The organism is Mesobacillus sp. QJM3NY_10, from assembly GCF_056173465.1.
Window position 1 is genome coordinate 886716 of sequence record NZ_CM149675.1, and the last position, 57671, is coordinate 944386.

Consider the following 57671-nt stretch of genomic DNA (forward strand, 5'->3'; position numbering starts at 1 on the left):
TATGCCGGGTAAAATAAAGCCAGGAATCGGCGGACGATCAAATCGTACAGCTTCCGTTCATCTGGTGACAAATCGGCAAGGTGAAGTCGCTCCTCTGTCGGGATGATTGCATGGTGGTCAGTGACTTTCTCGTTATTGAATACCTTGCGTGTCTGAACTTTGCCTTTCTGTGCAAGCGCCGGCTTTGCTTCATCACGGTATCCAGACATGATGCCTTGCAGGCGGTCTGCCATTGTCGCTTCCATATCGGTCGTCAAATAGCGCGAGTCCGTACGAGGATAGGTGACGAGCTTATGCTGTTCATACAAACCCTGCAGAACATTGGATGTTTTCTTGGCAGAGAAGCCGAAGCGTTTATTGGCATCGCGCTGCAGTTCTGTCAGGTCATAAGGAAGCGGCTGCGGTTCCGACTTTTGCTTGCGATCCAGCGACTTCAGCTCAGCTTTCTTATTGGACAGTTTCTTTTGAATTTGTTCTGCTTTTTCCTTTGAAAAAATCCGCTTTTCGCCTTTAGTCTCCCACTCTGCATTCAACGAGCCGACCTTTGCCTGGATGGTCCAGTAATCCTTTGGCACGAACTTATTGATTTCATCCTCGCGTTCCAGGACCATTGCGAGTGTTGGTGTTTGGACACGCCCGGCTGAAAGAGGGTCCTTGAATTTCGTTGTCAAGGCTCGGGAAACATTCAAGCCGATCAGCCAGTCAGCCTCGGCACGGCAGACAGCGGACTCGTACAGGTCTTCAAACTGCTTGCCAGGTTTAAGATTTTTAAAACCGTCCTTGATGGCGCGGTCTGTTTGCGATGAAATCCACAGTCGCTTGATTGGTTTCTTCCAGTTAATGCGCTGGAGAATCCATCTGGCGACAAGCTCACCCTCACGCCCGGCGTCAGTCGCAATAATAAATTCCCCTACATCCTTGCGTTCAGCTAGATGCTCAATTGCCTTGAATTGATGGCTCGTCTGCTTGATCACCTTCAGCCCCATTTTATCGGGTATGATTGGTAGCTCTTCAAGCTTCCATACCTTATATTTTGGGTCATAATTCTCGGGCATTTTCAATTCAATCAAGTGGCCGAGCGCCCAGGTGACGATATATTGATTTCCTTCAAAATAGCTTTTATGAGTTTTATTGCAGCCAAGAACACGCGCAAGCTCGCGGGCAACACTTGGTTTTTCTGCAAGTACTAATGATTTCATGATTGCTCCTTTCAAAACACAACAAATTTACGTATGCTTTACTTATAATATCAAATTTATCTAATCTCAACTTCGAGAATTGTCTAGCTACAGCGCCTAGCCCCTCGAGTCGCTTCGGTCCGCCCAATGAAGTCACAGAACGACTTCACCGGTCGGCCCTCCGAGGCACAGGACGTGCTAGACCCGCCAGCCACACGATGTGGCGTTTTAGGCGGGCAGCGCTTGTCGGGGCTTAGCGAGGCGCTTCCGCTTTTCTTAGTATAAAGGAAAAAAACGTTTTTTTGTAATGGGGGAGAGCATGAGCGATTATATAAAAGAAATCCGCGCACTTATCGGCAGCAGGCCATTCATTCTGGTTGGCTCTGCTGTGCTTGTTTTTAATAGGCAGTATGAAGTGCTGCTGCAGCTAAGGACTGATACTGGCAAGTGGGGGATTCCGGGGGGCGCGATGGAACCTGGGGAAAGCTTTGAGGAAACTGCTCGCAGGGAACTGATGGAGGAAACAGGACTTCATTTAAAGAGGCTGAAGTTTGTAGATGTGGCTGCTGGAAAAGAGTACTATTTCCGATATCCAAATGGCGATGAGATTCATAATGCGATCGCCTTGTATGCCTGCGAGGAATGGGAAGGAGCGCTGCAAATGCTTGATGGTGAAAGCAGGGATCTTCGCTTTTTCCCAATGGATGAGCTGCCTCCGCTAACGGAAAGGCAAGAGCTGATTATTAACAAGATTAAAGACAGCGGATTGCTGCCTGAACTCAGGGAAATTAATATCGAAGTCATCATGGAGTGTGCTGAGGTGCTGGACCTGCAGAGAAAATCTTACAAGATCGAAGCAGGGCTGATTGGCACAGATGAAATTCCGCCGTTAAAAGAAACATTCGAGCAGCTCCAAGATTGCGACGAGACCTTTATGGGGTGTTATATAGAAGGGAGGCTCGCTGGGGCGGTCTCTTTTAAAAAAGAAGGGGAAGTAATCGATATTTATCGTATGATGGTTCACCCTGAATTTTTCCGCAGAGGAATTGCCCAAAAGCTAATTGCTCAATTAGAACAGATTGGCTACTCAGAAATGATTGTCTCAACCGGGGCAGCGAACACTCCGGCTGTGAAGCTTTATGAAAAACTCGGCTTCGAACGACAGGAAGACTCCGTAGTCGGTAATGGACTTGCACTTGCTAATTTTAAAAAACAACAGGTTTAAAGTTGTAGTAAGATTTTGGGTTCGAAAAAACGAAACAATGTCTATTCAGCTATAGCATGAAAAGGCCTGGCGCTTAGCCAGGCCCTTACCGTATTATTCTTTTACATAAACAGCTGTGCCCGTAGCAATGCACATCATCATGCCTTCCCTTAATGTTTCAAAATCAAGGTCGACACCGATCACGGCATTAGCGCCCATTCGGCGAGCCTTGTCTTCCATTTCGCGAATCGCGATTTCCCGGCCTTCTGCCAGTTTGTTTTCGTAAGCCGAACTCCTGCCTCCGATTACATCAGTAACACTTGCCAGAAAGTCGCGTACCACATTTGCGCCCATAATTGCTTCCCCGGAGACTACTCCTAGATATTTCTCAACTTCCTTTCCTTGCAAAGTCGAAGTAGTAGTTATGATCATATTTATATTCCTCCTCGATTTTTATGTCCGGCTGTTTATAAGCTGTGAATAACTACATATACGATTCCCTTAGGAAAAAGTTTCAATCAAAAAAGAACCCGGCGATTATACGCCAGGTCCTGCGATATTTTACACTTCGTCTTCCTCTACACGATTTTTGAATGCCTCCTGGACGACGAGAAATTCCTCATCTTCTTGTGCTTCGGTCTCAGGTCGCTTTGCTTTCAGTGCACCTGAAGGCAGGTCGCCAGGATGGCCTTTTTTCTTGTGGTTGAATTCTTTGCCTCTGCTCATTCATGAACCCTCCTTTCTTGTCCGTTGTAGTTTTTCCTGTTGGGACCTGAAATATAAAAAATCTGTTGCATATGATTGTATAGATACAAATTTTTATGAGAGAAAGGGCGGCTTAAATGAACGAAAAATTGTACGCTCAAGATTTGGTTGAGTGCCCGACTGTTTTTTGCGCGAACCGTGATGACCAGGCTCCGCTTTTTACAGCAGATGCGTTAATTAATGGTGACATAAAGAAGATTAACCTCGAGGATTATCGGGGGAAGTGGGTCATTTTATTTTTCTACCCAAGTGATTTCACCTTTGTCTGACCGACAGAACTGGCGGCGGTCGCCGCTGTTTACCCTTATATCCAGTCGCTGGGTGCTGAATTGCTGGCCATCAGCACAGATAGTGTTTATTCGCACAAGGTGTTTAAGGAAACTTCTCCGTCATTGAAGAATGTTACGTATCCAATGGTAAGTGACAGGACACAAGTCATCAGCCGTGCTTACCGTGTTCTAGATGAAACGACCGGAGCCTGCTTCAGGACATCGGTTTTCATCGATCCAGAGGGCATTATCAGGGCAAAGCTTACCTATCCAGGGAATGTCGGCCGCAATCTTCCTGAGCACGTAAGGATGCTGCAGGCTTTCGAATATGCCAAGCAAACGGGCAAAGGTGTGCCGGCGAACTGGGTGCCCGGCCAGCAAGGAGTCAGTACAGACCCATCCAATATAGGGAATATTTAATCCAGCAGGCTCTGTTAAACAGGGCCTGTTTTTTATGTCCAGCTCCAGCGCTCGTCTTGGCTGACCAAGTCGCTAACGCTTTTCTTATTTGTCTGTGACCAGCATCACACTCAAAGGATAAAATTGTCACAAATTCTCTACAAAAATCTTCGATATCACTCACAAAGTTTTTTTAAAATAGAATTAAGATTATGTTAAAAATTTCACAAACTAAAAATTAGGAGGAACCAATGATGGAAGAGGTCCTGATATTAAGTCGGATCCAGTTTGCTGTTACGGTGTTTTATCATTTCTTATTTGTTCCATTAACGATTGGTTTAGTCATTCTCGTGGCCATCATGGAGACAAAGTATGCGCGCACCCTGGACCAGACGTATAAAAGGATGGCGGATTATTGGGGAAAACTGTTCGCCATCAACTTTGTGCTTGGCGTGATTACCGGGATTACGATGGAATTCCAATTTGGCACGAACTGGTCCGAATACTCAAAGTATATGGGAGATATTTTCGGATCGCCGCTTGCGATAGAAGCACTGGTCGCTTTTTTTCTTGAATCGACCTTTATGGGCATCTGGTTGTTTGGCAAGGATAAGTTTTCACCGAAGCTGCGGGCGATTTCGATTTGGATGGTGGCCCTTGGCACGAATATTTCGGCGCTCTGGATTATCACAGCGAATGGTTTCATGCAAAATCCAGTCGGTTATGTCCTAAACAATGGCCGTGTCGAGTTGGAAAGCTTTTCAGAGCTTGTCACCAATCCTTATGCCTGGTATATGTTCGTACATACAGTTGTGAGTGCTTATATTGTCGGAGCATTCTTCATGATGGCGATCAGTGCTTATCATCTGCTTAGGAAAAATGAAACTGCATTTTATAAAAAGTCATTTAAGTACGGTCTCGCCATGGCGCTATTTTCGGCAACGTTGACGCCATTCATCGGCCACCAGTCAGGTGTGTTCGCAGCGAAAATGCAGCCGGCAAAAGGCGCAGCGATGGAGGCGGTCTGGGAAACACAAAAGGACATGCCATTCCATCTGATCCAGATTCCCGACCAGGAAAACGAGCGTAATGCTTTTGAGGCCATCAGCATACCGAAACTGGGCAGCTTTTTCTATACAAACTCTTTTGATGGCGAAGTCACTGGATTGAAGGATATTCCTAAGGATGAACGTCCGAATGTGGAACTGGTCTTTTACGCCTTCAGGGTCATGGTGGCACTCGGAGTCTTTTTTCTGGCTGTTTCCTGGTACGGCTTGTACCTTTACCGGAAAAATAAGCTGGAGAACTCACCTCGGTACTTGAAGCTGGTTCTTTATTCGGTGCTGCTTCCTTACCTGGCGATCAATGCCGGCTGGATGGTAGCCGAAGCAGGAAGGCAGCCGTGGGTTGTGTATGGTTTGATGAAAACATCGGAGGGAGTATCGCCAATTGCTATGTCCCAGGTCGTATTCTCTTTGGCGGCTCTCGTCATTTTCTATACGGTTCTTCTGGTAGCAGATGTTTATTTAATCATCAAATACGCGAAAAAAGGTCCTGAATCAGAGGTTAAATACGGCCTGGAAGGAGGCGTGAAGCATGTCTCATGATACACTTGCAATCATTTGGTTCGGTTTGTGGGGATTGATTTGGACGGTTTATTTTATCCTCGATGGTTACACTCTTGGAACGGGAATGCTGTTCCCGTTTATTGCGAAAAACCGACAGGAGCGTAACCAGCTGCAGGAGGCAGTTGGCCCGTTCTGGGGCGGAAATGAAGTCTGGTTGATAACCGCAGGTGGAGCAACATTCGCGGCCTTCCCAGCTGTCTACGCCGATATGTTCAGTTTTTTATATACGCCGTTATTCCTGGTACTCATCGCCTTGTTCATCCGGGCTATAGGACTCGAATTCATGCATAAGGATGACAATCCGCTCTGGCAGGCTACTTGCAAATGGGGTTTTTTCACCGGCAGCTTCTTGATCGCCTTCTTATTCGGGGTGACATTCTCCAACCTTTACCGCGGGTTGTTGATCGGCGCCAATGGGTATGAAGGCAATTTGTTCAGCCTGTTGAACGGTTACGGAATTCTGGGAGGATTATTGTTTGTTTCATTGTTCCTTCTGTCAGGATCTCTTTGGATTCAGCTGAAAACAGCAGGGCAAACAGCAGTACGAGCATATAGATTTTCAAGGATTTTAGCTGGAGTGGCTCCAGCCGTTTTGTCACTGTTTTTCCTGGCAACTGTGAACAGGACGCCATTGCTCGACAACTACTCAGAGCACCCAGTCCTTTGGATTGTGCCGGTTATCGCACTGACTGCGATGCTAGCGGCAGCTTACTTTATTTTCAAAAAGAAAATCGGGTATGCCTTTACCGCTGTCTGCGTGACGATTTTTACTAAGATGGCTTTCGGTTTCGTCGGGATGTTCCCGAACATGCTGCCATCCAAAATCGATACTGCCTATAGCGTCACACTTTTCGATGCCGCCGGTAGCAAGCTGAATCTGACCATCATGTTCGTCGTTGCAGTCATCTTCGTGCCAATCATCATTGCCTACCAGTCCTGGAGCTACACGCTTTTCAAGGATAAAATAATGAAGGAAAGCGCAAAAGGATACCAATAATAATGAAAGGCGTCTGGTTAACCAGACGCCTTATTTACCGTACATCTTAATGTTATAAAGCAATAGCTGGAAGATGAAAAACGCTGCTGCAGGGATAATAGTATGGAAAGCGATAAATAATGGCATTCCTTGAATTCTCTCCTGCTCAACTAAGGTCGAAACACTGCTGTCCATCACCACCGTAATCATTACCGCAAGCACCAGGCTCAGGATCAGCTTCAATCCTCTTCGTGCTGCATCTTTGCCCTCAAGGTAAGCACCGAATCCTATAACAGTTAATATTCCACATAAAATAAAAGACATTGAAGAATTCCTTTCTAATTTAGTTGCTTAATATATCTTCGTTCAAAAAAAGGAAAATCCTCTAAAGCGTGTAATTCATTTTACGATGGACATAAGTTAGCTCTAATGGCTGTTCCAAGCAAGAAGTTGGGTCGCTAATAAAAGAGGTTTCATGGACATTTCAAGCAAAGAGCTGGAGTGAAATGTCTAATAAAAGAGGTTTAATGGACATTTCCAGTAAAGAGCAAGCACGAAATGTCTAATAAAAGAGGTTTCTTGGACATTTCTAGTAAGGAGCAAACACGAAATGTCTAATAACAGTGGTTTAATAGACAGTCCAGGCAAAGTACAGGAAGGAAATGTCTATTAAGAGTTCCTCCCAGTTAAAGACAAAAAGACCTATTAGATTAGATCACTAATAGGTCTTTGTTAATTATTAATATTTGTGCATGGTAGGCTGAAACTCTGCTGTTGGGCCACCTTTTCTTTCTGTTATAGCATTCTCACTCTGCAAATATCCAGCATATGTTTTATTCCACTTTTTAACCGCCAAAAATGACAACGCGATTGTAACGACGAGTATTCCCAGCGTCACTGGCCAAAATGCGGAGGATACATAGCCGCCGTCATATGCCAATCCAATCGGGGAGAATACAACATAAAGGATGGCAACAAGCGCTAGCAGGACGACAGATAATGGCAATGAGTATTTCCAAGGCACCATGTTGACGGCTGCTTCGGAGCGGAAGGTATATGGCGTGACTCTTGGTTTCCAGAATCCGATGGCCAGCATGATGATGACTTCAACCACGAACAGGATTGCGTAAATGTGGATGAAATGAATCGGAACGACAAAGTCGAACAGATGCTGTGTACCCCAGATGAGCATATAATAGGTAATGACATGGAAGATAATGACGACCTTCGCTGCAACCGACGGGACTCGTTTTGTAAAAATCCCAACCAGCAAAATCACGATAATCGGGATATTGAAAAAGCCTGTGAATCTTCTGATCAAATCCCATAATCCTTCAGGTGCATTCATCAATAGCGGTGCAATACATAATGATACGATTGCCAGCAGTGTCCCGGCGACTTTGCTAACCGAAATTAATTTCCGGTCATCAGCTTCAGGGTTGAAGCGAGCCTTGTAAATATCAAGGGCGAACATCGTTGCTGCGCTGTTCAGTAACGAATTGAACGAGCTTAGTACCGCACCAAGCAGGACAGCCAGGAAGAAGCCGGACATCCACGTCGGCAGTACATCGGATATCAAAGCCGGATAGGCCAGGTCAACAGACTTTAAGCCATCTCCGTACATATGAAAGGCGATCACTCCAGGAATCATCATCGTCAGCGGTACAAGCAGCTTGTAAAAGCCAGAAATCAGTACTCCTTTCTGGCCTTCAGCAAGGCTTTTCGCACCGAGTGTACGCTGAATCACATATTGATTTGAAGCCCAATAGAAGAGATTGGCGAAAATCATTCCGGTAAAAATAGTGCCAAATGGTACGGAATCATTCTTTGTACCGATAGAGTTCATCTTTTCGGTATTGGTAGTTGCAATTTGTTTCATTCCATCGCCGATGCTGCCATCACCGAGGGCTACTAAACCAAGGATCGGCACGAGCAGTCCGATGATGATCAAGCCGACACCATTCAAAGTATCGGAAATCGCCACAGCTTTCAGGCCGCCAAAAATGGCATAGATCGCACCGATGATACCGATGATCCAAATGACAATCCAAACGGATGCTTCATAGGAAATGCCGAACAGCTCTGGAAAGTTGAAAAGCTGCAAGACGGCAAGAGCTCCCGAATATAGCATGGATGGTGCTGTGACGAGTATGTAACCAAGCATGAATAATAGCACAGTATATTGTCTGACGCCTTCATCAAACCGCTTGCTTAAAAATTCAGGAAGCGTTGTGAAATTCCCCCCAAGATACTTGGGCAGCAAATAGATGGCCATGATGATGATGGCGAAGGCTGCTGTAACCTCCCATGCCATGTTTGATAGATTCGTTCTATAGGCTTGTCCATTCAATCCCACCAGTTGTTCAGCGGAAAGATTGGTGAGGAGGAGTGACCCTGCAATAAAACCGCCAGTCAACCCGCGGCCTGCAAGAAAGTATCCAGCTGAATCGCTGACTTCTCCTTTTGTCTTTACATACGAATACCATGCGACCAGCCCCATGAAAAAAGCGGCTGAAATCAGAGTGAACCCTATACCCCCAAAAGTCATTTCTGTGACACCCCTTGTTGTGTAATTATTTTACATACTAAATAGCCTGCTTGCTAACTCTTTAAACCTTTAGTGTGATAAAATCTCCTTTTACCAAGGCTGTTTTCGTAAAGATTGTTGTTAAAATCCTAAAGCCGATTTTAACGTAATATATAACCATTTTGCAGGTCGGTATTAAGTTTGCATGCTCTTTTCTCCTAATAAGCGTCAACTTTACGAAGAGATATGGTAATTAAATCTAATCTTGTTTCATTAGCAACAAAGTTTGAGAAAAGAGCTTTTACCAAATATTTAAATTAGAAAATACTGGATGAAAGTAATATAATAATAGTAGATATACTGAAAATAATGGACTGGAGTGGTTCAGATGGATTTTTCAATGGTGGTGTCGGAGGATCGAATCAAGCGTGCTTACAGAGACGGAGAGTTTGAAAATTTGCCTGGCTACGGGAAACCGTTGAACCTGGAAGATATGTCAGCCGTTCCAGAGGATCTGAGAATGGCCTATAAAATGCTGAAAAATGCCGGTTTCTCTCCGGAAGAACAGCGGTTAAGGCAGGAAGTGATGTCTATCGAAGACCTGATACGCACTTGTGAAAATCCAGATGAAAAAGACAGGCTGAACCAGGAACTAAGTCAGAAGCTTCTTCGGTACAATAAAATCATGTCGAGTCGGGGAGCTAAAACAAATTCATCCCTGTTTAAAAATTACGAACGGAAAATTGAAAAGAAGCTCTTATAAAGTAAAGGGCCAGGCGGAGAAATCCAGCCTGGCCCTTCTGTTATAAAATTTCACTTCGAGAATTGTCCAGCTCCAGCGCCTAGCCCCTCGAGACGCTTCGGTCCTGCCAATGTAGTCAAAGAACGACTTCACTGTCAGGCCCTCCAGCGCTTGTCGGGGCTGAACGAGGCGCTTGCGCTTTTCTTATTAAGCACCAAGCGTTTTGATTTTTTCTGCAGCAGCTGCTGTTTGGCTTACGTATGCTGCGATTGTCTCGTTATCGTCGTTCAATGTTTCAATCGTTGCATTCATTTCCTCTAGGCCTGCGGTTGCCTGCTCGATAATGGCAGCTAGCTCACGTGTTGATGCTTCGACATCGCCTGTCTGGTTTTTAACATCACTGACAGTTAATTCAAATTGGCCAAATTGGTTTGTCAGCTCACGAAGTGTACCGCTGACTTCTGTGAAGAAACCGGAAACCTCTTCGACTGCGGAACGGCTTTCTGTAAGCTTTTCGCTGCTGTCGTTCATTTTTTCCAGAGCTGAAGAGTTTGTTTCGTTCACAGCAGTAAGGTTTTCGGTAATCTGGATTGCAGTTTCTTTTGTCATTTCCGCGAGCTTGCGGATTTCGTTGGCAACGACTGAGAATCCTTTCCCAGCCTCGCCAGCACGTGCTGCTTCGATTGAAGCATTTAAGGCAAGCAGATTCGTTTGCTCTGTGATGTTGCGGATGTTGACAATGAAGCCGTTCGTTTCCTCAATTTTCTTCGTGAGCATGGAGAATGTCTGGCTCAGCTCGGAAATCGAAGAAGCAAGCTCTTTCATGTCGCCCTGAAGCTCGTTGATTTTAACTGAGCCGCTTTCGGAGGCCTTAGCTGCGTGCAAAGTATTGTCAGAGAGCAGGACAGACATATCCGACATTTCATCCATTCTTTGCTTCGTCAGCTCTGCATTCTCCGAGATTTGATTGATTTGTTCCGTCTGTACCTGGCTGCCAGCAGAAATTTCATTTACAGCGATTTTCATTTCTGTCTGAGAGGAAAGGTGTGTCTGGATTTGCTCGTTGATTTTGCCAAGACTCTCCGTTACGACAAGGAGTTCGCCATGGAGCAAAGCGCTGTGCTGCTCTTTACGGGCCTTTTCGTTTTCAGAATCAGCAAGGAAGGTCTCCAGTGATTTAAAGGCAGCCTTGTTCAAACGGATCAAGACGAACAGAACGGCGCCGATCAAAATATAACAAAGCAAAATCGCCGTGAAGGTGCTGCTTAAAAAGTCCTGGTTTTCTGTCGCCAGCATGGTGTTCATGACAACGGCAACAAGGCTGAGGCTGAATCCGGTAACAAAGATTTTTATATCAAAATGGATGGCTGAAAAGACAGCCAGGAACAGCAGGACGAGCAAAAATGCCCCATTGCCTCCGAACATTCCGATATAAAAGAAGTGATGAATGAAGATAGCAGCAAAAGCGGCATAAGGGAATAAGGACTCCTTCTTAAGCCATAGCTGGAATATTAGGAAAAACAAGACGAAAAATGCTAATTCACTTACATAAACCGCTGTTTTTAAAAAAATTTCTCTTTCGATGATGGTGTATGCTGCGGTCGCAATCAAGGATACCGAATAGGTGCTGAGCATCAAGATGTTTTTCTTTTTCGTATCCTGCCTGCGGAGATTTTGAATAGCCTCCACGTAAAAGCCTCCTTAGATGTTCTTTATATTTACTTTTATTATATCGGCATAAAAAATCTGAATCTTTATTGTTTGCGAAAAATTATTTTTAGACGTAATCACTTAAGATTTTTAAAAATATGTCGAAATAAAAAGAGATATTATGACAGTTAAAATCTAGAGACACAAATAGAAGTAAAGCAGACAGGGGAGTCGTACATGGATAAGTCGTCGATCATTGGTGTCATATTAGCGATCATTGCGGTAGGAGTCGGGATGGTGTTTAAAGGCGTAAGTGTGACCGCCCTTGCCAATCCAGCAGCGATCTTAATTATAATCGTGGGTACTGTTGCAGCGGTAACAATTGCCTTTCCTGCAAAAGAATTGAAGAAAGTGCCCAAGCTTTTCAAGATTTTATTCAAGGAACAGGAAAGTGCCGACTTACCTTCATTGATCCGTTTATTTTCTGAATGGGCCCAGCTAGCTCGCAAAGAAGGTTTGCTTGCACTTGAAGCGAAGACAAGTGAAATCGATGATGAATTTTTAAAGAATGGTTTATCGCTTGCCGTGGATGGCCAGAGTGCCGACTACATCAGGGACGTTTTAACAGAAGAAGTTGAAGCAATGGAAGAACGCCACCTTTCCGGAGCGGCCATTTTTACCCAGGCTGGCACTTATGCTCCGACACTAGGGGTTCTTGGAGCGGTAGTTGGTTTGATTGCGGCGCTAAGTCATATGGACAATACCGACGAGTTAGGTAAAGCAATCAGTGCGGCATTCGTTGCGACATTGTTGGGGATTTTCACTGGTTATGTTTTATGGCATCCATTCGCCAATAAATTGAAGAGGAAATCAAAGCAAGAAGCACAAGTAAAATACATGATGATAGAAGGAATCCTCTCAATCCTTGAAGGGGAAGCACCAAGAGTGATTGAACAGAAACTTGCTTCCTATTTGCCTGCAGGCGAAAGGAAATTGATCCTTGAGGAAAGCAGCGTGGCGAAGGATGAGTAGGAAAAGGAAGAAAAAGCATCACGAAGAGCATATGGATGAGTCCTGGCTGATACCGTATGCGGATCTTCTTACCCTCCTGCTGGCACTATTCATCGTTCTGTTTGCAATGAGCTCAGTTGATGCCGTCAAATTCCAGCAGCTCTCAAAGGCATTCAATGATGTATTTGCCGGAGGGACAGGGGTGTTCGAGTTCCAGAGCCCGATGCCCGAAGGACAGATGGAATCACCGGATGAGCGCAAAGAAGATGTCGAAAAGAATGACGAGGAGAAGGCCGATGTTGCCAAGGATCAAATGGAGCTTTTGGCCATTCAGCAGAAGGTCAATTCTTATATAGAAGAAAAAAAGCTGACAGATAAACTGGAGACAAAGCTGACGGATGAGGGACTGCTGCTGACGATTCGTGACAATGTCCTGTTTGAATCAGGCAGGGCTGAGGTGCGCTCAACCGATGTGAATATCGCCAATGAGATTGCGGACTTGCTGGTCATGGAGCCGCCGCGGAATATCATTATCAGCGGTCACACGGATAATGTACCAATCAGGACCGCGAGATATGAATCGAACTGGGAACTCAGCGTAATGCGTGCCGTCGAATTCATGAAAATCATTTTAAAAAATGAACAGCTTGACCCGCGCTGGTTCAGCGCCAAGGGTTTTGGTGAATTCCAGCCAGTGGCTACGAACGATACCGCCGAGGGCAAAGCAAGGAACCGTCGCGTAGAGATTTTAATTCTTCCGCGGACAAGCAATAATCCTGGACAATAATTTGAAGTACCGCTGCCATGCGATATGGCGGCGGTTTTTTATTTCAGGAGAAAGTATAAAATTTTCACTTCGAGAATTGTCCAGCTCCAGCGCCTAGCCCCTTGAGTCGCTTCGGTCCTGCCAATGAAGTCAAAGAACGACTTCACTGGTCGGTCCTCTGAGGCACACGATGTGCTAGACCCGCCAGCCACAGGACGTGGCGCTTTGAGGCGGGCAGCGCTTGTCGGGGCTGACCAAGGCGCTTGCGCTTTTCTTATACAGAGGGTATTTTCATAATTTTGGATATTTGCTATGATTTAGGAATCTAAATTTTCCGAGGTAAAAAGAAATGAATAAACTTAAAAGCTATTACCGGCAATTTCATCCGATCGTATGGGTACTGCTGAGCGGAACAGTTCTCGCAAGGGGTTCAGCGTTCGCGACGCTGCCATTCCTGGCTATCTACCTTTCTAGGAATCTAGATTTACACCCTGTCCTTATCGGCATTACAATTGGAATCAGTCCATTAGCGGGAGTGATTGGCGGCTTCCTGGGAGGCCATTTGTCTGATCGATTCGGCCGCAAACCGGTCATGATTGGTTCATTGTTTTCGATGTCGCTCGTCTATTTCGGTTTTATGATCGTGGAAACTCCGGGATGGTTCATTGTACTAAATGCGTTAAATGGCTTGAGCGGGTCATTTTTCGAACCGACTGGCCAGGCGCTGATTGCCGACCTGACGGAAAAGAGCAAGCGGATGAGAGCATTCTCTCTAAGGTATACGGCGATCAATATCGGAGCATCGGTGGGACCGTTGCTCGGTGCCTATCTTGCAATGGTGTCAGCTAAATCAGCTTTCATGGTAACAGGAATTATGTATTTCATATATTTACTGATTTTGGCGTTAATGATGAAAAAATACAATCTGGGAAATCCAGCAAGCGAAAATGCCTCTAAAGTAACGATTGCCAGCTCCTTGAAGATCATTGGCAAAGATAAAGCGTTAAGGTATTTGATTTTAGGAACAATCATCATTAACTTTGGTTATTCCCAAATGGAATCGAATGTCCCGCAGTATCTGGAATCAACAATCGCGAACGGCGTATTCGTTTATTCAGTGATGTTGTCCATCAATGCGGTCATGGTCGTCCTGCTGCAGATGCCGATCAGCCACTACGCAGAAAGGTTCAAGACGATGCAGGTCATGATGGCCGGAGCAGTCTTCCTATCGGTGGGCATGCTGACATTCGGGTTTGTAACGGGATGGTACACTGGCATACTGGCCATTGTCTTTATCACAATAGGGGAAATCCTGATCTTTCCCTCAAGCAGTTATCTCGTCGATCAGCTCGCTTCGGATGAACTGCGGGGAACCTATTTCGGAGCCGCGCAATTCCGGAGAATTGGCCATTTTCTCGGTCCGATTGCGGGAGGTTATTTATTGAATGAAGCAGGAGGGACCGTATTATTCTCGTTCATTGCCTTGGTGGTGCTCGGAAGTATCCTTTTCTTCATTCAGGGAAACAAGATATTTGTGAAAACAGCACCAACAGTGGTGAAAAACTAATGAAAAGAGCGAGGTTCCGAAGTGGAATCTCGCTCTTTTTGTGCAGGTTGCCTGAATAGCAAGCTTAGAAATTAAGTTTATAGCGAGTTCTATTTATAAAGCGAAATGAAATTTACACATCTGCATCACCTTTTTAAAGTAAAAAGGAAACCGCAGCAATTACTCGGCTTCCTGTTCTGGCGTATCCGGCTGGCACATTTTATCGACAGCAAAGCCAATTACAAGCATCATTGCGATCGGAATGGAGAAGTTTAAAATATGAACAATTGTCATGTCCAAGTCCTCCCTTAACCCTTAGTAAGGTTTACATATTATTTATATTATATTGTATTTGTCACAAAATAGACACATTTACTTTTGATTATTCTGAAAACTTTACAGATTCAACTAGTTTGCCCCTATTTTCACTATAAATCTCTTTATTAACTTCAACGATTCCCAACAAATATTTCAAGGTTTCATCACATTTTTTTGCTAGTTTTAAAAAGAGAATAATACAGGGAGGAGGCAGCTGTATGTGGAGGCTGACAAGGCCGCTTGCATTTAATTTCTTTTTGCTTCTAATGCTCATTCCCATTCATACCTATGCCGATGAGTCCAAAGTGGAGGTCGGCCAATCGATTCAGAGAGCTGTCGATAATGCCAAAAATGGGGATACCATTATAATCTCCCCTGGATTGTACAAAGAAAGTTTCGTGATCAATAAGGAAGTCGCTATAAAAGGAGAAGAGGGAGTAATCATTGATGGCGTTGGAGAAGGGCATGTTATCACGATCACTGCTTCAAATGTGGTTATTGATGGTCTCACAATCCAGAACAGCGGGTCTGGTCAAGAGGACAGCGGAATTTACATTAAAAAAGCTGACAGAAATGTCATTCAAAACAATACATTGAAAAATGCACAGTACGGAATTTATATAGCAAACAGCCATGAAAACCAGCTGATTGAAAATAGCATTTCAAGCAACAAAGCACATTTCTCCAAGCGTGGGAACGGTATTCATATGTTCAAGGGAGGCGGTCATTTTCTGAAAGGAAATGAAATCGCCTACGTACAGGATGGGATTTACTTTGATTTTACTAAAGACATCCAGGTGTCGGAGAATCATGTCACTGAGTCACGCTATGGGATGCATTTTATGTTCAGTGAGGGAATTTTAGCTCAGAGAAATCATGTTGAAAAAAATGTGACGGGGTTCATGGTGATGGATTCAGCCGGCATTGACTTCATTGAAAACAGGGTGACAGACCATTTTCATTTCCGTGGCTACGGAATCTTGATATATGAAACGAAGGATGTTCTCGTCGAGGGCAATGAAATACTGCGGAACAGCACAGGACTTTCCCTGGAATATGGGGTAAATACGTTAATCAACAGGAATCAGATAGCCGCTAATCAGATTGGTCTTGAATTCATGGGAAGGAATGAAAATAACACGTTCTCCGAAAACAATTTCATCGGGAATGTCGTTCAGTCGAAGATTTCAGGGGAAGATATGAGGCTGGATGATGGTGTGAAGGGAAACTACTGGGATGATTACAGCAGTTTTGACCTTTCTGGTGATGGAGTGGGAGAAGAAGCTTACAAGGCTGGTTCACTGTATGATCGCCTATTGAGGAAACAGCCGTACTGGCAATTCTTTTTTGAAAGTCCTTCCATCAAGCTGTGGACCAAGGCAGAAGCTTTATTTCCTTCTTTTGGGACAGCAGATGTTTATGATGCCCGCCCGCTGGTAGAACCGGTAATCATGCTTCAGGAAGTTGAACAGCGGAGCAAGGACCGAATGATCCCAGGAGTATTAGGCATACTGTTTATTTTGTTCTCGATATTCGTGATTGTGAAAGGAAGGAAACTGCGATGATCAAAAAGTTTGGAATTCTGTTGATGATGTCTGTTGGGGTAGTATCGGGCTGCAGCAACAGTGCGATGGAGCCGGAGGAAATCAACCCGGAAATTGATGTGTGTGAAGTTTGCAATATGGGCCTTGCCCATGAGCATTATGCGACAGAGATTGTCACCGCCGATGGCGAAATATATAAGTTTGATGATATTGGCTGTATGGATGAATTCTTGGAAATGGAGCCATTGCTTAAGGAAGAAAGTGCGGCGAAAAAATATGTGCGTGACATGGATACGGGAGAATGGATTGAACTGGACAAAGCTTATCATGCGTACCATCCGGACTTCTGGACACCAATGGCAAATGGTGTGGTCAGTTTCAAGGACAAAGAGAGCGCTGAACATTATATTGAGGAACAGGGAATGGGCGAAGTGCTGGATTATAATTCATTAAAGAAACATGAGTGGAGCTGGGGGCAATGAGGCACATCGCGAGGCAGCAAATGACCTTGATGATGAGAAGCCATTGGCTTGCCGGTTTTGGCTTATTGTTCTCATCCCTGGCCGTGATGGTCGCATTTTTGGGCAACACAGGAGGAACAGGGTTTGACGGGTTTAACAGGATGACGGCCAGCTTGCTGAATATTAACTTACTATTGATTCCTTTGCTGTCTTTGCTGATCGGCAGCTTGTTTTTGTCCGGTGAAAAGGAAGACCGCGGTTTAACGCTGCTGCTCACATATCCCATTTCACCATGGGCAGTTATTCTTGGGAAGTATGCAGGTTTGTTTGTTGCGGTTTGGTCTGTCCTGACGTTTGGATACGGTGCAGCATTGCTCGTCATCTTCTTCGTTGGCGGGGGAGTCTCTGTTTCTTTGCTGGTGTTGTTTTATATGTATTCGATCTTGCTGGCGGCTATTTTCCTGTCACTGGCGATGATGATTGGCATAATGGCCAAAACGCGGTTCCAGGCGCTGGGGATCAGCTTGATTGTCTGGGCCTTCCTTGTGCTTTTCTATGAATTTATCATTATGGGGTTGAGCATGTTCATGATGAAGCAATGGTTGCTGCCAATGCTGACTGTGTCCATTTTTCTCAATCCAGTAGAGTTGATTCGCGTCCAGTCGATTTTGTCGCTGGATGGAGCATCAGTATTCGGGCCGCGATTATATGATTTAACCATCTGGGCAGATGGATTGATAGGCAAAACGCTATTTATTCTTTCTGTTTTGCTTTGGACGATCCTGCCTGTCCTATACTCTGTGTACAGGACTAAACGGGGGGTTGAGGATGAATAGCAAGGAATGGATCAGGATAGAAGGATTGGCAAAACACTATAGTCCGACAAAGAAGATTACTGATATCAGCTTCTCAATCGACAAGCCTGAAATCTTTGCACTCTGCGGTGGAAACGGTGCAGGCAAAAGTACATTGATCAAAATGCTAACAGGGATTATGAAGCCGACTGCGGGCATGGTATTTATGGACGGTAAGAAAGTTGAACCGCAAAGTAAAGAGTTCAAAAAACTATTTTCCTATATGCCGGATGAAATGCTCTTTCCACGCCAGCTGACGGGGTTGGAAGTTTTGACTTTTTTTGCGAGGTTAAGAGGAATAAGCGATGAAAAAGTGACTGAAGCTCTTCATCTGGTTGGCTTATTTGATGTACGAGATATGCAGATTAAACAATATTCTAAAGGAATGCAGCAGCGACTTTCGCTTGCGCAGGCGCTGTTGCCGGATGTCCCGTTGCGAATTCTCGATGAACCAACCAATGGACTTGATCCACTCTGGGTTTACCGCTTCAAGGAGATAATCCTGGAAGAAAAACGCCAGGGCAGAACGATTTTCTTTACTACCCATATCCTTAGCCTTGTCGAAGAATTGGCAGACAGGGCCGCGTTCATGCAGGAGGGGCATCTGCAGTATTGTGATTCAGTTGAATCACTAGTACAAAAAAACGGTGTCTATACGCCGCTTGAAAAGGTCTTCTTCAATTAGATATTAGTTAAATACTAGACGAAAAATCCCGGTGCTGAATTACACACCGGGATTTCATTTTATTGGTTATACGTAAAGTTCACCATTAATGGCCGCTTTCCTCTTCGCTTTCTCCATCCATTTCGCTGTCCTGATCCATATCCATGCTGTCGCTATTCATCTTCATTTTTTTCATATAGCGTTCGTTTGCGATTTGGTCGATTTGCTCCCATGTTGCCATGGCAGGATTCTTGTCGCTGTTTTCCGAAATGAATTTCTCGGAGCTTTCGTTGTCTTTGAAGAATGCGTAGCCGTATTTCATAGGTGTTTTAAGATCTGCTTTTACAGGAATCGCAGAATCAGCCTCGACCCATTCTGATGTTATATAATCACGGACCCATTTCTCTTCAAATTCTACATCATCACGTCTAGTAATATTCAATAGACAGCCTGAGTCATCAAAGAATACATACTCTCCGTCTTTCGTTTTGGCCTGTGCGGTGAAAACTCCCATTGGATCAGCTTCCGGATATACCTTCATGTTGCAGAATGCACAAACATCTTCAGCACCTGGTTCATGAGGCCCATCTGCATGGTCATCATCATCGTGTTTCACTTCAGTTGCCGCAGTTTCCTGACCATCTTTTTGTTCATTTTCAGCCGCATCATCTCCGCAGGCAGAAACGATTATCATTAAAAATAATGCCACCATGATAGCAAATAATTTCTTCATAAAAATCTCCTCCTTTGATCGAATTTAATCCTATCAGGGAGTTGTGATTAAAATGCGAAAAATCAAAGGAAAAAGCGTGAGAAGCATATTATTTTTATGACGATTTTGTGACAATCCTTCAAACTTTAATGTTTTGTATACATGCCTTTTTTAATAAAATAATCAAATATTGATAAAGTTGTGCATATTCAGATAAAGGTTTAAGATTTAAGTGTAAGCTATATTTTGGAAATAGCGAGGTGCGCAACATGGACGAAAAAGAGGCTCTTGTTTTAAAGCTGATAAAAGAGAATCCGTTCATTTCACAGATTGATCTTGCTGCAAAGACAGATTTACCGCGTTCCGAAGTTGCCGGCTATATTTCTTCTTTAATAAAGCAAGGAAAGCTTATTGGACGGGCATATATTTTACCGGAAAGGCGTCAGGTACTGTGTGTGGGAGGGACAAATGTCGACCGCAAAATATGGTCGAAGGGTGTTCTGGAGCTACGCACTTCGAACCCGGCTGAAAGCTCTAAATCATGCGGAGGGGTTGCCAGGAATATCGGAGAGAATTTGGGCAGGCTTGGAAGTGATGTAAGTATATTGACAGTAGTCGGTGATGACCACGAAGGCCACTGGCTTATGGAATATACAAAGGCATTTGCAAATGTGGGCCCATCAGAAACACTCAAGGGGCAGTCGACTGGAGCGTATACGGCAATACTAGATAATGAGGGAGAAATGACGGTAGCGTTAGCGGAAATGTCAATCTATGATTCTATCACTCCTGACTTCATCGATCGAAAATGGGGTTATTTCGCTTCATCAGATTTCATTATGCTGGATACAAATTTCCCGGCAGATGTCCTTGAAAAGATTATTGAACGTTGCCATATGGAAAAAATTCAGCTGTGCATTACACCCGTTTCATCCCCAAAAGCAAGGAAGCTCCCACAGGATTTAGCAGGAGTGACCTGGCTGATCGCCAATAAGGATGAGGCAGAAGCTATTTCAGGCATCAGCATCAACAATGAAGGCGACTACTTTAAGGCAGCGGAGTTGATTATACATAAAGGTGTAGAGAAGGTTGTCATCAGCCGCGGAGACAAAGGCCTCATTTATTTCACTTCAAAAGGTGAAGCTGGTGTACTGATTCCCCCGGCAATTTCTGTTATCGATGTAACAGGAGCAGGAGATTCACTCGTTGCAGGAATCATATATGCCCATTTGAATGGCATCCAGACAGAGGATGCTTGCAAAATTGGCATGGCCTGTTCCATCCTGACGCTGCAATCGATTGAGACAGTAAATCCGATTTTGAATAATAAACAATTGCTAGACACATATAAACAAAATTTCAAATAAGCGAGGTACACGATGCTGGAAAAGTGGCTAGAATATTCACAGGAAGTAATAGAAGCGAAAGAAGCAGGCAGACCGGTCGTCGCCCTGGAATCTACAATCATCTCACATGGCATGCCTTATCCACAGAATGTCCACACAGCGAGGGAAGTAGAACAAATCATCCGTGAAAATGGAGCGGTACCTGCAACCATTGCCATCCTCGATGGAAAAATAAAAATTGGCTTGTCAGATGAAGAGCTTGAATACCTAGGGCAGAGCAGAGATGTTGAAAAGGCGAGCCGGCGGGACTTGCCGTACTTGTTATCTGCAAAGAAAAATGGAGCGACAACGGTGGCAGCAACGATGATTTGCGCAGAGCTCGCAAAGATTGAAGTGTTTGTGACCGGCGGAATAGGAGGCGTACATCGCGAAGCAGAAACAACAATGGATATTTCCGCCGACCTGCAGGAGCTGGCCAAGACGAATGTCGCGGTTGTATGTGCCGGCGCCAAGTCTATTCTTGACCTTGGACTCACGCTTGAATATCTTGAAACTCAAGGGGTTCCTGTTGTAGGTTTTGGGACTGAATCGCTGCCAGCCTTTTATACGCGTACAAGTCCATACAATGTTAACTTCCGGCTTAATACACCAGAAGCTGTAGCAGAGATGATCAAAACCAAATGGGAACTGGGACTTGATGGAGGAGTCGTCGTGGCTAATCCAATTCCGGAAGAAGACGCCTTAGAGGAAAGTTTTATCGCCAATGTAATTGAAAAAGCCCTGGGTGAAGCCAGAGAAAAACAAATCGGCGGCAAACAGGTAACTCCATTCCTTCTTGGGAAGGTGAAAGAATTAACTGATGGGAAAAGCCTTGTTGCGAATATCGCACTTGTGAAAAATAATGCGAGGGTGGGGGCAAAGATTGCAGCCAGCCTGGCCAAACAGAGAATCAGCCTATGAGGCTGGTTCTTTTTTTGGAGACAAACAGTCAAATCAACGCCTCTTATAGGAAATACTTGTTCTAAAGCGCAGTTTTGCATTGTAATTTATATAAATACTTAACTGCTAATCCTGTTTTCTCATGCTCTTGAACTTCATGAAATCCAGATAATAAGCAAAATCTTCTTTGCTGATCCCGTTTTTTATAGCTTCATCAACGAGTCCAACCCATTCCTCATCAACAGGCATCCTGGCAGCTTTCATGTTTTGCTGTCCCATCAAATACTCAACAGTTGTATCCAAGTTGTCTGCCAGGCGGGACAATACCTGAAGCGATGGATTTCCCTGGATCCCTCTTTCGATATAACTGAGATAGGATTTGGAAACATTTGCTCTTTCAGAGAGTTCACTAATGGAATACTTTTTTTTAAGCCTTAAACTTTTTATTTTCTCTCCAACCGTCATAAGAGAATCTCCTTTTTGTTCATCTATGAATTCATTATAACGAACAATTCAGTTCTTTTAAAAATACAAGAAACTGAGATAAACGGAGGGATTTCTTAAAAAAGAACGATTTTTGTTCTTTTTTAAGAAAATTAGCGATATTTTAGACTTTTTCAGAATTGATACAAATGGACTATACTCGAATGGAATATAGTAACAAATTTCTTTTAAAAGGGGGCTTGATGGCCGTGTACAGAAAAAATTGTGATCGTTGTAACCGTCCTTCGTTTAGCAGCAGTGAGGTTGGAGAGTGGCTCTGTCCGATTTGCGGAAAGGATTTAACGAGATACCCGTTTTTTAATGCCATCAGTCTTGAGAAAGTGGCAATTTTACCGCACTTAAAAAAGCAAATGTATAAGAAAACTGGCCATCCATAGGACCATCTCAAGTTTATGGGGGTTATTTTTAAAAAAGAGTTCAACAATTAGAGCTATAATCTGACAAAAATCTTTAAGTAAATGGTTTAAATTTTCAGATAATAAAACTTTTATGCTATGTTTTTGTAATTGTTTGGAAGAAAAGAGAAAAAATACTTAGATTGTTGCCGACAAATATTTACATGTTAAATATATCGAACAATGTACAATGACATTGGGAGTAAAAAAGTGAGTAAAAAGATACAGAAAAAGGCAAACTTGTTGAAAAACTAGGACGCAAAGTCACGGATCTAAGGTGCGATGTACTATGATGGCCGGACTGCCTGGAATACTAACTGTATTTTGGGGGGAAGAACTTGATTAAAGAACAGGTAGTTTTCGAAGAACTGGATACAGAATGGATGCAACTTATAATGGAAGCATTAGAGTTGGGGATAAACAAAGAAGAAATCAGGGAGTTTTTAACGAAGACCAACAAATAGGCAAGTGGATCTTTACATAGAAAATGGAATTGCCATCGAGCAGCTCTTTTTAGAGGTGCTTTTTATTTTTTAATAAGGCTCTTTTCGTATATGCAGCGAAGGATGAAAAGCCACAATCAATGCGAAAACAGCCGTAATAAAAAATGGACAGCACAGGCTGTCCATTGAGGTTTATTTATTGTGGAGTCTCCATTTATTGAATTCCAGAAACTCACGGAACTGGTCTTTTGTGATACCAGAATCCATTGCTTCTTTTACAAGATTGACCCAATCAGAATCCATGTTTTCTTTGTCAGGTTGTTCATGGATTAGATGGTCTACCGGTACATTCAATACTCCTGCTATCTTTTCTAAAAATTGGATTGAAGGATTTGTTTGAAGGTTTCGCTCCAAAGAGCTCAAATATGATTTTGCCACGCCAGCTTGCTCTGCCAGTTCAGATAAGGACATCCTTTTTTCTTGTCGAAGTTTCTTGACGCGTTCACCGATCACTGTTATCCACACACCTTATCAATTTATAGTTATATCATAACAAATCTGATAAAATAGTTCCATATTGAGAACGACTTATAGAACAATTATAACCAGAATTAAAGTTTTTGGGGTCTATTTTTATCAAAAAACCTGTTGGGAAAAAACTCGATGCTTTTATATCGGCTATTGTAGTTTATAGTTGCACATTATTTTATGAAGTTTGTATGAAAAAAACAAACACAATTGTCTATTGTATTCAAACGAACATAAAAAAGGTAAAATGGTAGCAATCAGACAAGGTACGGGTGATATGTTATGCAGAAAAAGTATTTATTGATCTATGAAGAGATTTCGAAACAGATCCAGGAAGGACATTATCCTCCTAAAACGATTTTGCCATCTGAAAATGAATTTGCGGATATGTACCAAACGTCCAGGGAAACCATCCGTAAAGCGCTGAATCTTCTTGCTCAAAATGGGTTTATCCAAAAAATTCGCGGCAAGGGTTCACTTGTGCTGGATTTAAAAAGACATCAGTTTCCGATTTCCGGATTGATCAGTTTTAAAGAACTGGCGGAGAATATGGGTGGAAAGGCGAAAACGACTGTGGAAGAATTCACTCTCGAATTGGCAGGCCGGGAAATTGCCAGGGAATTGAATGTTGAGGATGATGAAAAGGTTTGGAAGGTTAAAAGAGTACGGCATATTGATGAAGAACGAGTGATCCTCGACAAGGATTTTCTCGTAGAAAAGCATGTGCCAGGACTATCACGTGAGAAATGTGAAAACTCAATATTTGAGTATATAGAAGGAAAACTGGAGAAAAAAATCAGCTTTGCAAAAAAGGAATTCACAGTAGAGGAACCAAGTGCCGAGGACAAAAAACTCCTTGATATGGATGGGTTTAATGCAATCGTCATCGTGAAAAACTATATTTATTTTGATGATGCTACCCTGTTCCAATATACCGAGTCAAGGCACCGCCCCGACAAGTTCCGTTTCGTTGATTTTGCCAGACGGATGGATACCCAACAGTCTTTATAACAAAAAAAGAAGCTGCCATTGATGGATGCCCGGTTACCCGGCTGTCAATTGGCAGCTTTTATTTTTAGATAAGGGATCAGATATTGGTACAATCTGATTACTTATTTCTGATTTAATGCTTTGGGTATTTGCCGACAAGATGAATGGCACTGATGATTCTTTTATTGATCCAGGTTCTGTTTTCCTGGGTATTAAGTTGTTCGTAAACCATCTTCCTGCCATCTTCTGTCGTGACGTAGTGACTTGGAAGAGTGTTCAGGCTGATGGCAATGATATCATTCCGGCACTTCTGGCAATTACAGAAGGTCTGGTAATCAGGGCTCATCATCAACACATTGACAAGAGTGGAAACGACCTCTTCCATTACATTGACATAACTAAATTTCATGGTGCCTTCTCTCCCTATTGATGTCTTAAATTAAATTATAGTTGAATGGCGAAAATATAAAATGTTTTTTTTATTTTTGCTATAAGATAGGTCTTTTGGCATGTTTTTATACAAGATAATGGAACTTATATTAGATGTTTTACAAACGGAAGACAGGGAATTTTAATAGTGGAGATTTTTAAAAAAGGAGATGTTGAATATATGGGTAAAAAAATTGCCTGTTTAATAACCGATTTATTTGAAGATGTGGAATATCTTGAGCCGTCACGTGCTTTTACTGAAGCTGGACATGAAGTGGTTACGATTGAAAAGGAACAAGGCAAGACCGTTACTGGAAAGCAGGAAAAAGCTGAGGTTAAAATTGATGAAAGCATCGACAGAGTCAAGCCGGAAGACTTCGATGCACTCTTCATCCCAGGAGGATTCTCTCCGGACCAGCTGCGTGAGGATGAGCGATTCGTCCAATTTGCCAAGGCATTCATGGACGAGAAGAAACCTGTCTTCGCCATCTGCCATGGACCGCAGTTGCTGCTTACCGCAAAAACGCTTGAAGGCAGAGGAGCCACCGGCTATAAGTCCATCCGCGTCGACATGGAATATGCCGGAGCAAAATACATGGACAAAGAAGTCGTCGTTTGCTGCAATCAGCTCGTGACCAGCAGGGAACCGAAAGATATCCCGGCATTCAATCGCGAGGCACTAAAAGTGTTGCAATAATATTTGCAGAGGAACCCTTTTGCTTAGGCAGGAGGGTTTTTTATTGGTGTTTATTTGGGTCTGGAAATTGGGAAAAAACGCGTGGAATTTCCAGTTCGCCAATAAATTTTGATTATCGCCAATAAGTTGCAGGTTTTCGCCAATAAAATCTGATTTTCGCCAATAAGTTAGAGGAAATCGCCAATAAAATATTTTTTTCGCCAATAAGTTGTGGAACCTCCAACTAAAAGGAATTGAAACTAACCAAAAAACACTGTTTAAGCGGATTGTGTTTGGAAACAACTATAATTTCTTCAAAAATAGCAAGATTGAAGTTGAAATGCGCCATCAACCGGTTCATTTTGCGAATTTATTCATATAAGATAATATAGAATTGAATTGATTCGGGGAGATGACGGAATGATTGTATTAAAATCGGCACGTGAGATTGAAAATATGAAGGCAGCGGGTAAGCTGCTCGCTTCCGTGCATAAAGAGTTGCGCAAACTGATCAAGCCGGGGGTAACCACCTGGGAAATCGACCAGTTTGTCGAGGATTATTTAAAAAAACACGGAGCCACTCCACAGCAGAAAGGCTACCGTAATTATCAATATGCAACATGCGCCAGCATCAATGATGAGGTGTGCCACGGCTTTCCTCGGAAAGAGGCGCTGAACGATGGCGATATCGTCACGATAGATATGGTCGTCAACCTGAATGGCGCGCTGGCTGATTCGGCTTGGAGCTACGCAGTTGGAAATGTGAGCGAACAATCACAAAAGCTGCTTGAAGTGACAAAAGAGGCATTGTATCGCGGCATAGCTGCCTCCGTACCTGGAAACCGGGTTGGCGACATCGGTCATGCGATCCAGTCATATGTAGAGGGAGAAGGTTTTTCGGTTGTACGTGAATTTATTGGCCACGGTATTGGGTCCGTAATTCACGAAAAGCCTGATATTCCGCACTATGGACTGCCAGGCAAAGGGCCAAGGCTGAAGGAAGGTATGGTATTCACCATCGAACCAATGGTGAATATCGGCGAATGGAAAACGAAGATGGATTCTAACGGCTGGACAGCAAGAACAGTGGACGGCAAGCTGTCCGCGCAGTATGAACATACCATTGCGATTACCAAAGATGGTCCGGTCATTTTGACGGAACAGGATTAACAATGAAGCGGGCTAAACATGAGTTTGGCCCTATATTTATAAAAGTAGTGAAAAAAATTTTCACCTTGAACCAATAATAATGAAATTCGCCGTCAAAAGAATGATAAAGGAGGCAATAAAATGGCCAGTGAGCTGAATGGGCAGAATGTCATCGTTAAAATTAAAGCCATCTACTCGTCGCTTTCCTCGAAGGAGAAGACGGTAGCGGATTATATATTGAGCAACCCGAAGGAAATCATCCATTTATCAATCACCGAGTTTTCGGAGAATGCTGCTGTCGCAGAGGCAACCATTTTCCGTTTTTGCAAACGGCTAGGATTCCGGGGCTATCAAGCTTTTAAAATTGCACTTGCAAGTGAAGTAGTGGAACCGATTAAGAATATCCATGAAGAAATAAAGCAAGAAGATCAAGTGGTAACTCTTGCAGAAAAGGTTTTTGCCGGGCATATCGAAGCAATGAAAGGTACACTGAAACTTTTGGATGAAAAGGTTCTTGAGAGAATTATCGATGTGCTTGTAACAGCAACGCGGATTGATTTTTACGGATCAGGCGGTTCGTCGGCAATCGCACTCGATGCCTATCATAAATTTCTGCGGACAGGTATCAACTGCAATGCCCACAGTGACGGACACCAGCAAATCATTTCCGCTGCGCTGCTCGGTCCCGGACAGGCGGCAGTTGGGATTTCACATAGTGGCAGCAATAAAGATGTCATAGAAGCACTCAGGATTGCAAAAGCTAATGGAGCAGCGACAATTGCTATCACAAGTCACTTTAAGTCTCCATTATCCAAGGAAGCGGATTACGTTTTGTATACGACTTCCCGAGAAACACTATTCCGGTCCGAGGCATTAGCATCAAGGCTTGTTCAATTAAGTTTGATTGATGTGCTTCATGTAGCGGTTTCAGTACGCAGGCAGGAACAAACTCTTGATAACCTGCAAAAAATCAGGGAAGCCATTTCGATAAAAAGATATTAGGTGTGAAAATTATTTTCTTATATTAGATATACATATGAAAAAATATTTGATACTATCTTTGTATAAAGTTCTTAAGCTGTTCGAAAAACCAACAATAAATGCGAAAATAGCATTTTAAACGAAAAAGGAGTGCATCTACGTGAAACTAGGAATGGTCGGCCTTGGCAAAATGGGCTATAACTTGGTATTGAATTTGATGGAAAATGGCCATGAGGTTGTGGCAAACGATATTAATGAGGAAGCGATGCAGAAAATTAAAGCAGAAGGTGCTGAGATTGCTGCAGATTATAAAGCTATGGTGGATATGCTGCCAAAGCCACGTGTGATCTGGCTGATGATTCCAGCTGGCGATTTAATCGACCAGGTAATTGAGAAGTTCACGCCTTTCCTTGAAGAGGGAGACATCCTGATTGATGGAGGCAATTCAAATTACAAGGACACACTTCGACGTGCTGAAAAACTTTCAGCAGAAGGCATCCAATTCATGGATGTCGGAACAAGCGGCGGAATGGAAGGTGCTCGTAACGGTGCCTGCACGATGATCGGCGGCGATTCCGAAGTTTTCGCTCATGTTGAACCAATTTTCAAGGACATTTCGATTGAAAAAGGTTACCTCTATACAGGTAAGGTCGGAAGCGGCCATTTCTTGAAAATGGTCCATAACGGTATTGAGTACGGTATGATGCAGGCGATCGCGGAAGGATTTGAAATCCTTGAAAAGAGCCCGTTTGATTATGACTATAAAGAAGTTTCTCGTGTCTGGAACCACGGCTCCGTCATCCGCAGCTGGCTGATGGAATTGATGGAAAATGCATTTGATAAGGAACCAAAGCTTGAAAACATCAAAGGCGTCATGCATTCATCAGGCGAAGGAAAATGGACAGTTGAAACCGCGCTGGACCTGCAAACAGCAGCACCAGTCATCGCCCTGTCATTGATGATGCGTTACCGCTCACTTGAAGACGATACGTTCACAGGAAAAGTAGTTGCTGCATTAAGAAACGAATTTGGCGGCCACGCAGTTGAGCGAAAAGAAGACTAAGATTCTGGTTCTCCTCTATATGAGGGGAACCTTTTTTTATTTTGGTCAGAAATAAACATATACCCTTATACGTTCATAAAATTATCCTTTTTTGCAAGATGGCTACGTTGCTTTTTCCGTTATAGTGGAGGTGAATACTGAAATATGGGGGCGCAGGCTGTGAAAACAAAGTGGTATTTCTTTTTTCTGACAACGATTGCCATTTCGGCTATTATATATGCTTTTCTTGGAGTCAGGGGAGATGAGCCGGTAGAAATTGGCGTCCTGATGATTGGTGAAAACCGCTATGAGAAGTTTACTGGTTTGGAAGCGGGATTGAAGGATCTCGGGTATAGCGCTAATGAAGTCCATTTTACAGTAAAGAATGCACATGATGATGAAGTGCTGATTGACGAGCAAATCGATCAGCTGCTTGATAAAAAGCCTGATTTAATCGTGACGCTTGGCGGGATTGAAACTCAGCGCCTGAAAGCAAAAATGGATGAGGAAAACATTGAAATCCCGGTAGTTTTTGCAGGTCTTGCGGCACCGAAGGAACTTGGATTGATAAAGGATTACAAGTCACCTGGGGGTCTTTTTACCGGTATCAATAACTATCACGCCAGTATCTCTGGCAAGCGTCTTGAGATGCTTACTTCACTTGTGCCCGCTATTGACAGGGTGCATGTTATTTATGACAGCAAAATTGATGTCAGCAAATTGAGCCTTGAAGAAACAAGGAAAGCGGCGAAGGACTTGGGCGTGGCGATTTCCCCATGCGATGCCAGCTCGAAGGAATGCCTGGATACTCTATGGAAAACGGTTGATGATGGAGAGGCAATCCTTGTCTTGCCCAGTTTCAGGATTGAATCGCTGACAGATGAGATTGAGAAGCTGACTGATGAGAAAAAAATCCCGGCCATGGGTTTGTATGATTTTGAAGCGGAAAAGGGATTGCTTGCGAGTTACGGATCCAGCTTTTATTCGCAGGGCTACCAGGCATCCAGGTTTGTCAGCCTGATTCTTCAGGGAAACAAGCCGGGAGAATTGCCTGTCGAATTGCCCGATGGCATTCGGTTTGTCGTCAACCAGCAGACGAAGGACGCATTAGGAGTTGCTTATGACCAGGATTTGCTGCATATTGCCGAGCTGATCCACCCTGAAGTACAAGGAGGCAAGAAGCGATGAAAGCGCTGATAGATTTCTTGCACTCGCAGACAATCCGCAACAAGGTCCTTGTATTCGGTGTCGTGATGTCGACGATTCCTTTGCTGCTGATCAGTCTATTTTACTATTCTTTTGTAAAATCAGATTTAGAAACGAGGATTCTGGAAAAACAGCATCTGGTGCTTGAAAATTTATCTCGTGAAATCGAGTATGAATTCAGCGAGACATTCCAGCGAATCCATGTCCTCGCATCACTCAACCTATTGAGTGAAAAACAAAGCGCATTATATGAGCTCCTGCAGCAAAGCGAATCAGTCGAGGAGGTCATAATTGCCGATGATAAAGGTTTTGTGGAAAAAAGAGTGTCCCGATACGAACTCAACATTGCCGGGGATAACGAGCGGTGGTTCACGGATGAAATGTGGTTCCAACTGCAAACACTTGACAGGGTTTACGGCCAGGTGGAGTTCAACCAGTACGGCCAGCCTGTTATGAAACTGGCGATCCCTTTTTACGAAGATGAATCGAAAAAAGCAATCGGAGTCGTTGTCCAGCTTCAAAAGATCATCGGGAAAATCTCGTCAATGCGCCAGGATCACTCCTCATATATATATTTAATCGATGATAAAGATCGGGTCATTGCCCATCAGGATTACAGCAAGCTCTGGCAAAAACAGACGTCAGGCGGCCAGGATGAGCTTGGTGTAACGGCTGAGATTGAAGACTTAAATTGGGTGCTGGTGATGGAGCAGCCAAAAACAACGGCTTTTGCGCCAATCAACAGAATGCTGCAAAGCGGCATAGGAGCAGTCGCATTGTTGATTTTAACAGTCAGCTTGATCAGCGTCTGGGCAGGGCTCTATTTTACCAGGCCAATTGTTTCAATCGACAGGGAAATGAACAATTTGAAGCAAGGCAGGAAAATCAGCCCTGTAAAAATGAAACGGACCGATGAGCTTGGTAAGCTGGCTGATTCCTTCAATGATATGAGTAAGGAGCTGCTGGAAAAATCAAGACTCCTCGAACAGGAGAAAGAAAGGCTGGATGTTGTAGTCAACGGTATTGGTGCCGGCCTCGCGCTCGTGACAAAAGAGTACCGGATCACCTGGATGAATCCGATTTTAAAAGGGTGGCTGAAGGAGGATCGGTTGACGCTGCCTTGTTACGCAGTGATTGGCGGGGAAAATGCCCCTTGCTTGAATTGTCCGATTACCTGTCCGGACCTTGATAAAATCGCTGATGAAGTCATGAAGTTCAAGGACGGCGCGAATGGCGAGCGGATCTTCAGGCACAGGGTGTTTCCTCTCAACCACGCGATTGAGGAAGAAGGAGAATTCCTCGTCGTGCTCGAGGATATTACCGAGCAAAAACAAATGGAAGAAACGATGATCCAGACGGATAAACTGAGCGCGCTTGGCATCATGGCGTCGAGCTTCGCCCACGAAGTCAACAATCCGTTGGCAACGATCAATGTATACGCTGAGGATTTGATCGACAGAATCCAGGCAGGCGACGAGGACCTTGATGAAGAGGAGATGGAACACTATCTTCGTAAAATTAAGGTAAATACCGAGCGCTGCAAACGGATAACCGGAAACCTGCTTAATTTTTCCCGGAAAAATGATTGGACAGAGGATCAGATTCGAGTGAAGGAAATCATTGAAAATAGCGTCAGTCTTGTCGAGCATCAGCTGAAAAAGAAGCGGATCCAGCTGGAACTTCATGTTGATAAAGGGCTGCCGGCTGTAAGTGGTGACGGCCTTAAACTGATGCAGGTCATCGTCAACCTGATCAATAACGCAGTCGACGCGATGGAAAGCGAAGGAAAACTAATTGTTTCCGCTTCAGAAAGCAATGGAGAAGCGGTTTCGATAAAAGTAACAGACAGTGGCCATGGAATCCCTGCTGAAGCGATGGATAAACTGTTCGACCCATTCTTTACGACGAAGCCAATCGGCAAAGGAACCGGACTTGGCTTGTCAGTATGTTACGGCATCATCCAGCAGTTCGGCGGGAATATCACCATTGATAGCAAACCGTCAGAAGGAACGACAGTAGAAATTCAGCTGCCAGCAGAGCGTTCGCTTAAGGCTGGGTATGGCGTGGAAGATCAGGCGGGGTCTGAATTTACAGATGGCTACGGAAACTCAGCACAAGAAACAATGGAGGTGGGCTACGATGTCGGCAACAAGATTGTTAGTCGTTGACGATGAACAGGATTTGCTTGAGCTTTTGGTAAGAAGGTTGAAGCGTAAGGGATTTGACGTGGACAGCGCTGGCACGGCCGAAGATGCCCTTGAACTTGTGAAAAAGAATGAATACGACATTGGTGTCTATGATATCAGGCTGCCCGGTATGGACGGCATCGAGCTTTTAAAAGAAACCAAGAAGGTCCAGCCAGATATCGAGGTGCTGATCCTGACCGGGCACGGGACGATTGATACCGCGATTGAAGCCATGAAGGTGGGCGCTTTCGACTATATTACCAAGCCTTATAATCTATCAGAATTGGAACTGACGATTGGAAAGGCTGCGGAAAATAAAGCGCTGAAAGAAAAGAATGACTCAATGAAAAAAATCATTGCCCAGCATAATGGCTTCAATATCATTGGTTATAGTGTGAATTTTAAAGAAGTGCTTGAGATGACGAGAAGGATTGCCGACAGCGAGGTGCCGGTCCTGATTGAGGGCGAAAGTGGCACCGGCAAGGAGCTGTTTGCGAAAGCACTCCATTACTGGAGCTGCCGTGCAGATGAACCATTCGTGCCGGTGAATTCCGGTGCACTGCCAGAACATCTGTTGGAAAGCGAGCTGTTCGGCCATGCCCGCGGTGCTTTTACTGGAGCGAGCCAGGATAAAAAAGGCCTTGTCGAAGCAGCAAAGGAAGGTACGCTGTTTTTGGATGAGCTTGGCGAAATGCCATTGGCGCTTCAGGTAAAACTATTGCGTTTCCTCGAGACAGGCGAATTCCGCCGGGTCGGTGATGTCCGGGAGCGACATGTTAGCGTTCGGGTCGTTGCCGCCACGAACCGCGATATGGAAAAAGAAGTTGCTGAAGGACGTTTTCGCGAAGACTTGTATTACCGGTTGAATGTCGTCAAGCTCACGATTCCGCCGCTGCGTGAACGGAAGGGAGACCTGCCCGCGCTGATTGAGTACTTCATCGGGAAAACCAAAGACCCGTCGAAGCAGCTTTCGAGTGAAGCTATCGCTGCCCTTGAAGATTACGATTTTCCGGGGAATGTTCGCGAGCTAAGCCACCTGATTGAACGCGGCGTACTGTTATCTAAAGGAGGAATGATCGGAGCCGAGGATTTACTTTTGCCTCGCGCTGGTAAAATAAACACTCCACAATCAGAAGTTCAAGTCACTCCACTCTGCTCTTTGGAAGAGGTCGAAAAAGTACACATCGAAAACGCCTTGAAGCAGATGAACTGGAACAAAACAAAGGCGGCCGACGTGCTGGGCATCAGTGTCCGGAATCTTTACCGGAAGATTGATCAATATGGGTTGAAAGAATAGGAAAAGTAGTTAAAACTCAAGCGGCGAACTGGAAAAAAACGCGAAGAATTTCCAGTTCGCCAATAAATTTTGATTTTCGCCAATAAGCAGGGTGAAATCGCCAATAAAAATTTATTTTCGCCAATAAAATGAAATTATCGCCAATAAAATTGTGAACTCCGCCAATATAAATGTTCACAAATAAATTAGAAGGTAATTTAAGCTTAAATATCGAATAGTAAGAGCATTACAAAGAAGGAGTGAAGCTTTTGATAGCGAAATATCGATCCATTCCAAAAGAAATAGAGATTTATGAGGCAATTTTAAGGCGATTACCGGTAAATCATCCACGAAAAGCAGAATTCGAGAACAAACTATCCCGGAAAAGGGCAGGTTACAAAGGTGAAAAAGAATTAGATTACCATATCTCTCAAATCGACCACTCTAAGTTTACCATCTTGCACGATATCAGGATCCCCTTCAACGATACCCACTTTCAAATTGACTCCTTATTAATCTCAAACTCATTAATCATACCAATTGATTCAAAATACTATGCGGGAACGCTGGAATTTTTACCCTGAATTCAATCAAATGATTCAATATTTAAATGGAAATGAAAAGGTATACCCTGATCCTATCCTCCAAACGAAAATACAAGCAAGACAACTCGAAGCTTTTCTAAGAAGTCATCAATTTTCTCCGCCTCCGTTTGAACCGTTCGTGGCCATCACTAATTCACAAGCCCTGATCAAAAACCCAACCCAAAATACAGAAGTCAGCCAAAGAGTGTTCAAGTCCCCAGGCATCTTGTATAAAATCAGCCCATATCTAGAGAAATATCAAAAAGATATACTTACAGATCAAGATATAAAGAAAATAGTCAGGCTTTTATTGAGGAAACATACACCTTATCTCCCTGACTTAAAAGCACTGAATCTCACATATGGTGAAATCCAAAAAGGAGTAGAGTGCCCAAGCTGCAATACAATTGGCATGGAAAAGTTTCATAGTTTATGGGGATGCAAGAAATGCGGCCATACTTCAAAGGACGCCCATGTTGCTGCTTTAAAAGATTACTTTCTTATTAATGGACAGTCGATTACTAACGGACAATTCAGGGATTTTCTTGGTATCTTCTCGATTCACCAGGCCAGGAGAATGCTGTCACAGCTTGACCTGAACATATCCGGTGAAAAGAAAGGAAGAGTCTATACCCCAGGTAAAAACTTTCTATTATGGGATTAAGCACTCTCCTTCCCAGCCATCTATGCCCATCAGAAGAATGGTCACATCCATTCCGATACACAAGATACAATATCCATGCCATTCCTGCACACCATGCCAAAATGTCACATGTCAAAATTGCAATACCCTGACAAAATGGCACACAACAAGCGGCTGAGACCGAACTCAAAATTCGGTTTCAGCCGCTTTTTCACGTTCACAAAGATGTCACGACTCCCCTAACCCTTACTCCCACAAGAACTCCACCAGACCACACTCTCAAAAATCCACCGTGCCAAAAAAGTTGGCACGCAGCTTGCATTATATAAAAGCAAGAAAAAATAAAAAAAGGATGTGGCATTATGCTATCCAATATTGGTATTCCCGGCTTGATATTAATCCTCACATTGGCGCTGATCATCTTCGGTCCGAAGAAGCTTCCGGAAATCGGCAGGGCGTTCGGGCAGACGCTGAAGGAATTCAAGAAATCGACTCGTGAACTGACAAGTGATATTACCGACGATATTGCAGATGACATCAAAGAAATCAAGGAAATCAAAAAGAACATCTAAACGCATAAAAAGAGGTGAGTGAAAATGGGTCTATTTTCAAATGAGAAAAAAGTAGATTATGACAAAATCGTCGACAAGATGGTTCCTGATGCAAGGAAAGAAATGGATGAATCACAGTATGACACAGAGCTTGGCTTGAACATGGCGCGCGATGCAAGGAAGGTTATCAGCGGCAAATTGAAAATTGAAGACTTCCATAAAGTTTATTCTTCTTCACTGACAAAGGAATTCGGCAACTATTACGCATCAGCAGATGGACCAGACATCAGGAAGGGTGACGGCCCAAAATGGGCGATGGTCATCGACTTGAAGAAATGCGTTGGCTGCGATACTTGTACGGTCAGCTGCAAGGCTGAGAACAGGACGCCGCCTGGAATCTCCTACAACGTCGTCATGGAATCACTAGAAGGGGAGTTCCCAAATATCAAGGCTGTCAATCTTCCAAGACCATGCATGCAGTGTGACAAACCGGCATGCGCGCAGGTTTGTCCGACGAGAGCGACTTATAAAATGGAAAACGGGATTGTCGCGATCGACAATGACCGCTGCATCGGCTGCCGTTACTGCATCGTTGCTTGTCCGTATGGAGCGCGTTCCTTTGATTTTGGCGACAGCTATGAGCAGGAAATGCAGGGTGCGAATGACGTGACAAGTCCTGAATATGGCGTCGAACGCGGCAACCGTGAAAAAGGCAAGACGCCAATCGGAACAGTCCGCAAATGCAGCTTCTGCTTCCATCGTCTGCAGAGAGGCGAAGAGCCTGCATGCGTGGAAACCTGCATTGGTGATGCTCGCTTCTTCGGCGACATCAGCGATCCGAACAGTGTGGTATCAAAGCTTGCTGCGAGTCCTAGAGCATTCCGCCTGAAGGAAGAGCTTGGCACGCACCCGAACGTTATTTACTTAAGATAGGAGGGAATGGCGATGGCCAATCTTGCGGTTGATTTAAAAGAGAAAAGTACATCAAAAACGAAGATAAATATGCAAGTATCTAAAGCTTTTAAAATATGGATATCTGCTCTGACAATTGCATTCTTAATAGGCGGGTATTTCATCGTTGAACGTTTCATCACAGGCTTGGCAGCAACGAATCTTTCAAGCATCACGCCATGGGGAGCATGGATCGCATTCTATATTTTCTTTGTCGGCTTGAGTGCGGGTTCGTTCCTGTTGTCGACATTGATCTATGTTTTTGGGATGGAAGAGTACGAGAGAGTCGGTAAAGCTGCACTTTTTACAGCGATTGTCTGTATGATTGTCGCGCTGACATTCGTCCTGATGGACCTTGGCCGTCCAGAGCGTATGCTTAACGCGATCATCTACTGGAATGTCACTTCGCCGCTTGCATGGGAAGTCCACTTTTATCTCGTCTACATCGGGCTATTAGCAGTGGAACTATATATTGCAATGAGGGAAGACCTTGTCCGCGCTGCAAAAACGAACACAATGAAGGGTTTTGTAGCAAAATTGATCACCTTCAAAAATGCAACAATCAACGCTGCAACAAAAAAGCGTGACCATATGTGGATGAAAATTCTTGGTACAATCGGGATTCCGCTTGCGATTCTCGGCGTCCATGGCGGTACTGGTACAATTTTTGCGGTAGTAAAAGCACGCCCGGCATGGCATACAGCTTTATTCCCAATCATCTTCGTCGTATCCGCGATGGTTTCGGGAGCTGCCCTTCTTTTAGCGATGTATATCATCAAGAAAAAGGTACAGAAGCAGCCAATTGACCAGGGAATGGTTGTATCGCTGGCAAAACTGATGGTCGGCTTCCTGATCATCGACCTTGGCCTTCAATTCTATGAATATCTGATCGGCTGGTACGGTCTTGAGACAGAGCACCTCGATACACTGGCAACGATGATGGCCAGTGAAAAAGCCTGGTCGTTCTGGATCGTGCAAATGTTCCTTGGAGCAGTCATACCGATCACGATTGTTTTCTGGAAAAAAACAAGCCAGAACGTAAACGCGCTGCTCGCAGCCGCTGTCCTGATCGTGATCGGAATCATCGGCGTACGTTTCAATATCGTCCTGCCTCCGCTGGTCGTGCCTGTATTCCACGAACTGCCTTGGGGCAATTACGCACCGACAATCAAGGAATGGATGGTAAGTGTCGGCGTTGTCGCTATGGGACTATTAATCTATTCATTCGGCGAGCTGTTGCTCCCAATCGAAGAAACTTCTGACGAGGTGAGCCATAATGGAAAATAAACGAATGAAACGGCGTGGGTTTTTAAAAGCGCTCGGAACGCTCGGGGCGGTCGCGTTTGTCGGTCCGGCATTCGTTGGGCCAATCAAGCAGGTAATGGGCGGTGTCTGGATCGATGAGCCACACGGAACCGGCACCGATTATCAGGATTATACAGCAGAAAATGTCATTTTCACGTCATGCCAGCAGTGTAATGCGACATGTACGATCAAGACTTATATCACGGCCGGTACGGCAGGTGGAGCTTATTCTTCCATCGTCCGCAAGATTGCCGGCAACCAGTACAGCCCGATCAACATGGTCGAAATTGGTCACATCAATTACGACACACCAGTTGCCCAGGCTGTAAAAGGAACTGGCGATGTCGCGAAAACGGGACGCGGCCTCCGCGGCGGACGTACTTGCTTGAAAGGGCAGGCCGGTATCCAGACGAACTACGACACATTCAGGATCCAGAAACCGTTGAAGCGCGTCGGCGAGAGGGGAAGCAGTGTCTGGAAAACAGTCAGCTGGGAAGAGGCTTACAAGGAAATCCTTGAGGGCAGTAAAGATCTTGGCACACCTGGGTTAAAAGAAATGTGGAAATACGTTCCGGAAGCAGCGGTCATGGCTGATTGGGATAAGCTGAAAGCAGGAGAGATGACAAAGGCTGAATTCGATAAAAAATATAAGGATGTCCTGATTGATACGAACCATCCTGACCTTGGGCCGAAAGCGAACCAGATTGCTGTTATGGCCGGGCACAGGCGTGAATTCATCGAACGCCTGGCAGCGAACAGCCTCGGCACAGCCAACTATTACGATCACGGCGGCTATTGCGGTATCACAAGCGTTATGGGAAATGTCCGCTCACATGATGGAGAAAAGCCGAAAAAACGTATGATCCCGGATTATGATAACGCAGAAATGGTCATCGTCTGGGGAACAAATCCGATGGTGGCAAACCGTGGGCCGACTACATTTGCTCCACAAATCACAAACGCAATCGATCGCGGCATGAAAATGGTCGTCATCGATCCACGCTTCAGCAAAACAGCAGAGAAAGCGCATGTCTGGGTACCGGTAAAACCGGGCGGCGACGGCGCGCTTGCGATGGCAATGTGCCGCTGGATCATCGAGAACAATCGCCATGATGATATTTATCTTCGCAACCCTAACCAGGAAGCTGCAAATGAAGATGGAGAAACAACATGGAGCGATGCTTCCTTCCTCGTGAATGTAGGGGATAAAAAGCGCCCGTTTGTCCGTGCCCAGGATCTTGGAATCGGCGGCGAAGAGTTTGTGGTCATCGAAAACGGCAAACCAGTTTCACATGCAAAAGCCAGAAACGGCGAGCTAGATATCGCTACAACGATTAATGGTATAGAAGTAAAATCCGTCTTCAGGATTTTTAAAGATAGGGTTATGGAAAAATCAATTGAAGAATACGCAAAGCAGGCAGATGTGCCAGTTGACCAGATTGTCCAGATTGCACGTGAGTTCACATCCCACGGCAAAAAAGTCGGAATCCATTCATACCGCGGACCGGCGATGCACACAAATGGCTACTACAGCGTGAGGGCGATCAATATGCTCAACCACCTTGTCGGCAACCACGACTGGAAGGGCGGCGACACGGTACTTGGTGCGAAATATAAAGCAACCGAAGGACGCTACGATCTTGCAACGGTGCCGAACGCCAACAAAGGCTGGGGAATCCCGGTCACAAGGCATAAGGTTCCTTATGAAAAAACATCACTATTCACTAAAGATGGCTATCCTGCTAAGCGTCCTTGGTATCCGTTTGGCAATAAACTGATCCATGATGTACTGCCAAGCTCAGCTGAAGGCTATCCATACAAAATCAGGGCATTGCTGATCAACAGGACTTCACCGGTCATGGCCGGACCGAGATCAGAAATGCAAGCCAAGTTCATCAGGGACCCAAAAGTTGTTGAACTTGTTGTGGCATCTGATGTGATCATCGGCGAGACTTCAAAGTATGCAGACTTTATTTTACCGGACCTTGCTTACCTTGAAAGCTGGAACGCGGAGGATATCTTCCCGATCCTGAAGCATAAATTCGCAGGTGTCATCCAGCCGGTGACGAGAGTAGTTCCTGACGCGCGTCCAACTGAACAGGTGTACATCGATTTGTTAAAAGGCCTGGGCCTGCCAGGTGTTGGCGACAATGCTCTGGCTGACGGATCGGCGATACACACGCCTGAAGACTACTACTTAAAACGGATTGCAAACATTGCCTTTGATGGCCAGAAACCAGTAAAGGACGCAAATGCCGAAGAGTTGGCGATTTTTGAAAAAGCAAGACAGAAAGCGCTCGGTAAATATTTTGACATCCAGAAGCTGAAAGATGCCGTTAAACCGGATGAATGGAAGAAAGTCGTCTATGTATTGAATCGGGGCGGACGCTTTGAGGCAGCAGGCGATGAATATATCGGCAACAAGCTCAAGTATCAATGGGCAAAACAGGTTTATTTTTACGATGAAAAAGCTGCAGGCTTCAAGAGTGCCTACACAGGCAAGTTCTTTGAAGGCGTACCGGTAGCGGAGGAAATCAAGACTTACGACGGAGAAGTCTACCAGCCAAACAAGCCGCTGCAATTTATCAACTGGAAATCAAGGAATATGGCAACACATCGCACGGAAGGCAATGCATGGCTACGTGAAATCAAGCCGGAAAACTATCTTTGGATCAATCCAATCGACGCGAAGAAAAAAGGCATCAAGACCGATGACGAGATCTATATCTCATCCAACAATTCAAAAGTAAAAGGCCGGGCTCTAGTAACACCAGGAATCAAGCCAGGCGTCGTCGGAGCAAACTTCAGTTTCGGCCATGATGCTTATGGTTCAAAAGCAGTCAAGGTGGACGGCAAAACAATCGAGCCCGCCGAAAAATATGGCCACACAGGCTACGAATTCAACAAGCCGCTGCACGAAGAGTCAGGTTACGCAAAACCGCGTGGACTGGGCTTCTCAGTCAATGCCTTGTCTGACCGTGATGGCAGCTATTTCGAAGGCTATCTTGCAGACTTACTGATTGGCGGTCCAGCACAGCAGGACGTATTCGTAGACGTGGATAAAGCATAACATCATCGGGGGTGCCTTGATGGGCCCCTCGAAATTTCTTGAAAAATGAAGGTGGAGACAATGATGGAAGAACGATATGGAAAGCTCGCAATCGCGAATATCATGACAAGCATCTGGCTTGGGGAATGGGATACCTATGAAGCATTCATGAACGATGTCCCTGAAGGAATGCGAGAGGAGCTTACATTTCATTCATTTTACAATCGGGATGAAGTGCAGCTCTGGTATGACAATCACTTTTTCATACCGGGAGACCACTTTGTCTCCCCTTATTTTTCATCATACACGAAAAATAATGAAGATGAAGAAGCTCGCAGGCACGACCTGCTTTGCCTGATTGGTCTTTATGAAAAAGCAGCCTTCTACTTCCCACTTGAACAAGACAGATTGCCAGACCATTTCGGAAGCATGACAGCGTTCATGAGTTCCATTTTACAGGGAGAGATCAAAGCGGAACAAGAGGGCGACGGCGAATACCTACAGCAGCTGGAAGAAATTGAAGCGGAAATGATGACCAGATTCATCAAGCCGGTCCTCAAACCACTGCTTGAAAACGCCGAAGCAAAGATCAACCATCCGTTCTTCAAAGAGTTTCTCAGCTTTTATGCAGAAATGATGAGTGAAAATTGGGTGGAAGCAGCTTAAATCATGAAACGGTCCACAAAATCGAGGACCGTTTTTGAATTTGAGAATATCGTGAGTACATTTTGGATTAATTTGACCACATTTGAAGATAATTCGACCACATTTTGAATTAATTCGACCACATTTGAAGATAATTCAACCACATTTTGAATTAATTCAACCACATTTGAAGATAATTCGACCACATTTGGAATTATTTCAACCACATCCTAAATTAATCCACCCACATTCACGTTATGTTGACTACATCTCATTACACAACAAAAAAACAGGCACCCAATTCAGTGCCTGCTGCAATTACTGCTTTCTTAAGTTTCCGAGCTCTTCAGCGATCGCCTGCATTTCATTGGGGCTGAAGTTACTTTTTCGCATGATCATATCATAGATTTCTTTTAACTCTTCATACATATCGCCGTCAAAATGTGTTGATTTAATCGCGCCAAGGTTCATGAACTTCAATTTTTCTTTGATTTTTTCGATCATGAAGTCAACGTTTTCTGGGGAATTTTTAGTTAGGTCCACACCGTTCATCCTTTCAATGGTTGTACTAGGTTAGTTTTCGTAAAGTTTGTTGTTAAAATCCTAAAGCCGATTTTAACGTAATATAAAGCCGTTTTGCAGGTCGGTACCTGAGTTTGCATGCTCTTTTCTCATAAAAAGAGTCAATTTGCGAAGAAAAATAGGGCATTCAATCCTATGTTGTAGTCAATAGAAACAAAGTTTGAGAAAAGAGCTTTGTACAACCATCTTTCCACGTTGTGTTAAAAAAGTCAATTACAAATCCGGCGCCATTGGGACGCCGGATTATGCTTAGGCATTATACGTATTAGATTCGTTCTTTTCTTCCTTAATAGCATTCAAAATCTTCCTTGTTTCAACTACGACCACGCCAGACAAGCCGAGCAATCCGATCAGATTCGGGAAGGCCATCAATCCGTTCATGACATCGGCTATACCCCATACAACTTCAAGCTGGGAGATTGCTCCGATGAACACAGCAACGACAAACGAGATTCTATAGTAAAACACGACATTCTTGCTGAACAGATAGGAGAAGCACTTCTCTCCGTAATAAGACCAGCCGATGATTGTCGATGAAGCGAAGAACAGCAACCCGACAGCGACGATCACGGATCCGGTCTGGCCAAGGAATTTGCCGAAGGTCGCTGAAGTAAGGTCGGCTGCTGTAGTATCTCCTGTGTACAAGCCGCCCATGACGATAGTGATTCCTGTGATGGAACAGATGACAATTGTATCAATGAATACCTGAGTCATCGACACAAGTGCCTGGCGTCCAGGGAGATCCGTCTTGGCTGCTGCAGCAGCAATCGGTGCAGACCCGAGTCCTGCTTCATTGGAGAACACGCCGCGGGCTACACCCATACGGATTACAGTTCCGAGCGCGCCGCCGGCCACAGCCTCTCCAGTAAAGGCATCTGTAAAAATAAGTGCAACTGCTGCTGGGACGAGATCAAAATTCATAATCATGACCACAAGACCAGCAAGAAGGTAAAATGCTGCCATCACCGGCACAAATAAAGCAGTGACTTTACCGATGCTCTTAATTCCGCCAATCAGGGCCAGTGCGGTAAAAATAGTCAACACAAGACCCGTTACCCAGGCAGGAACAGAAAATGTTGATTGTACGACGCTTGCAACTGAGTTTGATTGAACAAGGTTGCCAATCCCGAAAGCCGCAATCGCACCAAACAATGCAAATAAAACACCAAGCCATTTTTGGCCAAGACCGCGTTCTAGGTAATACATCGGACCGCCGGACATCTCTCCATCCTTATCTTCAACCCGGTATTTCACGGCTAAAACAGCTTCCGCGTATTTTGTGGCCATTCCGAAAAATGCGGTTATCCACATCCAGAACACGGCACCAGGTCCGCCTGTAAAAATGGCTGTTGCGACACCTGCGATATTTCCGGTACCGACAGTTGCAGCAAGTGCTGTCATCAAAGCTTGGAAATGTGAAATATCCCCTGCGGATCTTTTGTCCTGTTTTTTAGTAAAAGCCAGCTTGAGTGAGTATGGCAGCAGCCTCATTTGCAAGAAGCCAATGCGGAATGTAAGGTAGATTCCCGTCCCAACAAGCAGGATCAATAAAGGAGGTCCCCAAACCCAGCCGCTGATTTTTCCAATCCAATCTTCAAATGTCATGATGCTCCCCCTTAAAAAGTTATATTCGGAAAATGTTCTTCAACAAGAATATTCTGATAATTAGTAGTAAGTCAAGCGATATCCATTAGGTAAAACTTAGTAGTTCAGATCAAATCATGCGTGACTAGTTGACGTAAAGGTGTTTTGCGGTTCCTAAAATATTATACATTTTTGAAATTCACGGGAGCGGTACTCTTAAAAATTCGCAATATTTTTCACAATACTTGCATGAAGTGATGGCAATCGTGGAAAATGTTAGTTAGGAGGCAGGCAATGAGGGGCCTGCAAAATGAGAAGGAAGACTCTAGGAGGAGAAAACATGGGAAGTTCGAAAAAGTTTTGGATGGGCATGGTGTTGGGCGCTTTGGCTGGGGGAGCGGTTACCCTTTTGGAAAAATCGACACGCCAGGCTGTAAAAGAGGATTTCAGCAAGGTTTCCAGCGGTGTTTCGTATGTTGTAAAAAACCCAAATGAGTTTATTGAAGACCTGAGAGAAACAGCGAATAAAGTAAGAGCAACAGTGGAACAAGTAACAGAGGACGTTGCTTTTATCACTGAGAAGGTTGAAGAAATTAAGGATGTACCGCCTCAGGTTACAGATTTGGTCAAAGATACAAAAGAAACGCTGAGAAAGATTGCGGCATCCGGACAAACACAACAGCATATAGATGAAACAGAATAATGAATTGACAAGCCCCAGGCAGGAGCAAGGAAGCATAAATGAGGTGAATGGATGGTTGATATATCATTTTTCAGGCATATGTGGCAAAGGATTCAAGAGGACGATGTTCCGGCACTTGCCGCGCAGCTTGCATATTTCTTTTTGCTTTCCTTGTTTCCGCTTTTGATTTTCCTGGTAACGCTTGTTCCATATCTGCCAATTTCAGAAGTGGATATCCTCGGCTTTTTTGATGACTATGCACCTGGTAATTCGATGGATTTAATCAAAAACAGCCTTGAGGATATCATGAAAAAAGACGGCAAATTGCTGAGCTTTGGATTATTGGCGACAATTTGGTCAGCCTCAAACGGGATCAACGCGATTGTAAGGGCATTTAACCGTGCATATCGGGTAGAAGAAACAAGGTCTTTCATCGTAAGCAGGTTTATGGCAATATTTTTGACATTTGCGATGATCTTTGTGTTTCTGGTCGCTTTGATCCTTCCCGTGTTTGGAAAGGAAATTGGAAGCTGGCTGTTCGCGAATTTCGGACTGAAAGAAGAATTCCTTTACGTCTGGAATATGCTTCGCTGGGTGATCAGTATTTTGATTTTATTCATTGTTTTTCTTGGGTTGTACTGGATTGCTCCCAACAAGAAGCTGACCTGCGTCAGCGGCATACCGGGATCAATTTTCGCAACCGGAGGATGGGTGCTCGTATCACTCGGATTCTCCTACTATGTCAGCAACTTCGCTTCCTACACCGCCACATATGGCAGCATTGGCGCAATCATCGTTTTGATGATTTGGCTCTACTTATCCGCGTATATCATTATCATTGGCGGAGAAATCAATGCCTATTATAGCGAAAAGAAAGCAGGGTGTTGATGACATTCTTTATCCTGAAATTACCTCAGATAACGTCTGCTGTTTTAGAAGAAGATATAAAAGGGGCTTGCTCCTCATTTTGATTAAGGGGGAATTCAGGATGACAAAGAAGACAAAGAAGGACGGTAGCACCAAGCAAAAAGGCAAAAGCAACCACAGCCAAAAAACATCTGGTTCAGCAAACGGATCAAACGGATATCACTAACATCAGGCGCCCCCATTCGGAGGGCGCTTTGTCATTTTTTGCAGACAATACAGTGACCTCGGAGAAAGTATGGAATATCCAAATAGAAGTTATAACGGACAGAAATCACGGGAACTGATGAAAAAAGTCCATCAGGGCCATGACGGACAAAAATCATGGGAACTGATGAAAAAGTGTCCATCATCAAGGCCATGACAGACAGAAATCGGAGGAAACAGAGAAGAAGTGTCCGTCATCAAGTTCATGACGGACAGAAATCACGGGAACTAATGAAAAAGTGTCCGTCATCAAGGCCATGACGGACAGAAATCGGAGGAAACAGAGAAAAAGTGTCCGTCATCAAGGCCATGACGGACAGAAATCACCGGAACTGAAGAAAAAGTGTCCGTCATCAAGGCCATGACGGACAGAAATCACCGGAACTGAAGAAAAAGTGTCCGTCATCAGGGCCATGACGGACAGAAATCGGAGGAAACAGAGGGGAAATGTCCGTCATCAAAGCTATGATGGACAGAAATCGATGGGAGCAGAGGAAAAGTGTCCGTCATAAATGCCATGTGAGATGTTAACAGCCATACTTCATTTCAGTAATCTTCAAGTAACGAAAAAACTCCCACTGGATTAACCAGCAGGAGCTTCGTTTTATTTCAACAGCCTCAAGCTATTCAAGATAACCAGTATCGTGCTTCCTTCGTGGCCGATGACGCCGTATGGCAGGTCAAGCAGCTGCAGGAAGTTGGAGGCGATCAGCACCATGATTACCAGGATGGAGAAGACGACGTTTTGCTTGACGATCCGGTTCATCCGGCGGGACAAGTTGATGGCTTCGGCGATCTTCGGCAGGTCGTTTTTCATCAGCACGACGTCTGCTGTTTCCAGGGCGACATCAGAACCTTCGCCCATTGCGATGCCCACGTTCGCGGTTGCGAGCGCTGGTGCGTCATTGATGCCGTCTCCGACCATGGCAACCTGGCCGTATTGCTCTTTCAATTTCTTCAATTCGTTAACCTTTGTTTCGGGCAGACATTCAGCAATATATCCTTCCACATGGCTTTCGGCTGCGATTGCTTTTCCGGTGTTTTGGCTGTCGCCTGTGAGCATGACAGTGTAGATGCCTTCTGATTTCAACAGGTCGATTGCCTGTTTTGTTTCTTCACGGACAACGTCTTTCAAAGCAATTAAACCTGCCAGCTGCCCATTCCGTTCGATAAAAACAATCGTTTTTCCCTCAGCTGCAAGCTCTAACGCAGCGCCTCCAGAAAATGCTTCTGCTTCAGGCCTTCCGACAAAGTCAGCTTTTCCGATTTTCCAATCCTCATTTTCAAAGTGAGCCTTCACGCCCCAGCCAGATACATCCTCAATGCTTTCTGGATGAACAAGCTCTTTACCAAGCGTAACTTTCGAGTGTTTGACGATTGCGTTAGCCAGTGGGTGGTTGGAGTGGCTTTCTATTGAAGCCGCTTTAAGCAGTACTTCATCACGATCCAGTCCATCAGCCACGATCAAATCCGTTACTTCAGGCTTACCTTTTGTCAACGTTCCTGTTTTATCAAAAGCAATTGCCTTAAGGTGGCTCAGGTTTTCCAGGTGGACACCGCCTTTAAACAAGATTCCGTGCTTCGCTCCATTCGAAATTGCCGACAAAGTAGCAGGCATAATCGAGGCAACGAGTGCGCATGGGGAAGCGACAACAAGCAGGATCATCGCGCGGTAAAACGTCTCCGTCCAGCTCCAGCCAAGCAGGTAATGTGGAACGAACATCATCAGCACAACGACAGCCAGAACGACCTTCACGTACGTGCCCTCAAACCGTTCGATGAACAGCTGGGAAGGGGATTTTTCACTTTGGGCGTTCTGGACTAGCTGGATTATTTTTTGAAAAAGCGTTTCATCATTTCGTTTTGTGATTTCAACGGTAAGCGATCCGGTCAGATTGACCGTACCGGCAAAAACATCGTCGCCGGAATCCTTTGAAACCGGAATCGATTCCCCGGTGATGGCTGCCTGGTCAATCGTCGTCTGCCCCCTGGCAACTTTTCCGTCTGATGGAATCCTTTCACCAGGTTTTACCAAAATTAAATCGCCAATTTCCAGTTCCGAAACGTGCACTCTTTCTTCCAAGCCACCTGAAATCCTCAATGCTTCTTCCGGCTGAAGCTCCATCAAGGAGGAAATTTCCTTATGGCTTTTGTTCATCGTATACGTTTCAAGCGCTCCGCTCATCGCAAAAATGAATATTAGGATTGCGCCTTCTGTCCAGTATCCAATAATGGCCGAGCCAATCGCAGCAAAAATCATCAGCATTTCAACGTTCAATTCTTTGTCTTCGATTGTGGCTTCTATGCCTTCCTTCGCTTTTGCAAAACCGCCAATGACATACGCAAGGATAAAAGCGATGACAGATGCTGTTTCTGAATCTCCCTTGCTCAAAATCCAGCCAGCAGCGATCAGGATCCCGCTAATGCTCGCGGCGATCAGTTCTGCGTGAGGCTTGATTTTTTCTATAAAGCTTACTTCTGGGACCGAGTTCTGCTTTGCTAATACATTTGCTCCCTGTGCCATCCTTTTCTCCTCCTTTAAAATCTCTAAATGATACTAATAATCACAATCATTCCCCTTAAAAAACACGAAAGCTGCCACCAGATTGGTGACAGCGAAAATCCAAGTCAAAAGATACATATTGTGTTCACTATTATGTTACCATACAATATATGCTTTTTAAAAGAATAATTGCTTTTGTCTAAGGAGATAGTTTGATGACAACTAAAGACTTTTTTACACACCCGCTTGGCATTGCTGTTTCGGCTGCCGCGGCGACCCTCCTATGGGGGAGTGCGTTCCCATTTATAAAATTGAGCTATATCAGCCTTGATATCAAGCCAGAAGAGATGGGTGAGCAAATGCTGTTTGCAGGATACCGTTTCCTGCTTGCCGGGCTGCTGATATTGATCTTGTTCCTTCTTTTAAAAAGGAATATGAAGTTCAGGCCAGAGACGACAAAGTCACTTCTGAAAATTGGCCTGTTCCAGACGTTCCTGCAATATGTCCTGTTTTATATCGGACTTAGCTATTCAACTGGAATCCAGGGTTCAATCATTGCCGGGACCACTTCGTTCTTCCAGATCCTGCTTGCGCATTTCCTTTATCCAGATGACAGGATGAGCCGTTTGAAGGTTGCTGGGTTGATGGTCGGATTCACCGGGGTCATTTTCGCGAATTGGCCAAATGGGGATTACGAAATCAGTTTTGGCATTGGTGAAATCCTGCTGATGGGAGCAATGATGGCTGGCGCTTATGGAAATATACTCGCCAAGCAGGGCAGCGGCAAAATGGAGGTCATTTATTTAACGGCTTACCAGATGATTCTGGGATCTCTTGGTTTGATTGCAATTGGAGCTTTTTCAGTCGGCCTTGCTCCTTTTGATTTCGACCTTAAGTCAGGCTTGATGCTCCTCTATTTGGCATTCCTTTCAGCCGCAGGCTTTATCTTATGGAACAATGTCATGAAATACAACCAGGTCGGCAAGGTGTCATTGTACCTGTTCTTAGTCCCTGTATTCGGTGTGATTTTATCAGCACTCCTACTAGACGAACCATTACATTACTTTGTCATAGCCGGATTACTATTTGTGGTTGTCGGAATCGTTCTGGTCAACCGGCCTGCACGAAAAAGAAACAGCCTCCCTGCAGAATAGGGAGGCTGTTTTGCGTTACACAGTATTTGCCTGTTGTGAGGAACCTTCATGCCGAACAGCGACAAGGGCAATAAAAATCAACAGCAGCATCGTGCTGATCACGTAAAAGAAACTGATGCCTTTCAGCCATTGTATGGCCAGCCCGCCAATAAATGGACCGCTGATGCTTCCAAAGCTGAAGAAAATGCCGCACATTAGATTGCCTGCTGGCAGCAGCTGTTTCGGAAGAAGGTCTGCCATATAGCTGATTCCAAGTGAGAAAGTTGATCCAACAACCGTTCCTGCTAAAAAGAAGCATATAAGCAGTCCGATTGTCGAATCCTCGAGCAAACCGGCGGCAGTAAAACTGATGAAGCCGGCTAGCGTGACGACAATCAACACATTCCTCCGGCCGAGCTTATCACTCAATATCCCTAATGGAAGCTGTGAAAGGATCCCGCCGATTGCGAATGCCGGAAGCAAGAGTGCGACCGCATCGACGCCGATTCCCGATCTCATGGCATAAACAGGGAAGTTGCCGTTAAGGCTCGCCTCCAAAAATCCATAGCCAAATGGCGGCAGGAACGCAACCCATGCATATTTGAAAACTTTTCCAAATCTCTTCATGGTCCCGAAGAAAGACGTACTGTCCGTATCATGTTCAGGACGCTCGTTTTTCAGCAGCCAAACGGTCAGCCAGGCGGCAAGACTGATGGCAGAGGAAATAATGAAAGGCAGGGTCGTGTTTATTTTTACAAAACCTGTCATCAACGGGCCAGCAGCGAACCCCAATCCGAAAAACAATCCATAGAGCGATATATTCCTTCCAAGTCGGTCTTTAGGTGAAAAGGAAGTTATCCAAGTCTGTGTCGCAAAGTGAAGCATGTGGTCGCCAATGCCAATTGCCAGCCTAAGCAAAAACCAGAACCAAAAGGACTTCCATAATGGAAATAGCGCAAGTGAGATGGCTACGGTAAAGCCGCCAATGAGAATGATGGGCTTGTAACCAAATCTGCGGAGCGGCGCTTCCATTAATGGAGAGGCAATCAGTATTCCTAAATACAAGCCTGTGGCATGAAAGCCATTCATCGATGACGACACACCATCTTGTTCAAAAATAATTGCAATCAATGGAAGCAGCATTCCCTGCGAAAATCCTGAAATGGCGACTATGCTGACCAAAATCCAGAAACGAAGCTTCATACTTATATTCATAATAAAATCTCCCTAAGTACTTAATACTCTTTAGATGTTAACGATATAAAATTTTATGCGCAACGGTTTTTATTTTTATTTGTGGAAAAAATAGTGTAATCTCATGGTAATAGTCATAATTAACTTTTAAATAGAGGTTGCGATAGGGGAGAGATAAGATGGAATTCAAAATGAAACCGGATGTGGGTTTTTATACAGAAGTAGGCTTTGGAAGGCTGGATGTTGCTGGTGACGAAGAGTATGGTTTTAGGCCCTACCAGCTGCTCGTGTCATCAGTTGCGGTATGCAGCGGCGGAGTTCTTCGCAAGGTATTGGAAAAAATGAGAATGGACATCAAGGATATACATATCCAGGCTGATGCTGAACGAGTTGAAGAGGAAGCGAACAGAGTAAGCAAGATTACGGTTCATTTTCGCATTGCCGGCAACAATCTTGATGAAAAGAAAATCGAAAAGGCAATGGTGTTGACGAGGAAAAATTGTTCAATGGTCCAATCGGTCGCAGGCAGCATCGAGGTTGAAGAAACGTTTGAAATCGTTCAATAAATGTTCTAAAAGGCGAGTTACACCTTTAGCTCAATATGCTATAATGAGTATTGGAATTTACCTGTTTTAATATAATAGAAACAATGAACTCTGTTCCGGGAGGACAGGGTTCTTTTTTCGCTGTTAGAACAAGATTTCAGACGCTTTATGGATATTTCGAGCTGGATTTGCCTGTGAAATGTCTAATAGTATCAGTCTTAACAGAACCTTCAGGCTCACCCAAAAATACTTAATAATACTGTTATATAAGAAGGAGAATATGAAATATGGCTTTTGTTTATCGCACTCTATTTTACATCATTGGGTTGATTATTCTATCTTTTGGAGTATCGATGACCATTAAGGCTGGATTGGGAACAGGTGCATGGGATGCACTCAATGTCGGCTTATCACAAACTGTGGGGCTGACGCCTGGCAGCTGGGTTGTGATCGTTGGGATTGTCATGATCTTCGTCAATGCGGCTCTAGTAAAAAGACGTCCCGATGTAGCTGCGATTATCACGCTGCTCATCACCGGTGTGCTGATTGACTTCTGGCTTTTGCGTGTGTTCGAAGACATGGTAGTTACCGGCTATGCAAAGCAATTTGGAGTCTTTGTTTTGGGAATGGTAGCACTAAGCTTTGGACTGGCGGTTTATCTGCAGCCGAAATTCCCGTTGATTCCTATCGACAATTTCATGATGGCATTAAGGGAACGGTTCGGGCTCAATCTGATGGTAGCCAAAACGCTTGGTGAAGTATTTGCCTTGTCTGCTGCGTTCATTTTTAAAGGACCAATCGGTATCGGAACATTAATAGTAACTTTCGCGATCGGCCCGCTGATTCAATTGTTCTACCCTTACTGTGAAAAACTCTATAATAAGCTAATCACGTCTGCACGATGATTTTGAGGCTCTGTCCATAAACAGAGCCTTTCATTATGTCTGTAAAACAACAAAGTTTCCGAAAAGCTCCATAAATCTTTGGATAAAGTTAATGAACTCCGAAAACACTATAAACAAACTTATAAGTTTCCTGTAGTGAAAGGAGAAAACAACACCAATGAAAAAAGCAGCAGCTATCCTTGTGATGACGATGGTTTTCATGATGTCTATTTTAGCGCCTGGCTTTGCTGAAGAAACAAAGACGAAAAAAGCTCCACAGCCTAAGCAGGCTGAAAAAGCAAAGTATACCATTCCTAATTCTGTCATGAATGTCACGAAGGACAACACTTACCCTAACCCGACGGAGGATTTGCCTTTCCTTCAGCCAAGCGAGCTTACGAAGAACTTGATCAAAACATCAAAAGTGAAAATTGAGAACCCGGATTTAATTCGTATGCTGAATGAAACGACCATTAACAGCACACCTTTTGCAATCGGCTATCGTGCGATTGTTTACCTAGGAGAATGGCCGTTGAATTATGTATCTAGTGAAACTTCCCCAAACTGGGAATTCCAGAAAATCAATACGAACTACTATGATAATCGCGGTGGAAATTCTATTTATCAAATTCATTATGTTCAAGAGCAGCAAAAATCTGTTAAGGGCGGCTTGACGGCAAAAATCAAGAACGCTGAAGATGTGCAAAAGATGATGCTTTTAAAAGCAGCAAAGAAAACAGGATTGCCGCTTGCGTTTGAAACAATAGTCGGCGCCGGTACGAAAAAAGACCATATCTATAATATCCAGCCCAAACGCCTCGGTTACCTTTACGCCTACGCACCAGCTATAAATGAAAAGGGCAAGGTGACATATGGAGAGGTCTACTTGATGCTAAAAGGGAGCAAGAAAATCATCGTCGTCAAAAATGTTGTCTCCCAGGGAATTGGAGCATGGATCCCGATTCAGGACCATGTAAGCTTCGGTTTTGTTTCCAGCGAAAGACCAAGATAAATAGAAGAAGAAAGCCTTATTCCTTTTAAAAGGAGTAAGGCTTTTTATTGCCTTTCGGTAATTTTTTCCTCTTGACAAAAGGTATATATATCCTGTTTAACGCCTGTCCAGGCCGGGAATTAGATAGACATAACCAAATGAAACACCAAACATTAAAGGAGGAAATATATTATGTCTGAAAATACTCTTTCAAACAACCAGAACTCAATGGGTAACAATTCAAACTCATACAATATGAACAGCAACATGTACACTTCTTCAACGGAGAATGCTTCATACGATACAACAACTGGTACAACAACATACGGAAGCGCAACTTCAGGTGATTCGTATTCAAACAATACTTCAATGGGCGGCTACTCTAACAGTTATGGAGTAAGCTCAAATAACTCAAGCTCATCAAACGGCAAGCTCATGAAGGGCGTTCTCATTGGAGCGGCAATCGGTGGTGCATTGACATTGCTTGATTCAAACACTCGCTCAAAGGTGAAGGACAAGGCTGTCAATGCAAAAGACACCTCGATGAATGTGTTCAGCGAAGTTAGGAACAATCCTTCTGACGTGAAGGAGCAAATGATGGGGAGCTTTAAGGAAGCATCCAGCATTTTAAAGGAAGCAATCAGTGATGCGCAAAACCTTTACCAGCGCCTGAATGATGATGTATTCAGCAAGGTGAATGAGGCAAAGTCCAATTCTTCCGAAGCTATGCAAACAGTGATGGACGCGAAGGATGAACTTAAGGAAGTTGGATCAAAAGTGAAGGAAGCAGGTTCTACTGCAATGGACAACCCAGTGGTAAACTCTGCATCTGAATCAGGTTCTTCAAACTCAAGTTCAAACGGCGCTGCTGATGCATATTCAACTGGCATGGAAAGCAAACCGTCTGATACTACAGGCCTAGGGAACACTTCCAATACCTTCACGGTATCACCGGAAAACCAGAAGAATGACAACAACCGATAAGTCAAACGATAAGCCAGTCCTGATTCCCAGGACTGGCTTTTTATTGTCTTTACTCCCATATTTTTGTTTGTTTCCTTGCTTGGTTTAAGGGGTATTTAATAGTACAGGCAGATAGATAGGGAGGACATTGTCAATGGATAAGGAAATGAAACCACGCTCTAACAGGTGTGATTATGATAGAGAAACAGCAACGGGTAAAATTGCGATGGCGGCATCGGCGCACCCGATCGCCACAAATGCCGGAGAGAAAATTCTCCGTGAAGGCGGCAATGCGATTGATGCGGCCATCGCCATCCAATTTGGTTTGAATGTCGGAGAACCAATGATGACCGGCATCGGCGGCAGCGGCTTTTTCATGGTTTATCATGCCGAAAGCAAAACAACGAAAATTTTTGATGGCCATACAAGGGCACCGAAAGCGGCACATCCGGAACTTTTTTTAGATGAAAAGGGAGATGTTGTCCCTTTTAAAGTGAGATCAACAAATGCCACAGGAGTAGGTGTCCCGGGAATTCTGAAAGCCATGGAAGCGGCAAGGAAGGAATATGGAACAAAGCCGCTTGCAGAATTGATCGAACCGGCTGCACAGGCAGCTGAAAACGGCGTGGAGGTCAACTGGGTGATGGAAGAAATCCTCAACACCTTTGATTACCGACTAGGCGAGCATGCGAAGGAATTGTTTCAGCCAGGAGGCAAATCCCTTAAGGAAGGGGATGTCTATCAGAAGGAGCACCTCGCGAAAACATTTCGTATCCTTCAGCGTGATGGAATTGAAGCATTCTATGAAGGTGAGATTGGTGAAGCGATTATCTCCACACTAAAAGAGCTTGGCGGGATTATGGAAATGTCTGATCTCAGAGACTATGAGATCACAATTGATGAACCTGTCTGGGGGACGTACCGAGACTACAAAATAGCTTCCTCTAATATGCCAAGTGCCGGCGGAACAACGATGCTGCAAATTTTAAAACTGCTCGAGGGCTTTGACCTGAGCAAGTATGACGCGAAATCATGGGAAAAATATTATTTATTTACCGAAGCAATGAGGATTGCTTTTTCAGATAAAATCGCTTTTGCAGGGGATCCTGAGTTTGGAGAAATTCCGTTAAAAGGATTGCTCAGTGAGGAATATCTTGCTGACCGCCGGAAACTGATTAATTTTGAACGCAGAAATGATGCTGTCGACTTCGGAAACCCATGGGCCTATATGGATGGAAAAGAAATGAACGTGGTCCGACAGCCTTTCGAGCCTGAAAAGGAAAGAAGTGAAACGACGCATTTCACCGTCATGGATAAATGGGGAAATATTGTCGCCTGCACATCTACCGTTGAGCATCCATTTGGCTCTGGAATCATGGTGAAGGACCATGGCTTTGTATTGAACAACGAAATGACTGATTTCGATGCTGTCCCTGGCGGTTTGAATGAGATTCAGCCAGGCAAGCGTCCAGTGAGCTGCAAGACGCCGACGATTGTTTTCAAGGATGAAAAACCTGTATTGACGTTAGGCTCTCCAGGTGGTCCGACGATCATCGGGTCGGTATTCCAAACAATCGTCAATGTTCTTGATTTTGGGATGGATCTTAAAGAAGCTATTGAAGAGCCAAGGATTTTCAATAGTACAGGCCCGCTCATTGGCTGGGAATCGGGAATCAGCATGGAGGCGAAGGGAGAATTGGAATCGATGGGATTCGAGTTCGCCGATGGACCATTCCCGCTTGGCAATGTCCAGGCAATCAAGATTGATCGTGAAAAAGGCCTCATATATGGAGCGGCAGATTCGAGCCGGGAAGGGAAGGCTACTGGGCTTGATGAATAGCTAGATGGAAAAGAAGCAGGCTGAATCTAATTCAGTCTGCTTTTATTTGTCAACATTATCCAGAGTGTTGGTCTTCGAATCTGATTTTTTTATGACAGATATGCGGCCGTCTGTTTCGAGGACGACGGCTTCCACCTGTTCCATCGAACTGATGCCGCTTGAACGTGCTGCCTGGAGAATTTCAACTTCCAGCACACGCTCTTTTACTATATTTTCTTTTAAATATTCCCCTTGATAAAAAATCAATTTTGGATCTGATTTGATTAGCTTCTTGAAGCCATCTGAACGGATGGACAGCCATGCTACCAGATACTGAAGGGCAATTAGTATGAAGAAGGCGGAGATTCCTTCAACGAGAGCCACATTTTTATTCAAGAGGATGGTTGCTAAAGTTGAACCGAGCGCGACTGTTACGATCAAGTCGAAAGCATTCATTTTGGATAACGTTCTTTTGCCGGAAACTCGCAGCAATAAAACAAGAGCTGAATAAGCAAGCACACCGACAATCAGTGTACGCCACACCGCATCCCAGGAATTAAAGAGCATATTATCACCTCATATATGTTTTTTCCTAAAAAAGCATGGGCAAACATTTGGAGAAAGGGGAATACTATCCAATAGATGTGCTACTCCTTATCTTTAAACTATTCAGTAACTATTTGCCGTAATATTGCACAATTCCCCATTTTTAGGTAGGATGTTAAAGGTAGTGAAAGGAGCGAGAATTTTGGGAAGTCCGATAAATGATAAAAATACGCAGGTTGTATTCTTGAAACAGCGTTTGGAAATGTTTGCTGAGTTGCTTGAAGCAATTGATCCGGTAGAAGCGGACCTTGAGGATATTGACCGCATGATCCAGATCGTCGAAGAAATGGACGCAAAATGCCGCGAATTCAAGAATCGCGATATGTAAAAAAGACCTTTTTGATGAGGTCTTTTTTTTGTGTGTTCAAAAATACTTGTCGGGGCTGACCAAGGCGCTTGCGCTTTTCTTTGTCCAGCTCCAGCGCCTAGCCAGTTTTCATCCCGGAATTGGCTTCCTGGAGTATCTTGCGAGAAGCGCTAGCTTTGAGCAGCTCGGGACGTTTCGGTCCGCCCAATGAAGTCAAAGAACGACTTCAATGTCAGGCCCTCTGAGGCACAGGATGTGCAAACCCGACAGCCACAGGACGTGGCGTTCTAGTCGGGCAGCGCTTTTCGGGGCTGATCAAGGCGATTGCGCTTTTCTATTTTGTAAACGATTCCACTTTCTATCTTTAAATCGCATGATGATAGGAGTATAATGATATCGGAGAAATTGTTATAATATTTTCACATATAAAGAGCTAGAAAGACAAGGGGAGAGGGGTAGTCAGATGAATATCGAAAAGTTTCAGGAAAGCATGTACCAGCTGATTGTTGAAACATCCACGAACCTGCCGAAGGATGTACGAAGGGCGATCAAAGAGGCGGCAGAGCGCGAGAACGCGGGAACCCGTTCGGCAATGAGCCTTGATACGATCAAGAATAATATTAAAATGGCTGATGACAATGTATCACCAATCTGCCAGGATACGGGCCTGCCAACCTTCAAAATCAAAACTCCGGTTGGTGCCAACCAGATTGAAATGAAAAAAGCGATTTACAATGCTATTGCGCAGGCAACGAAGGATGGGAAATTGCGTCCGAACTCTGTTGACTCATTGACTGGGGAAAACAGCGGAGACAATCTTGGCGGCGGAACTCCTGTCATTAAGTTCGAGCAATGGGAAAAAGATTATATCGACGCTCGCCTGATTTTAAAGGGCGGCGGCTGTGAAAATAAGAATATCCAGTACAGTCTTCCAGCTGAGTTAGAAGGACTAGGACGCGCTGGCCGTGACCTGGATGGCATCCGTAAATGCATCATGCATTCGGTCTACCAGGCACAGGGACAAGGCTGCAGTGCCGGTTTCATCGGTGTTGGTATTGGCGGCGACCGTTCTTCCGGTTACGACCTTGCGAAAGAGCAGTTGTTCCGTACGGTTGACGATATCAATCCGCATGAAGACCTTCGCGACCTTGAAGAATATGTAATGGAAAATGCCAACAAGCTTGGAATCGGCACGATGGGCTTTGGCGGCGAAACAACGCTTCTTGGCTGCAAAGTTGGTGTCATGAACCGTATTCCGGCTAGCTTCTACGTATCTGTAGCATACAATTGCTGGGCATATCGCCGTCTAGGTGTAGCTGTGAATCCTGAAAGTGGAGAAATCCAGGAATGGATGTACCAGGAGGGCGAGAAGATCGACTTCGCACAGCCTGCAGCCCAGGAAATCGCCGCAGCAGTTGAAGCACCGGAAGAACAAAATGTTGTTACTTTGACTGCCCCAATTACAGAAGAGCAAATCCGCCAGCTTAAGGTGGGGGATGTCGTGAAAATCGACGGAATGATGTATACCGGCCGAGACGCAATCCATAAGTATCTGTCAGACCATGATTCGCCAGTTGACTTGAATGGCCAGGTCATCTACCATTGCGGTCCAGTTATGCTCAAGGATGAAGAAGGCAACTGGCATGTGAAGGCAGCAGGACCGACAACAAGTATTCGTGAAGAACCTTACCAGGGAGATATTATGAAGAAGTTCG

The 57671-nt window shown here is 44.4% G+C and carries 56 protein-coding genes, 1 pseudogene and 1 riboswitch (2 of these 58 cut by a window edge); of the genes and pseudogenes, 42 read left to right on the forward strand and 15 right to left on the reverse strand.

Going from position 1 to position 57671, the window contains the following annotated elements:
• On the reverse strand, positions 1 to 1199 hold the 5' portion of the coding sequence (locus AC0VX7_RS04475) for a DNA topoisomerase III (RefSeq protein ID WP_475426859.1). The gene continues 898 nt to the left of window position 1, outside the view; only the first 1199 of its 2097 coding nucleotides appear in the window; its start codon is at positions 1197 to 1199; the stop codon falls past the left edge of the window.
• Between the two features lie 298 nt (positions 1200 to 1497).
• Between AC0VX7_RS04475 and AC0VX7_RS04480 the strand changes: the two are divergent.
• Positions 1498 to 1929: pseudogene (locus AC0VX7_RS04480) on the forward strand (NUDIX hydrolase); the annotation flags it as partial.
• A 54-nt stretch (positions 1930 to 1983) separates the two neighbouring features.
• Positions 1984 to 2403 carry a GNAT family N-acetyltransferase gene (locus AC0VX7_RS04485; RefSeq protein ID WP_475428079.1) on the forward strand — a complete coding sequence of 140 codons (420 nt, stop codon included), beginning with the start codon at positions 1984 to 1986 and terminating at the stop codon, positions 2401 to 2403.
• A 93-nt stretch (positions 2404 to 2496) separates the two neighbouring features.
• On the opposite strand, the gene AC0VX7_RS04490 is transcribed toward AC0VX7_RS04485, so the two are convergent.
• Both AC0VX7_RS04490 and AC0VX7_RS04495 read right to left on the reverse strand, forming a co-directional pair.
• On the reverse strand, positions 2497 to 2814 hold the full coding sequence (locus tag AC0VX7_RS04490) for a YbjQ family protein (protein ID WP_475426860.1): 318 nt from the start codon (positions 2812 to 2814) through the stop codon (positions 2497 to 2499).
• A gap of 129 nt (positions 2815 to 2943) precedes the next feature.
• Positions 2944 to 3108, reverse strand: a complete 165-nt coding sequence (locus AC0VX7_RS04495) for a hypothetical protein (RefSeq protein WP_023625746.1) — start codon at positions 3106 to 3108, stop codon at positions 2944 to 2946.
• A 116-nt stretch (positions 3109 to 3224) separates the two neighbouring features.
• Between AC0VX7_RS04495 and AC0VX7_RS04500 the strand changes: the two genes are divergently transcribed.
• The 3 genes from AC0VX7_RS04500 to cydB all read left to right on the forward strand — a co-directional run bounded on the left by AC0VX7_RS04500 (position 3225) and on the right by cydB (position 6440).
• Positions 3225 to 3836, forward strand: a complete 612-nt coding sequence (locus AC0VX7_RS04500; RefSeq protein WP_475426861.1) for a peroxiredoxin — start codon at positions 3225 to 3227, stop codon at positions 3834 to 3836.
• Positions 3837 to 4069: 233 nt separating this feature from the next.
• On the forward strand, positions 4070 to 5422 hold the full coding sequence (locus tag AC0VX7_RS04505) for a cytochrome ubiquinol oxidase subunit I (protein WP_475428080.1): 1353 nt from the start codon (positions 4070 to 4072) through the stop codon (positions 5420 to 5422).
• Positions 5412 to 6440, forward strand: a complete 1029-nt coding sequence (cydB, locus tag AC0VX7_RS04510; RefSeq protein ID WP_475426862.1) for a cytochrome d ubiquinol oxidase subunit II — start codon at positions 5412 to 5414, stop codon at positions 6438 to 6440. The genes AC0VX7_RS04505 and cydB overlap by 11 nt, the downstream gene beginning before the upstream one ends.
• Positions 6441 to 6470: 30 nt before the next feature.
• On the opposite strand, the gene AC0VX7_RS04515 is transcribed toward cydB, so the two are convergent.
• The gene (locus tag AC0VX7_RS04515) at positions 6471 to 6743 is read right to left on the reverse strand and encodes a hypothetical protein (protein WP_475426863.1); all 273 of its coding nucleotides are present in this window, start codon (positions 6741 to 6743) and stop codon (positions 6471 to 6473) included.
• Between the two features lie 415 nt (positions 6744 to 7158).
• Entirely contained in the window at positions 7159 to 8967 is a 1809-nt protein-coding gene (locus tag AC0VX7_RS04520; RefSeq protein ID WP_475426864.1) for a solute:sodium symporter family transporter, read from the reverse strand.
• 367 nt (positions 8968 to 9334) lie between these two features.
• Here AC0VX7_RS04520 and AC0VX7_RS04525 point away from each other — a divergent pair, with 367 nt between their 5' ends.
• Complete coding sequence (locus tag AC0VX7_RS04525) at positions 9335 to 9709, forward strand: DnaJ family domain-containing protein (protein WP_475426865.1); 375 nt, start codon at positions 9335 to 9337, stop codon at positions 9707 to 9709.
• A gap of 186 nt (positions 9710 to 9895) precedes the next feature.
• Here the strand turns inward: AC0VX7_RS04525 and AC0VX7_RS04530 are convergent, their stop codons facing one another.
• Entirely contained in the window at positions 9896 to 11377 is a 1482-nt protein-coding gene (locus AC0VX7_RS04530) for a methyl-accepting chemotaxis protein (RefSeq protein ID WP_475426866.1), read from the reverse strand.
• 198 nt (positions 11378 to 11575) lie between these two features.
• On the opposite strand from AC0VX7_RS04530, the gene motA reads away from it, so the two are divergent.
• The 7 genes from motA to AC0VX7_RS04565 all read left to right on the forward strand — a co-directional run bounded on the left by motA (position 11576) and on the right by AC0VX7_RS04565 (position 18523).
• Positions 11576 to 12370 carry a flagellar motor stator protein MotA gene (gene motA, locus AC0VX7_RS04535; RefSeq protein ID WP_214907884.1) on the forward strand — a complete coding sequence of 265 codons (795 nt, stop codon included), beginning with the start codon at positions 11576 to 11578 and terminating at the stop codon, positions 12368 to 12370.
• Positions 12363 to 13136, forward strand: a complete 774-nt coding sequence (gene motB / locus AC0VX7_RS04540; RefSeq protein WP_475426867.1) for a flagellar motor protein MotB — start codon at positions 12363 to 12365, stop codon at positions 13134 to 13136. Before motA ends, motB begins: the two co-directional genes overlap by 8 nt.
• 328 nt (positions 13137 to 13464) lie before the next feature.
• Positions 13465 to 14682, forward strand: a complete 1218-nt coding sequence (locus AC0VX7_RS04545) for an MDR family MFS transporter (protein ID WP_475426868.1) — start codon at positions 13465 to 13467, stop codon at positions 14680 to 14682.
• Between the two features lie 515 nt (positions 14683 to 15197).
• Positions 15198 to 16544 carry a right-handed parallel beta-helix repeat-containing protein gene (locus AC0VX7_RS04550; RefSeq protein ID WP_475426869.1) on the forward strand — a complete coding sequence of 449 codons (1347 nt, stop codon included), beginning with the start codon at positions 15198 to 15200 and terminating at the stop codon, positions 16542 to 16544.
• Positions 16541 to 17005 carry a nitrous oxide reductase accessory protein NosL gene (locus AC0VX7_RS04555; protein WP_475426870.1) on the forward strand — a complete coding sequence of 155 codons (465 nt, stop codon included), beginning with the start codon at positions 16541 to 16543 and terminating at the stop codon, positions 17003 to 17005. Before AC0VX7_RS04550 ends, AC0VX7_RS04555 begins: the two co-directional genes overlap by 4 nt.
• Positions 17002 to 17820, forward strand: a complete 819-nt coding sequence (locus tag AC0VX7_RS04560; protein WP_475426871.1) for an ABC transporter permease — start codon at positions 17002 to 17004, stop codon at positions 17818 to 17820. The genes AC0VX7_RS04555 and AC0VX7_RS04560 overlap by 4 nt, the downstream gene beginning before the upstream one ends.
• Positions 17813 to 18523: an ABC transporter ATP-binding protein gene (locus AC0VX7_RS04565; RefSeq protein WP_475426872.1), complete on the forward strand. Its 711-nt coding sequence runs from the start codon at positions 17813 to 17815 to the stop codon at positions 18521 to 18523. The genes AC0VX7_RS04560 and AC0VX7_RS04565 overlap by 8 nt, the downstream gene beginning before the upstream one ends.
• Before the next feature lie 85 nt (positions 18524 to 18608).
• Here AC0VX7_RS04565 and AC0VX7_RS04570 read toward each other — a convergent pair whose 3' ends face one another.
• Entirely contained in the window at positions 18609 to 19235 is a 627-nt protein-coding gene (locus AC0VX7_RS04570) for a nitrous oxide reductase accessory protein NosL (RefSeq protein WP_475426873.1), read from the reverse strand.
• A gap of 248 nt (positions 19236 to 19483) precedes the next feature.
• Between AC0VX7_RS04570 and AC0VX7_RS04575 the strand changes: the two genes are divergently transcribed.
• A complete protein-coding gene (locus AC0VX7_RS04575; protein ID WP_475426874.1) occupies positions 19484 to 20581 on the forward strand; it encodes a carbohydrate kinase in 1098 nt (365 codons plus the stop codon).
• Positions 20582 to 20593: 12 nt separating this feature from the next.
• Positions 20594 to 21520, forward strand: a complete 927-nt coding sequence (locus AC0VX7_RS04580) for a pseudouridine-5'-phosphate glycosidase (RefSeq protein WP_475426875.1) — start codon at positions 20594 to 20596, stop codon at positions 21518 to 21520.
• 105 nt (positions 21521 to 21625) lie between these two features.
• Here the strand turns inward: AC0VX7_RS04580 and AC0VX7_RS04585 are convergent, their stop codons facing one another.
• Positions 21626 to 21964: a helix-turn-helix domain-containing protein gene (locus AC0VX7_RS04585; RefSeq protein ID WP_475426876.1), complete on the reverse strand. Its 339-nt coding sequence runs from the start codon at positions 21962 to 21964 to the stop codon at positions 21626 to 21628.
• A gap of 221 nt (positions 21965 to 22185) precedes the next feature.
• Between AC0VX7_RS04585 and AC0VX7_RS04590 the strand changes: the two genes are divergently transcribed.
• Positions 22186 to 22380, forward strand: coding sequence for a hypothetical protein (locus AC0VX7_RS04590; protein WP_475426877.1), 195 nt, complete (start codon positions 22186 to 22188; stop codon positions 22378 to 22380).
• Positions 22381 to 22621: 241 nt separating this feature from the next.
• A riboswitch (cyclic di-GMP riboswitch) is annotated at positions 22622 to 22707 on the forward strand.
• A gap of 29 nt (positions 22708 to 22736) precedes the next feature.
• Positions 22737 to 22862, forward strand: coding sequence for an anti-repressor SinI family protein (locus AC0VX7_RS04595; RefSeq protein WP_215036020.1), 126 nt, complete (start codon positions 22737 to 22739; stop codon positions 22860 to 22862).
• A 171-nt stretch (positions 22863 to 23033) separates the two neighbouring features.
• Here AC0VX7_RS04595 and AC0VX7_RS04600 read toward each other — a convergent pair whose 3' ends face one another.
• Positions 23034 to 23354 (reverse strand): helix-turn-helix domain-containing protein, encoded by a 321-nt coding sequence (locus tag AC0VX7_RS04600; protein ID WP_023625726.1) that lies wholly within the window; start codon positions 23352 to 23354, stop codon positions 23034 to 23036.
• A 297-nt stretch (positions 23355 to 23651) separates the two neighbouring features.
• Here AC0VX7_RS04600 and treR point away from each other — a divergent pair, with 297 nt between their 5' ends.
• A complete protein-coding gene (gene treR, locus AC0VX7_RS04605) occupies positions 23652 to 24380 on the forward strand; it encodes a trehalose operon repressor (protein ID WP_475426878.1) in 729 nt (242 codons plus the stop codon).
• A gap of 112 nt (positions 24381 to 24492) precedes the next feature.
• On the opposite strand, the gene AC0VX7_RS04610 is transcribed toward treR, so the two are convergent.
• The gene (locus tag AC0VX7_RS04610) at positions 24493 to 24768 is read right to left on the reverse strand and encodes a late competence development ComFB family protein (RefSeq protein WP_041967705.1); all 276 of its coding nucleotides are present in this window, start codon (positions 24766 to 24768) and stop codon (positions 24493 to 24495) included.
• 201 nt (positions 24769 to 24969) lie between these two features.
• On the opposite strand from AC0VX7_RS04610, the gene AC0VX7_RS04615 reads away from it, so the two are divergent.
• The 14 genes from AC0VX7_RS04615 (at position 24970) to AC0VX7_RS04680 (ending at position 41053) form a co-directional block, all read left to right on the forward strand.
• A complete protein-coding gene (locus AC0VX7_RS04615; protein WP_475426879.1) occupies positions 24970 to 25485 on the forward strand; it encodes a type 1 glutamine amidotransferase domain-containing protein in 516 nt (171 codons plus the stop codon).
• A gap of 399 nt (positions 25486 to 25884) precedes the next feature.
• Complete coding sequence (gene map / locus AC0VX7_RS04620) at positions 25885 to 26634, forward strand: type I methionyl aminopeptidase (RefSeq protein ID WP_475426880.1); 750 nt, start codon at positions 25885 to 25887, stop codon at positions 26632 to 26634.
• A gap of 120 nt (positions 26635 to 26754) precedes the next feature.
• Positions 26755 to 27615, forward strand: a complete 861-nt coding sequence (locus AC0VX7_RS04625) for a MurR/RpiR family transcriptional regulator (RefSeq protein ID WP_475426881.1) — start codon at positions 26755 to 26757, stop codon at positions 27613 to 27615.
• 139 nt (positions 27616 to 27754) lie between these two features.
• Positions 27755 to 28657 carry a phosphogluconate dehydrogenase (NAD(+)-dependent, decarboxylating) gene (gnd, locus tag AC0VX7_RS04630; RefSeq protein WP_475426882.1) on the forward strand — a complete coding sequence of 301 codons (903 nt, stop codon included), beginning with the start codon at positions 27755 to 27757 and terminating at the stop codon, positions 28655 to 28657.
• 159 nt (positions 28658 to 28816) lie between these two features.
• Complete coding sequence (locus AC0VX7_RS04635) at positions 28817 to 29824, forward strand: ABC transporter substrate-binding protein (protein WP_475426883.1); 1008 nt, start codon at positions 28817 to 28819, stop codon at positions 29822 to 29824.
• Entirely contained in the window at positions 29821 to 32010 is a 2190-nt protein-coding gene (locus AC0VX7_RS04640) for an ATP-binding protein (protein WP_475426884.1), read from the forward strand. Before AC0VX7_RS04635 ends, AC0VX7_RS04640 begins: the two co-directional genes overlap by 4 nt.
• Entirely contained in the window at positions 31982 to 33325 is a 1344-nt protein-coding gene (locus AC0VX7_RS04645) for a sigma-54-dependent transcriptional regulator (RefSeq protein WP_475426885.1), read from the forward strand. Before AC0VX7_RS04640 ends, AC0VX7_RS04645 begins: the two co-directional genes overlap by 29 nt.
• 248 nt (positions 33326 to 33573) lie before the next feature.
• Complete coding sequence (locus tag AC0VX7_RS04650) at positions 33574 to 33888, forward strand: nuclease-related domain-containing protein (RefSeq protein WP_475426886.1); 315 nt, start codon at positions 33574 to 33576, stop codon at positions 33886 to 33888.
• Between the two features lie 10 nt (positions 33889 to 33898).
• The gene (locus AC0VX7_RS04655; protein ID WP_475426887.1) at positions 33899 to 34552 is read left to right on the forward strand and encodes a hypothetical protein; all 654 of its coding nucleotides are present in this window, start codon (positions 33899 to 33901) and stop codon (positions 34550 to 34552) included.
• Between the two features lie 341 nt (positions 34553 to 34893).
• On the forward strand, positions 34894 to 35103 hold the full coding sequence (gene tatA / locus AC0VX7_RS04660) for a twin-arginine translocase TatA/TatE family subunit (protein ID WP_475426888.1): 210 nt from the start codon (positions 34894 to 34896) through the stop codon (positions 35101 to 35103).
• A 24-nt stretch (positions 35104 to 35127) separates the two neighbouring features.
• Positions 35128 to 36015: a 4Fe-4S dicluster domain-containing protein gene (locus AC0VX7_RS04665; protein WP_041967697.1), complete on the forward strand. Its 888-nt coding sequence runs from the start codon at positions 35128 to 35130 to the stop codon at positions 36013 to 36015.
• A 12-nt stretch (positions 36016 to 36027) separates the two neighbouring features.
• Positions 36028 to 37320, forward strand: a complete 1293-nt coding sequence (gene nrfD, locus AC0VX7_RS04670) for an NrfD/PsrC family molybdoenzyme membrane anchor subunit (protein WP_475426889.1) — start codon at positions 36028 to 36030, stop codon at positions 37318 to 37320.
• Entirely contained in the window at positions 37310 to 40408 is a 3099-nt protein-coding gene (locus AC0VX7_RS04675; protein WP_475426890.1) for a molybdopterin-dependent oxidoreductase, read from the forward strand. The genes nrfD and AC0VX7_RS04675 overlap by 11 nt, the downstream gene beginning before the upstream one ends.
• A gap of 60 nt (positions 40409 to 40468) precedes the next feature.
• Positions 40469 to 41053 carry a molecular chaperone TorD family protein gene (locus tag AC0VX7_RS04680; protein ID WP_475426891.1) on the forward strand — a complete coding sequence of 195 codons (585 nt, stop codon included), beginning with the start codon at positions 40469 to 40471 and terminating at the stop codon, positions 41051 to 41053.
• A gap of 297 nt (positions 41054 to 41350) precedes the next feature.
• On the opposite strand, the gene AC0VX7_RS04685 is transcribed toward AC0VX7_RS04680, so the two are convergent.
• Positions 41351 to 41575 carry a DUF1128 domain-containing protein gene (locus AC0VX7_RS04685; RefSeq protein WP_475426892.1) on the reverse strand — a complete coding sequence of 75 codons (225 nt, stop codon included), beginning with the start codon at positions 41573 to 41575 and terminating at the stop codon, positions 41351 to 41353.
• A gap of 288 nt (positions 41576 to 41863) precedes the next feature.
• Positions 41864 to 43219: an alanine/glycine:cation symporter family protein gene (locus AC0VX7_RS04690; RefSeq protein WP_475426893.1), complete on the reverse strand. Its 1356-nt coding sequence runs from the start codon at positions 43217 to 43219 to the stop codon at positions 41864 to 41866.
• A 319-nt stretch (positions 43220 to 43538) separates the two neighbouring features.
• Between AC0VX7_RS04690 and AC0VX7_RS04695 the strand changes: the two genes are divergently transcribed.
• Together AC0VX7_RS04695 and AC0VX7_RS04700 are read left to right on the forward strand one after the other, a co-directional pair.
• Positions 43539 to 43901 (forward strand): YtxH domain-containing protein, encoded by a 363-nt coding sequence (locus AC0VX7_RS04695; protein ID WP_475426894.1) that lies wholly within the window; start codon positions 43539 to 43541, stop codon positions 43899 to 43901.
• Between the two features lie 51 nt (positions 43902 to 43952).
• Positions 43953 to 44768: a YihY/virulence factor BrkB family protein gene (locus AC0VX7_RS04700; protein WP_215036002.1), complete on the forward strand. Its 816-nt coding sequence runs from the start codon at positions 43953 to 43955 to the stop codon at positions 44766 to 44768.
• 847 nt (positions 44769 to 45615) lie between these two features.
• Here the strand turns inward: AC0VX7_RS04700 and AC0VX7_RS04705 are convergent.
• Positions 45616 to 47535 (reverse strand): heavy metal translocating P-type ATPase, encoded by a 1920-nt coding sequence (locus AC0VX7_RS04705; protein WP_475426895.1) that lies wholly within the window; start codon positions 47533 to 47535, stop codon positions 45616 to 45618.
• Between the two features lie 194 nt (positions 47536 to 47729).
• Between AC0VX7_RS04705 and AC0VX7_RS04710 the strand changes: the two genes are divergently transcribed.
• Positions 47730 to 48668: a DMT family transporter gene (locus AC0VX7_RS04710; protein WP_475426896.1), complete on the forward strand. Its 939-nt coding sequence runs from the start codon at positions 47730 to 47732 to the stop codon at positions 48666 to 48668.
• Positions 48669 to 48683: 15 nt separating this feature from the next.
• Here the strand turns inward: AC0VX7_RS04710 and AC0VX7_RS04715 are convergent, their stop codons facing one another.
• Positions 48684 to 49862: an MFS transporter gene (locus AC0VX7_RS04715; protein WP_475426897.1), complete on the reverse strand. Its 1179-nt coding sequence runs from the start codon at positions 49860 to 49862 to the stop codon at positions 48684 to 48686.
• A gap of 158 nt (positions 49863 to 50020) precedes the next feature.
• Between AC0VX7_RS04715 and AC0VX7_RS04720 the strand changes: the two genes are divergently transcribed.
• The 5 genes from AC0VX7_RS04720 (at position 50021) to ggt (ending at position 55064) form a co-directional block, all read left to right on the forward strand.
• Positions 50021 to 50407 (forward strand): OsmC family protein, encoded by a 387-nt coding sequence (locus AC0VX7_RS04720; RefSeq protein WP_475426898.1) that lies wholly within the window; start codon positions 50021 to 50023, stop codon positions 50405 to 50407.
• A gap of 266 nt (positions 50408 to 50673) precedes the next feature.
• The gene (locus tag AC0VX7_RS04725; RefSeq protein ID WP_475426899.1) at positions 50674 to 51291 is read left to right on the forward strand and encodes a YczE/YyaS/YitT family protein; all 618 of its coding nucleotides are present in this window, start codon (positions 50674 to 50676) and stop codon (positions 51289 to 51291) included.
• A 157-nt stretch (positions 51292 to 51448) separates the two neighbouring features.
• Positions 51449 to 52282, forward strand: coding sequence for a YfkD family protein (locus tag AC0VX7_RS04730; protein ID WP_475426900.1), 834 nt, complete (start codon positions 51449 to 51451; stop codon positions 52280 to 52282).
• Between the two features lie 171 nt (positions 52283 to 52453).
• Positions 52454 to 53245: a YtxH domain-containing protein gene (locus AC0VX7_RS04735; protein ID WP_475426901.1), complete on the forward strand. Its 792-nt coding sequence runs from the start codon at positions 52454 to 52456 to the stop codon at positions 53243 to 53245.
• 133 nt (positions 53246 to 53378) lie between these two features.
• A complete protein-coding gene (gene ggt / locus AC0VX7_RS04740) occupies positions 53379 to 55064 on the forward strand; it encodes a gamma-glutamyltransferase (protein WP_475426902.1) in 1686 nt (561 codons plus the stop codon).
• A 42-nt stretch (positions 55065 to 55106) separates the two neighbouring features.
• Here ggt and AC0VX7_RS04745 read toward each other — a convergent pair whose 3' ends face one another.
• Positions 55107 to 55610: a DUF421 domain-containing protein gene (locus tag AC0VX7_RS04745; protein WP_475426903.1), complete on the reverse strand. Its 504-nt coding sequence runs from the start codon at positions 55608 to 55610 to the stop codon at positions 55107 to 55109.
• 181 nt (positions 55611 to 55791) lie between these two features.
• On the opposite strand from AC0VX7_RS04745, the gene AC0VX7_RS04750 reads away from it, so the two are divergent.
• Together AC0VX7_RS04750 and AC0VX7_RS04755 are read left to right on the forward strand one after the other, a co-directional pair.
• Entirely contained in the window at positions 55792 to 55977 is a 186-nt protein-coding gene (locus AC0VX7_RS04750) for an SE1561 family protein (RefSeq protein ID WP_475426904.1), read from the forward strand.
• Positions 55978 to 56419: 442 nt separating this feature from the next.
• Positions 56420 to 57671: the 5' portion of a fumarate hydratase gene (locus tag AC0VX7_RS04755; RefSeq protein ID WP_475426905.1), read on the forward strand. Its footprint extends 302 nt past the window's final position; the window shows 1252 of its 1554 coding nt (coding positions 1-1252); its start codon is at positions 56420 to 56422; its stop codon lies off the right edge, out of view.

Bases quoted from the DNA above. Each gene is read 5' to 3' on its own strand.
- AC0VX7_RS04485 (WP_475428079.1), top strand. From the start codon at position 1,984: ATGGAGTGTGCTGAGGTGCTGGACCTGCAGAGAAAATCTTACAAGATC.
- AC0VX7_RS04490 (WP_475426860.1), bottom strand. From the start codon at position 2,814: ATGATCATAACTACTACTTCGACTTTGCAAGGAAAGGAAGTTGAGAAA.
- AC0VX7_RS04495 (WP_023625746.1), bottom strand. From the start codon at position 3,108: ATGAGCAGAGGCAAAGAATTCAACCACAAGAAAAAAGGCCATCCTGGC.
- AC0VX7_RS04505 (WP_475428080.1), top strand. From the start codon at position 4,070: ATGGAAGAGGTCCTGATATTAAGTCGGATCCAGTTTGCTGTTACGGTG.
- cydB (WP_475426862.1), top strand. From the start codon at position 5,412: ATGTCTCATGATACACTTGCAATCATTTGGTTCGGTTTGTGGGGATTG.
- AC0VX7_RS04515 (WP_475426863.1), bottom strand. From the start codon at position 6,743: ATGTCTTTTATTTTATGTGGAATATTAACTGTTATAGGATTCGGTGCT.
- AC0VX7_RS04520 (WP_475426864.1), bottom strand. From the start codon at position 8,967: ATGACTTTTGGGGGTATAGGGTTCACTCTGATTTCAGCCGCTTTTTTC.
- AC0VX7_RS04525 (WP_475426865.1), top strand. From the start codon at position 9,335: ATGGATTTTTCAATGGTGGTGTCGGAGGATCGAATCAAGCGTGCTTAC.
- motA (WP_214907884.1), top strand. From the start codon at position 11,576: ATGGATAAGTCGTCGATCATTGGTGTCATATTAGCGATCATTGCGGTA.
- motB (WP_475426867.1), top strand. From the start codon at position 12,363: ATGAGTAGGAAAAGGAAGAAAAAGCATCACGAAGAGCATATGGATGAG.
- AC0VX7_RS04545 (WP_475426868.1), top strand. From the start codon at position 13,465: ATGAATAAACTTAAAAGCTATTACCGGCAATTTCATCCGATCGTATGG.
- AC0VX7_RS04550 (WP_475426869.1), top strand. From the start codon at position 15,198: ATGTGGAGGCTGACAAGGCCGCTTGCATTTAATTTCTTTTTGCTTCTA.
- AC0VX7_RS04555 (WP_475426870.1), top strand. From the start codon at position 16,541: ATGATCAAAAAGTTTGGAATTCTGTTGATGATGTCTGTTGGGGTAGTA.
- AC0VX7_RS04560 (WP_475426871.1), top strand. From the start codon at position 17,002: ATGAGGCACATCGCGAGGCAGCAAATGACCTTGATGATGAGAAGCCAT.
- AC0VX7_RS04565 (WP_475426872.1), top strand. From the start codon at position 17,813: ATGAATAGCAAGGAATGGATCAGGATAGAAGGATTGGCAAAACACTAT.
- AC0VX7_RS04570 (WP_475426873.1), bottom strand. From the start codon at position 19,235: ATGAAGAAATTATTTGCTATCATGGTGGCATTATTTTTAATGATAATC.
- AC0VX7_RS04575 (WP_475426874.1), top strand. From the start codon at position 19,484: ATGGACGAAAAAGAGGCTCTTGTTTTAAAGCTGATAAAAGAGAATCCG.
- AC0VX7_RS04580 (WP_475426875.1), top strand. From the start codon at position 20,594: ATGCTGGAAAAGTGGCTAGAATATTCACAGGAAGTAATAGAAGCGAAA.
- AC0VX7_RS04585 (WP_475426876.1), bottom strand. From the start codon at position 21,964: ATGACGGTTGGAGAGAAAATAAAAAGTTTAAGGCTTAAAAAAAAGTAT.
- AC0VX7_RS04590 (WP_475426877.1), top strand. From the start codon at position 22,186: ATGGCCGTGTACAGAAAAAATTGTGATCGTTGTAACCGTCCTTCGTTT.
- treR (WP_475426878.1), top strand. From the start codon at position 23,652: ATGCAGAAAAAGTATTTATTGATCTATGAAGAGATTTCGAAACAGATC.
- AC0VX7_RS04610 (WP_041967705.1), bottom strand. From the start codon at position 24,768: ATGAAATTTAGTTATGTCAATGTAATGGAAGAGGTCGTTTCCACTCTT.
- AC0VX7_RS04615 (WP_475426879.1), top strand. From the start codon at position 24,970: ATGGGTAAAAAAATTGCCTGTTTAATAACCGATTTATTTGAAGATGTG.
- map (WP_475426880.1), top strand. From the start codon at position 25,885: ATGATTGTATTAAAATCGGCACGTGAGATTGAAAATATGAAGGCAGCG.
- AC0VX7_RS04625 (WP_475426881.1), top strand. From the start codon at position 26,755: ATGGCCAGTGAGCTGAATGGGCAGAATGTCATCGTTAAAATTAAAGCC.
- AC0VX7_RS04640 (WP_475426884.1), top strand. From the start codon at position 29,821: ATGAAAGCGCTGATAGATTTCTTGCACTCGCAGACAATCCGCAACAAG.
- AC0VX7_RS04645 (WP_475426885.1), top strand. From the start codon at position 31,982: ATGTCGGCAACAAGATTGTTAGTCGTTGACGATGAACAGGATTTGCTT.
- AC0VX7_RS04655 (WP_475426887.1), top strand. From the start codon at position 33,899: ATGATTCAATATTTAAATGGAAATGAAAAGGTATACCCTGATCCTATC.
- tatA (WP_475426888.1), top strand. From the start codon at position 34,894: ATGCTATCCAATATTGGTATTCCCGGCTTGATATTAATCCTCACATTG.
- AC0VX7_RS04665 (WP_041967697.1), top strand. From the start codon at position 35,128: ATGGGTCTATTTTCAAATGAGAAAAAAGTAGATTATGACAAAATCGTC.
- nrfD (WP_475426889.1), top strand. From the start codon at position 36,028: ATGGCCAATCTTGCGGTTGATTTAAAAGAGAAAAGTACATCAAAAACG.
- AC0VX7_RS04675 (WP_475426890.1), top strand. From the start codon at position 37,310: ATGGAAAATAAACGAATGAAACGGCGTGGGTTTTTAAAAGCGCTCGGA.
- AC0VX7_RS04680 (WP_475426891.1), top strand. From the start codon at position 40,469: ATGATGGAAGAACGATATGGAAAGCTCGCAATCGCGAATATCATGACA.
- AC0VX7_RS04690 (WP_475426893.1), bottom strand. From the start codon at position 43,219: ATGACATTTGAAGATTGGATTGGAAAAATCAGCGGCTGGGTTTGGGGA.
- AC0VX7_RS04695 (WP_475426894.1), top strand. From the start codon at position 43,539: ATGGGAAGTTCGAAAAAGTTTTGGATGGGCATGGTGTTGGGCGCTTTG.
- AC0VX7_RS04700 (WP_215036002.1), top strand. From the start codon at position 43,953: ATGGTTGATATATCATTTTTCAGGCATATGTGGCAAAGGATTCAAGAG.
- AC0VX7_RS04705 (WP_475426895.1), bottom strand. From the start codon at position 47,535: ATGGCACAGGGAGCAAATGTATTAGCAAAGCAGAACTCGGTCCCAGAA.
- AC0VX7_RS04710 (WP_475426896.1), top strand. From the start codon at position 47,730: ATGACAACTAAAGACTTTTTTACACACCCGCTTGGCATTGCTGTTTCG.
- AC0VX7_RS04715 (WP_475426897.1), bottom strand. From the start codon at position 49,862: ATGAATATAAGTATGAAGCTTCGTTTCTGGATTTTGGTCAGCATAGTC.
- AC0VX7_RS04720 (WP_475426898.1), top strand. From the start codon at position 50,021: ATGGAATTCAAAATGAAACCGGATGTGGGTTTTTATACAGAAGTAGGC.
- AC0VX7_RS04725 (WP_475426899.1), top strand. From the start codon at position 50,674: ATGGCTTTTGTTTATCGCACTCTATTTTACATCATTGGGTTGATTATT.
- AC0VX7_RS04730 (WP_475426900.1), top strand. From the start codon at position 51,449: ATGAAAAAAGCAGCAGCTATCCTTGTGATGACGATGGTTTTCATGATG.
- AC0VX7_RS04735 (WP_475426901.1), top strand. From the start codon at position 52,454: ATGTCTGAAAATACTCTTTCAAACAACCAGAACTCAATGGGTAACAAT.
- ggt (WP_475426902.1), top strand. From the start codon at position 53,379: ATGGATAAGGAAATGAAACCACGCTCTAACAGGTGTGATTATGATAGA.
- AC0VX7_RS04745 (WP_475426903.1), bottom strand. From the start codon at position 55,610: ATGCTCTTTAATTCCTGGGATGCGGTGTGGCGTACACTGATTGTCGGT.